Origin of the sequence: Burkholderia cepacia (genome assembly GCF_001039005.1) — a bacterium.
Lineage (GTDB): Bacteria > Pseudomonadota > Gammaproteobacteria > Burkholderiales > Burkholderiaceae > Burkholderia > Burkholderia theae.
The window spans coordinates 168,875-226,387 of sequence record NZ_LDWR01000011.1 but is presented as its reverse complement, the minus strand read 5'-3'; the positions used below and the strand labels follow the sequence as shown (position 1 = coordinate 226,387).

The 57,513-nt window shown below is 66.4% G+C and carries 50 protein-coding genes and 3 tRNA genes (2 of these 53 only partly in view); 39 read left to right on the top strand and 14 right to left on the bottom strand.

Annotated elements, in window-relative coordinates; genetic code table 11:
* From VL15_RS06095 to VL15_RS06050, 10 genes are all read left to right on the top strand, one after another.
* Positions 1 to 936: the 3' portion of a type II and III secretion system protein family protein gene (locus tag VL15_RS06095; protein WP_048243996.1), read on the top strand. It extends 396 nt beyond the left edge of the window; only the last 936 of its 1,332 coding nucleotides appear in the window; its start codon lies off the left edge, out of view; it ends in the stop codon at positions 934 to 936.
* 75 nt (positions 937 to 1,011) lie between these two features.
* Positions 1,012 to 2,250 (top strand): fimbrial protein, encoded by a 1,239-nt coding sequence (locus tag VL15_RS06090; RefSeq protein WP_048243994.1) that lies wholly within the window; start codon positions 1,012 to 1,014, stop codon positions 2,248 to 2,250.
* Positions 2,251 to 2,253: 3 nt separating this feature from the next.
* Entirely contained in the window at positions 2,254 to 3,597 is a 1,344-nt protein-coding gene (locus tag VL15_RS06085) for a CpaF family protein (protein ID WP_048243992.1), read from the top strand.
* Positions 3,590 to 4,570 (top strand): type II secretion system F family protein, encoded by a 981-nt coding sequence (locus VL15_RS06080; RefSeq protein WP_048243990.1) that lies wholly within the window; start codon positions 3,590 to 3,592, stop codon positions 4,568 to 4,570. The genes VL15_RS06085 and VL15_RS06080 overlap by 8 nt, the downstream gene beginning before the upstream one ends.
* A gap of 4 nt (positions 4,571 to 4,574) precedes the next feature.
* Positions 4,575 to 5,573, top strand: coding sequence for a type II secretion system F family protein (locus VL15_RS06075; protein ID WP_048243988.1), 999 nt, complete (start codon positions 4,575 to 4,577; stop codon positions 5,571 to 5,573).
* Between the two features lie 29 nt (positions 5,574 to 5,602).
* Positions 5,603 to 6,430, top strand: a complete 828-nt coding sequence (locus tag VL15_RS06070) for a pilus assembly protein (RefSeq protein ID WP_048243986.1) — start codon at positions 5,603 to 5,605, stop codon at positions 6,428 to 6,430.
* A 23-nt stretch (positions 6,431 to 6,453) separates the two neighbouring features.
* Positions 6,454 to 6,783 (top strand): DUF3613 domain-containing protein, encoded by a 330-nt coding sequence (locus VL15_RS06065; protein WP_048243984.1) that lies wholly within the window; start codon positions 6,454 to 6,456, stop codon positions 6,781 to 6,783.
* Between the two features lie 12 nt (positions 6,784 to 6,795).
* A complete protein-coding gene (locus tag VL15_RS06060) occupies positions 6,796 to 8,607 on the top strand; it encodes a TadG family pilus assembly protein (RefSeq protein ID WP_048243982.1) in 1,812 nt (603 codons plus the stop codon).
* Positions 8,608 to 8,620: 13 nt separating this feature from the next.
* Positions 8,621 to 10,012, top strand: coding sequence for a sigma 54-interacting transcriptional regulator (locus tag VL15_RS06055; RefSeq protein ID WP_048243980.1), 1,392 nt, complete (start codon positions 8,621 to 8,623; stop codon positions 10,010 to 10,012).
* A 54-nt stretch (positions 10,013 to 10,066) separates the two neighbouring features.
* Positions 10,067 to 10,774 (top strand): DUF2968 domain-containing protein, encoded by a 708-nt coding sequence (locus VL15_RS06050; protein WP_048243978.1) that lies wholly within the window; start codon positions 10,067 to 10,069, stop codon positions 10,772 to 10,774.
* Between the two features lie 80 nt (positions 10,775 to 10,854).
* Here the strand turns inward: VL15_RS06050 and hfq are convergent, their stop codons facing one another.
* Positions 10,855 to 11,430: an RNA chaperone Hfq gene (hfq, locus tag VL15_RS06045; RefSeq protein ID WP_048243976.1), complete on the bottom strand. Its 576-nt coding sequence runs from the start codon at positions 11,428 to 11,430 to the stop codon at positions 10,855 to 10,857.
* 295 nt (positions 11,431 to 11,725) lie between these two features.
* On the opposite strand from hfq, the gene VL15_RS06040 reads away from it, so the two are divergent.
* Positions 11,726 to 12,010, top strand: a complete 285-nt coding sequence (locus VL15_RS06040; protein ID WP_048243974.1) for a PXPV repeat protein — start codon at positions 11,726 to 11,728, stop codon at positions 12,008 to 12,010.
* A gap of 27 nt (positions 12,011 to 12,037) precedes the next feature.
* Here VL15_RS06040 and VL15_RS06035 read toward each other — a convergent pair whose 3' ends face one another.
* From VL15_RS06035 to VL15_RS06020, 4 genes are all read right to left on the bottom strand, one after another.
* Complete coding sequence (locus tag VL15_RS06035; protein ID WP_048243972.1) at positions 12,038 to 12,955, bottom strand: DUF1571 domain-containing protein; 918 nt, start codon at positions 12,953 to 12,955, stop codon at positions 12,038 to 12,040.
* Between the two features lie 29 nt (positions 12,956 to 12,984).
* The gene (locus tag VL15_RS06030; protein WP_048243970.1) at positions 12,985 to 14,739 is read right to left on the bottom strand and encodes an AMP-binding protein; all 1,755 of its coding nucleotides are present in this window, start codon (positions 14,737 to 14,739) and stop codon (positions 12,985 to 12,987) included.
* Between the two features lie 155 nt (positions 14,740 to 14,894).
* On the bottom strand, positions 14,895 to 15,713 hold the full coding sequence (locus tag VL15_RS06025; RefSeq protein WP_048243968.1) for a TetR/AcrR family transcriptional regulator: 819 nt from the start codon (positions 15,711 to 15,713) through the stop codon (positions 14,895 to 14,897).
* 215 nt (positions 15,714 to 15,928) lie between these two features.
* Positions 15,929 to 17,149 (bottom strand): MFS transporter, encoded by a 1,221-nt coding sequence (locus VL15_RS06020; RefSeq protein WP_048244367.1) that lies wholly within the window; start codon positions 17,147 to 17,149, stop codon positions 15,929 to 15,931.
* Between the two features lie 281 nt (positions 17,150 to 17,430).
* Here VL15_RS06020 and VL15_RS06015 point away from each other — a divergent pair, with 281 nt between their 5' ends.
* From VL15_RS06015 to VL15_RS06005, 3 genes are all read left to right on the top strand, one after another.
* The gene (locus VL15_RS06015) at positions 17,431 to 17,973 is read left to right on the top strand and encodes a GNAT family N-acetyltransferase (RefSeq protein ID WP_048243966.1); all 543 of its coding nucleotides are present in this window, start codon (positions 17,431 to 17,433) and stop codon (positions 17,971 to 17,973) included.
* Between the two features lie 130 nt (positions 17,974 to 18,103).
* Positions 18,104 to 18,730: a ParB-like protein gene (locus tag VL15_RS06010; protein WP_048243964.1), complete on the top strand. Its 627-nt coding sequence runs from the start codon at positions 18,104 to 18,106 to the stop codon at positions 18,728 to 18,730.
* Between the two features lie 24 nt (positions 18,731 to 18,754).
* The gene (locus tag VL15_RS06005) at positions 18,755 to 20,485 is read left to right on the top strand and encodes a SulP family inorganic anion transporter (RefSeq protein ID WP_048243962.1); all 1,731 of its coding nucleotides are present in this window, start codon (positions 18,755 to 18,757) and stop codon (positions 20,483 to 20,485) included.
* A gap of 22 nt (positions 20,486 to 20,507) precedes the next feature.
* On the opposite strand, the gene VL15_RS06000 is transcribed toward VL15_RS06005, so the two are convergent.
* The 6 genes from VL15_RS06000 to VL15_RS05975 form a co-directional block, all read right to left on the bottom strand.
* Positions 20,508 to 21,440, bottom strand: coding sequence for a carbohydrate kinase family protein (locus VL15_RS06000; RefSeq protein ID WP_048244365.1), 933 nt, complete (start codon positions 21,438 to 21,440; stop codon positions 20,508 to 20,510).
* A gap of 127 nt (positions 21,441 to 21,567) precedes the next feature.
* On the bottom strand, positions 21,568 to 22,512 hold the full coding sequence (locus tag VL15_RS05995) for an ABC transporter substrate-binding protein (RefSeq protein WP_048243960.1): 945 nt from the start codon (positions 22,510 to 22,512) through the stop codon (positions 21,568 to 21,570).
* A gap of 83 nt (positions 22,513 to 22,595) precedes the next feature.
* Positions 22,596 to 23,633: an ABC transporter permease subunit gene (locus tag VL15_RS05990; RefSeq protein ID WP_048243958.1), complete on the bottom strand. Its 1,038-nt coding sequence runs from the start codon at positions 23,631 to 23,633 to the stop codon at positions 22,596 to 22,598.
* A gap of 41 nt (positions 23,634 to 23,674) precedes the next feature.
* A complete protein-coding gene (locus VL15_RS05985) occupies positions 23,675 to 25,228 on the bottom strand; it encodes a sugar ABC transporter ATP-binding protein (RefSeq protein ID WP_048243956.1) in 1,554 nt (517 codons plus the stop codon).
* Entirely contained in the window at positions 25,215 to 26,462 is a 1,248-nt protein-coding gene (locus VL15_RS05980; RefSeq protein ID WP_048243954.1) for an ROK family protein, read from the bottom strand. The genes VL15_RS05985 and VL15_RS05980 overlap by 14 nt, the downstream gene beginning before the upstream one ends.
* A 486-nt stretch (positions 26,463 to 26,948) precedes the next feature.
* Positions 26,949 to 27,035: transfer RNA gene (locus tag VL15_RS05975), tRNA-Leu, on the bottom strand.
* A gap of 416 nt (positions 27,036 to 27,451) precedes the next feature.
* On the opposite strand from VL15_RS05975, the gene VL15_RS05970 reads away from it, so the two are divergent.
* Positions 27,452 to 28,015: a flavodoxin family protein gene (locus VL15_RS05970; RefSeq protein ID WP_048244363.1), complete on the top strand. Its 564-nt coding sequence runs from the start codon at positions 27,452 to 27,454 to the stop codon at positions 28,013 to 28,015.
* Positions 28,016 to 28,145: 130 nt separating this feature from the next.
* On the opposite strand, the gene VL15_RS05965 is transcribed toward VL15_RS05970, so the two are convergent.
* Positions 28,146 to 28,232 (bottom strand) — tRNA-Leu (locus tag VL15_RS05965).
* A gap of 460 nt (positions 28,233 to 28,692) precedes the next feature.
* Between VL15_RS05965 and VL15_RS05960 the strand changes: the two genes are divergently transcribed.
* Positions 28,693 to 30,996, top strand: coding sequence for an ATP-binding protein (locus VL15_RS05960; RefSeq protein ID WP_048243952.1), 2,304 nt, complete (start codon positions 28,693 to 28,695; stop codon positions 30,994 to 30,996).
* A 523-nt stretch (positions 30,997 to 31,519) separates the two neighbouring features.
* On the opposite strand, the gene VL15_RS05955 is transcribed toward VL15_RS05960, so the two are convergent.
* Positions 31,520 to 34,330, bottom strand: a complete 2,811-nt coding sequence (locus VL15_RS05955) for a glycosyl hydrolase family 18 protein (RefSeq protein ID WP_329955932.1) — start codon at positions 34,328 to 34,330, stop codon at positions 31,520 to 31,522.
* A gap of 1 nt (position 34,331) precedes the next feature.
* Here VL15_RS05955 and VL15_RS42615 point away from each other — a divergent pair, with 1 nt between their 5' ends.
* The 20 genes from VL15_RS42615 to VL15_RS05860 all read left to right on the top strand — a co-directional run bounded on the left by VL15_RS42615 (position 34,332) and on the right by VL15_RS05860 (position 52,889).
* Entirely contained in the window at positions 34,332 to 34,517 is a 186-nt protein-coding gene (locus VL15_RS42615; protein WP_196319552.1) for a hypothetical protein, read from the top strand.
* Between the two features lie 152 nt (positions 34,518 to 34,669).
* Positions 34,670 to 36,130: an N-acetylglucosamine-binding protein GbpA gene (gene gbpA / locus VL15_RS05950; RefSeq protein ID WP_048243949.1), complete on the top strand. Its 1,461-nt coding sequence runs from the start codon at positions 34,670 to 34,672 to the stop codon at positions 36,128 to 36,130.
* A 271-nt stretch (positions 36,131 to 36,401) separates the two neighbouring features.
* Positions 36,402 to 36,842, top strand: coding sequence for a type II secretion system major pseudopilin GspG (gene gspG, locus VL15_RS05945; RefSeq protein WP_048243947.1), 441 nt, complete (start codon positions 36,402 to 36,404; stop codon positions 36,840 to 36,842).
* Positions 36,817 to 37,329 carry a lytic transglycosylase domain-containing protein gene (locus tag VL15_RS05940; RefSeq protein ID WP_048243945.1) on the top strand — a complete coding sequence of 171 codons (513 nt, stop codon included), beginning with the start codon at positions 36,817 to 36,819 and terminating at the stop codon, positions 37,327 to 37,329. Before gspG ends, VL15_RS05940 begins: the two co-directional genes overlap by 26 nt.
* A gap of 2 nt (positions 37,330 to 37,331) precedes the next feature.
* On the top strand, positions 37,332 to 38,516 hold the full coding sequence (locus VL15_RS05935) for a type II secretion system F family protein (protein ID WP_048243942.1): 1,185 nt from the start codon (positions 37,332 to 37,334) through the stop codon (positions 38,514 to 38,516).
* Between the two features lie 54 nt (positions 38,517 to 38,570).
* Positions 38,571 to 40,205, top strand: a complete 1,635-nt coding sequence (locus VL15_RS05930; RefSeq protein WP_048243940.1) for a GspE/PulE family protein — start codon at positions 38,571 to 38,573, stop codon at positions 40,203 to 40,205.
* Positions 40,186 to 40,953: a hypothetical protein gene (locus VL15_RS05925; protein WP_230684350.1), complete on the top strand. Its 768-nt coding sequence runs from the start codon at positions 40,186 to 40,188 to the stop codon at positions 40,951 to 40,953. The genes VL15_RS05930 and VL15_RS05925 overlap by 20 nt, the downstream gene beginning before the upstream one ends.
* A complete protein-coding gene (locus tag VL15_RS05920; RefSeq protein WP_048243938.1) occupies positions 40,950 to 41,480 on the top strand; it encodes a hypothetical protein in 531 nt (176 codons plus the stop codon). Before VL15_RS05925 ends, VL15_RS05920 begins: the two co-directional genes overlap by 4 nt.
* Positions 41,477 to 42,031, top strand: coding sequence for a hypothetical protein (locus tag VL15_RS05915; RefSeq protein ID WP_048243936.1), 555 nt, complete (start codon positions 41,477 to 41,479; stop codon positions 42,029 to 42,031). The genes VL15_RS05920 and VL15_RS05915 overlap by 4 nt, the downstream gene beginning before the upstream one ends.
* Positions 42,031 to 42,507, top strand: coding sequence for a hypothetical protein (locus VL15_RS05910; protein ID WP_230684349.1), 477 nt, complete (start codon positions 42,031 to 42,033; stop codon positions 42,505 to 42,507). Before VL15_RS05915 ends, VL15_RS05910 begins: the two co-directional genes overlap by 1 nt.
* 31 nt (positions 42,508 to 42,538) lie before the next feature.
* Positions 42,539 to 44,947, top strand: a complete 2,409-nt coding sequence (locus VL15_RS05905; protein ID WP_048243933.1) for a secretin N-terminal domain-containing protein — start codon at positions 42,539 to 42,541, stop codon at positions 44,945 to 44,947.
* Complete coding sequence (locus VL15_RS05900) at positions 44,944 to 45,432, top strand: prepilin-type N-terminal cleavage/methylation domain-containing protein (protein ID WP_048243931.1); 489 nt, start codon at positions 44,944 to 44,946, stop codon at positions 45,430 to 45,432. The genes VL15_RS05905 and VL15_RS05900 overlap by 4 nt, the downstream gene beginning before the upstream one ends.
* Positions 45,407 to 45,802 (top strand): type II secretion system protein, encoded by a 396-nt coding sequence (locus VL15_RS05895; RefSeq protein WP_048243929.1) that lies wholly within the window; start codon positions 45,407 to 45,409, stop codon positions 45,800 to 45,802. Before VL15_RS05900 ends, VL15_RS05895 begins: the two co-directional genes overlap by 26 nt.
* Positions 45,789 to 46,313 carry a hypothetical protein gene (locus VL15_RS05890; RefSeq protein ID WP_048243928.1) on the top strand — a complete coding sequence of 175 codons (525 nt, stop codon included), beginning with the start codon at positions 45,789 to 45,791 and terminating at the stop codon, positions 46,311 to 46,313. Before VL15_RS05895 ends, VL15_RS05890 begins: the two co-directional genes overlap by 14 nt.
* Positions 46,314 to 46,326: 13 nt before the next feature.
* On the top strand, positions 46,327 to 47,010 hold the full coding sequence (locus VL15_RS05885) for a response regulator transcription factor (protein ID WP_048243926.1): 684 nt from the start codon (positions 46,327 to 46,329) through the stop codon (positions 47,008 to 47,010).
* A 260-nt stretch (positions 47,011 to 47,270) separates the two neighbouring features.
* Entirely contained in the window at positions 47,271 to 47,792 is a 522-nt protein-coding gene (locus VL15_RS05880; RefSeq protein WP_048243925.1) for a fimbrial protein, read from the top strand.
* Positions 47,793 to 47,809: 17 nt separating this feature from the next.
* A complete protein-coding gene (locus VL15_RS05875) occupies positions 47,810 to 48,538 on the top strand; it encodes a molecular chaperone (protein ID WP_048243923.1) in 729 nt (242 codons plus the stop codon).
* A 120-nt stretch (positions 48,539 to 48,658) separates the two neighbouring features.
* Complete coding sequence (locus VL15_RS05870; RefSeq protein ID WP_080970735.1) at positions 48,659 to 51,232, top strand: fimbria/pilus outer membrane usher protein; 2,574 nt, start codon at positions 48,659 to 48,661, stop codon at positions 51,230 to 51,232.
* Between the two features lie 5 nt (positions 51,233 to 51,237).
* Positions 51,238 to 52,197, top strand: a complete 960-nt coding sequence (locus VL15_RS05865) for a fimbrial protein (RefSeq protein ID WP_196319545.1) — start codon at positions 51,238 to 51,240, stop codon at positions 52,195 to 52,197.
* Between the two features lie 140 nt (positions 52,198 to 52,337).
* A complete protein-coding gene (locus VL15_RS05860; RefSeq protein WP_048243919.1) occupies positions 52,338 to 52,889 on the top strand; it encodes a cytochrome b in 552 nt (183 codons plus the stop codon).
* Between the two features lie 299 nt (positions 52,890 to 53,188).
* Here the strand turns inward: VL15_RS05860 and VL15_RS05855 are convergent.
* Positions 53,189 to 53,275 (bottom strand) — tRNA-Leu (locus tag VL15_RS05855).
* A 249-nt stretch (positions 53,276 to 53,524) separates the two neighbouring features.
* Between VL15_RS05855 and rnr the strand changes: the two genes are divergently transcribed.
* The 3 genes from rnr to VL15_RS05840 all read left to right on the top strand — a co-directional run.
* The gene (rnr, locus tag VL15_RS05850) at positions 53,525 to 56,023 is read left to right on the top strand and encodes a ribonuclease R (RefSeq protein ID WP_048243917.1); all 2,499 of its coding nucleotides are present in this window, start codon (positions 53,525 to 53,527) and stop codon (positions 56,021 to 56,023) included.
* Positions 56,024 to 56,171: 148 nt separating this feature from the next.
* Complete coding sequence (rlmB, locus tag VL15_RS05845; protein WP_048243915.1) at positions 56,172 to 56,915, top strand: 23S rRNA (guanosine(2251)-2'-O)-methyltransferase RlmB; 744 nt, start codon at positions 56,172 to 56,174, stop codon at positions 56,913 to 56,915.
* A gap of 92 nt (positions 56,916 to 57,007) precedes the next feature.
* A protein-coding gene (locus VL15_RS05840; protein WP_048243913.1) for an N-acetylmuramoyl-L-alanine amidase crosses the window boundary here: on the top strand, positions 57,008 to 57,513 show its 5' portion. 367 nt of this gene lie beyond the right edge of the window; only the first 506 of its 873 coding nucleotides appear in the window; its start codon is at positions 57,008 to 57,010; the stop codon falls past the right edge of the window.

Below are 57,513 nucleotides of genomic sequence, written 5' to 3'. Positions count from 1 at the left end.
CATCAGCGGGCGGTTCATGCGGCAAAGACGGTCAGCGGCAAGGACGGGACGACAATCGATGCGTCGACGATCTCCGGCAAGAATGTCGTGCAGGTCGACGTGCGCGTGGTCGAATTCAGCCGTACGGTGCTGAAGCAGGCGGGTCTCAACTTCTTCAAGCAGAGCAACGGCTTTTCGTTCGGCGCATTCGCGCCGACGGGGCTGACATCGATTACCGGGACGCCGGGCGGCTCGCTCACGTACAACACGAACGTGCCGATTTCGTCGGCGTTCAATCTCGTCGTCAATTCGATGTCACGCGGGCTGTTCGCCGACTTGTCGATTCTCGAGGCGAACAATCTCGCCCGAGTACTTGCGCAGCCGACGCTCGTCGCATTGTCCGGCCAGAGCGCGAACTTCCTCGCGGGGGGTGAAATTCCGGTGCCGGTCCCGCAATCGCTCGGCACGATCTCGATCGAATGGAAGCCCTATGGCGTCGGGCTGACCGTCACGCCGACCGTGCTGAACCCGCGCCGGATCGCGCTGAAGGTCGCGCCCGAGTCGAGCCAGCTCGACTTTGTGCACTCGATCACGATCAACGGAGTCCAGGTGCCGGCGCTGACGACGCGACGCGCGGATACGACGGTCGAGCTCGGCGATGGCGAAAGCTTCGTGATCGGCGGTTTGATCGACCGCGAGACCACGTCCAACGTCAACAAGGTGCCGTTCCTGGGGGATCTGCCCATCATCGGCGCGTTTTTCAAGAATCTGAGCTACCAGCAAGCCGACAAGGAACTCGTGATCATCGTTACGCCGCATCTCGTCGCGCCGATCGCGCAGGGCGCACCGCTGCCGGCGACGCCGGGCGAGCTGTCCGAGCAGCGCGACGGTCCCGTGTGGCGTTCGTATCTGGGCGGCATGGCATCGCCGGACGCAGGACCGGGGTTCTCGAAATGAGCGCGCCGAATTGTTACGGGACAGCGCAGGCCGTCGCGCAAGACGCGATGCGTTGCTTCATTGGGAGTATCCAAGATGAATGCGAGAACCTATTCTTTGGCTGAGCCCGCCGTCACCGACCACTTCGTCTGCGCATCCTCGCATGCGGAGCGCGTGCAATGGCTGTCCCGGTCGCTGGTCTCGGCCGGCGCGGTCGAGGGGGCGCCGCTCGACGGTGCGGCGCTGTCGCAGCGTATCGGCGTATTGAATCCGGCACTCGTATTCATCGATTTCTCGGGGGATTGCGCGGCGGCGAGCACGGTTGTGGCTGCGGTGCGCGTGTCGCATCCGGGCGTGCCGGTCGTTGCGCTGGGCTCGCTTGCGCAGCCTGAGGGCGCACTCGCCGCGCTGCGCGCGGGGGTACGCGACTTCGTCGATTTTTCCGCACCGGCCGACGAGGCGCTGCGCATCACGCGCGTGTTGCTCGACAACGCCGGCGAGCCGGCGCACCGCCACGGGAAGGTCACTGCGTTGCTCGGCGCGCGCGCCGGGATGGGGGTGAGCACGCTCGCCGCCAACCTGTCGATACTGATGCAGCGGCGGGCCGCCGATCCCGCGCACGCGGCCGCGTTCCTCGATCTCGGGCTGCCGGCTGGCGACGGCGCGCTGTTCCTGAACACGCGCTGCGAATTCCATTTCGTCGAGGCGGTGCGCAACCTGCGCCGGATCGACCGCACGTTCGTGACGACCGCGCTCGCGCGCCATTCGAGCGGCGCCGCGCTGACGACGCTGCCACCGAACCTCGCCGATCTGCGTGAAGTGGCAACCGCGTCGTGCGCGGCGTTGCTGAACCGGCTGCGGGCGTTCTTCGATCACCAGATCGTCGATCTCGGCGGCTTCCCGAATCGCGAATTCATTGCGCAGGTCGTGAATCTTGCGGACGAGGCGTGGCTCGTTTGCGACCAGGGCGTGGCATCGGTCGTATCGGCAGTCGAGATGCTGGACGGGTTGCGCGATGTGGGTGCCGCGACCGAACGGATCGGGCTCGTCGTCAACCAGTTCGACGCCGAGCTCGGGCTGATGCCCGCGCAGATCGCCGAACGGCTGGAACTGTCGCTGGTCGCGACGCTGCCGTCGCGGCGCGTATCGATCGGACATGCCGCGAACCAGGGCAAGCTGATTGCCGAGGTCGCGGAGCGCGATCCGTACGTGCGTGCGCTCGGGTCGCTGGTCGAGCGCCTCGCGGGTACGCCGTCGCCGGGAGCCGCACAGCGTGCGGCGGGCGGCCTGTCGGCACTCAGGCGAATCATTCAATCCTCTACGAAGCGGTCGTAAGCGATGGCACAGGACATTCAATTTGCCGACGGCGCAGCGCCGTTCTCGCAATCGCAACAGTTCCACGACATCAAGAATGCCGCACACGAGCATCTGCTCACGCGGATCGAGGAACTGGGCGCCGAATTCGGCCGTTGGTCGCGGCAGGCGATCAACCAGTTCGTCGATCTCGAAATCGACAGCTTCGTGCGGCTGCGGCGGATCCCGCTCAACGAGAGCGAGGTGCGTGCGATTGCCGAGGCGCTGACGAAGGAACTCGCCGGCTTCGGGCCGATCGAGGACCTGCTGGCGGATCCGCACGTCGAAGACATCCTGATCAACGGCTACAACGACATCTATGTGTCGCGGCACGGGATTCTGTCGAAGCTGCCGATCCGCTTCACCGATAACGCCCATCTGCTGCGGATCGTGCGACGGATTCTCGCGCCGGTCGGCCGGCGGCTCGACGAATCGAATCCGATGGTCGATGCGCGGCTGCCCGACGGCGGGCGTGTCAATGTGGTGATCGAACCGCTGTCGATCGACGGCCCGGTCGTGTCGATCCGGAAGTTCCGCAAGGACCCGCTGAAACCCGAGGACCTGCTCGGCAACGGCACCTACAACGAGGAAATCGGCCGGCTGCTCGAGGCCGCGGTCGAGGCGCGCTGCAACGTCCTCGTGTCGGGCGGCACCAGTTCGGGCAAGACGTCGCTGCTGAATGCGCTCGCATTCCACATTCCGATGGCGGAACGTGTCGTGACGATCGAGGATACGGCCGAACTGTCGCTGAATCACCCGCACGTCGTGCGGCTCGAGAGCCGCCCCGGCGGCTTTGACGGCAGTGGCGTCGTGTCGATTCGCGACCTGCTGCGAAACACGTTGCGGATGCGGCCGGACCGGATCATCGTCGGCGAAGTGCGTGGCGGCGAAGTGCTCGAAATGCTGCAGGCGATGAATACGGGCCACGACGGATCGATGGGCACCGTGCACGCGAGTTCGCCGCGCGAGTGCCTGTACCGGCTCGAGATGCTTGCCGGCTTCGCCGGCTTTCAAGGCACCGAGGCCAGTCTGCGCCGGCAGATCGCCAACGCGATCGATTTCATCGTGCAGATCGGTCGACTGTCCAACGGCCGTCGGCGCATCCTGTCGATCACCGAAGTCACCGGCATGTCGGACAACATCGTATCGACCCAGGAACTGTATCGCTACGAGGCACGCGTCACGCCGGAGGGCGACGAGATCGATCATTGGGAGTCGCTCGGCATTCATCCGCATTCGCCGAAGCTTGCGCGCTTCCGCAACACGCTTGTGTCGAGCGGCGGCGGATTCGGCGGCAACTTCGGGCGAGGCGGAGGCTTCAATGTCTAGCGTCAGCTTGCTCGCGCTGATGTTCGCGCTGATCTGCGCGGCCGCCGGGTTGCTGTTGTGGCGCGGAAGCCAGGTGCGGGAAGGGCGCGCCCACGCGCAACGGTTCTTCGACAGCCGGGTGGGACAGGGTGCGCGCGCCGCGCCGTCGACGGGTGACGCGCGCACCGCGCGTGCCGCGGCGGCCGGTACGGCGAATACGCAGGAGCCGGGACAAGGGTTCGCGCGCTGGCGCGCGTCGGTGTTCGACGCATGGACGGTGTTGTCCGACCGCGCGGGTCTCGACGAGATTCGCGCCGGCCTCGTGCTGGCGCTTGCGATCATCGCGCTGCTCGCACTGTGGGCCGGCGTGGCCGGCGGGGTGCTCGCGGCGGCGGCCGCGCTCGTTGCGGGCGGCGTGCTCGTCGTGCTTTGGATCACGTCGCGAATCAGCCGGCGCCGCCTGAAGATCGTTCGTCAGTTGCCGTCGTTTCTCGACGGGATCGTGCGGCTGGTTACCCTGGGAAACAGCGTGCCGGCGGCGTTCCAGTCGGCGCTCCAGACGGCCGAGATGCCGCTGCGCCGCTGCCTCGACGACGTGTCGCAGATGCTGCGCTCCGGCGTCGAGATCGATCGCGCGATGCTGCAGATCGCGCACCGGTATCGCATCCGCGAATTCGAACTGGTCGGCGCGGTGCTGCGTCTGTCGGTCCGCTACGGCGGGCGTGCGGACGTGATGCTCGACCGGATGTCGACGTTCATGCGCGATCTCGAGCAGGCGGAACGCGAGCTGTCCGCGATGTCGGCCGAGACCCGGTTGTCCGCCTGGGTGCTGGCGCTGTTGCCGATCGCGGTCGGCAGCTTCGTCATCGCCACGAGCCCGCGCTACTTCACGGTGATGTGGAACGACGATGCCGGGCGTCAGCTGATCTATCTGGCATTCGTGCTGCAGGCGATGGGCGGCTTCTGGCTGTACCGGCTCGCGCGGTTGAGGTGAATCGATGGATGCAAACCGTTTAGGCGCGCTTGCGCTGGTGCTCGGATCGATCGGCGTGCTGCTGCTTGCCGCGCTCGCGATCGTTCGCGTCGTGCTCGTGCAGCGTGCCGAACGTGCACTGGTGAATGCGCTCGATCGCCGCACCGCGGCGATCGAAGCGGCCGCCGTGCGAGCCGGTTCCGCCGAACCTGCGCGCGATGCCGCCGCACCCGCTGCGCCGCGCGCACGTTTCGCGGGGCTGCGCACGCGTTTCGAAGATGTCGGGATGCGATGGCTCGAGACCGGCTTCAGCCGTTATCTGATTGCCGACGAGGATCGTCAGTTGCTGGAACAGTGCGGTTTCGTCGACGTCCGCGCAAGAGCGCTGTTCGTCAGCGCGCGCATTGTCTGCGCGATCCTGCTGCCGGCGCTTACCGTGCTGATACTGGTCAGCCGCGAGCACGAGACGCGCTGGCTGCTCTGGATCTCCGTCGCGCTCGTGACCGGATACATGCTGCCGAAAATCTACGTGCGTCGGCGGGCCACCGCGCGTCGGCAGAGCATTGCGGCCGAGTTGCCGCTGCTCGTCGACATGTTGCGGCTGCTGCAGGGCGTCGGCCTGTCGCTCGACCAGAGCATCCAGGTCGTCACGCACGATTTTCAGACCATGCTGCCCGTGCTGTCGTGGGAGCTGGGCGTGGCGCAGCGACAGTTCGCGGCCGGACGCACGCGCGAACAATCGCTGCAACGCCTCACCAACAGTTTCGACAACGAGGATCTGCGCGCGATCGTGCGACTGCTGATTCAGGTGGACAAGCACGGCGGCGCGGTGCAGGAGCCGCTGAAGCAGTTCGGCGACCGCCTGCGCGAAGGGCGTCGTGCGACGCTGCGCGAGCAGATCGGTCGACTGACGGTGAAGATGACCGGCGTGATGATCATCACGCTGTTGCCTGCACTATTGATCGTTACCGCGGGGCCCGGGATCATGACCGTGCTGTCCGCGCTTGCCGCGATTCAACGCTGATGCGGCACGAGGGGAAGGAGCGATACAAGATGAATCGATTGGGTTGGATCCGCACGATCGCAGGCGCGACGGCGTTCACGTTGCTCGCCAGCGGGTGCTCGCTGTTCAAGGAATCCGGATACGGGATCGGTGCGCAGGCCGAACGCGGCGCGCTGATGCAGGCCGCTGCCGACAAGAGTGCGCCGCCCGATACGCCGGGCATGTACCTGGGCCTGATCGAGCGGATGCAGGGGCAGGGATTGTATTTTGCGTCGCTGGCGCACATCGACCAGTACGAAAAGCAATATGGCGCATCACCGGACACGATCCTGCTTCGCGCCGACGCATTGCGCGCGACCGGCCAGTACGACGCTGGTGTGGCCGCCTATACGAAGCTGCTGACGACGCCGCTCGCCGCGCGCGGCTATCGCGGGTTGGGCCTGACCGCCGGCGCACGCGGTGATTTTGCGCTTGCCGGGCAGCAACTCGAACAGGCGACCGTGCTTGCGCCGACTGATGCGGCGACGCTGTCCGATCTCGCGTATTCGAGGATGCGCGAAGGCGATCTGGCCGGTGCTCGCGTGCCGCTGCTGAAGGCGGCTGAACTCGAGCAGAAGAACCCGAAAATCCTCAGCAACTTTGTGCTGTATCTGCTCGTGAGCGGTCACGCGAAGGACGCGCGGCGGCTGATGGATCAGCAGAAACTTTCGCCGGCGGTGCGCGGCGAGATTCGCGACGACGAGACGAAGGTCACGGCCGCGATACGCGCGAAGCAACGTGCAATCGCACACACGCCGGGCAGTGCGTCCGTGCCGTCGGTTGCGAGCAGCGACAACATCGATCTTGCCGTCCCGCTGCTGCAGCGTTTCGCGCGATAACGACGATATTCACGGAGGCCATCATGTTTCACCTTTCCTCAATCCGCGGGCGAACCGCGTGCATCGCGTTCGCGTGCATGCTTTGCGCGGGTGTCGCTCATGCGCAAGGCAACCCGCCGGCGTCCGAAATCGATCATGCAACGAACGCGCTGCTCGACCTGCAGCGCTCGAATCGTGCGGCTGCCGCACCTCAGCCGATCGACGGCGCGGCCGGCACGTACGCCTATCAGCGCTATCTCGATTCGTTCAAGACGCCGATTCCGCAGTGGTTCGGCACGATGTCGGCGTCGGGCGGCGGCAGCAGTGGAGGCAGCGGCAGCGGCGGATCGTCCGGTGGCGACCTCGCGCGCTGACGGAGCGAAACGGTGAAGACCCGACACAGCGGCGGCGCATTCCGCCTCGCGTCACGACAGCGGGGCGCGTTCACGGTGATGGCGATCATCGCGACGCTGATCGCCATCACGACGCTCGGCGCGATCGGCGTCGGTAATCTCTTTTACCAGCGTCGGGACGTGCAACGGATTGCCGACATGGCCGCGCTCGCGGCCGTGCAGCGCATGGATGACGCCTGCACGCAGCCGACCGCGACCGCGAACAACAATGCGGTGTCGAACGGGCTCAATGCAGCGAATGGCGATACGATCAGCGTCGAATGCGGTCGCTGGGATACGGCCGTCAACCCGAAGCCCAGCTACTACGCGGCCGCGACCCCCGGAGCCACGCAGTTGAACGCGGCCAAGGTGATCGTTACGCGTCAGGTGCCGTTCTTCTTCGTCGGACCACCGCAGCCGGTGTCCGCGGTATCGACCGCGCGCTCGACGAACATCGATACGTTCTCGGTCGGTGCAACCCTTGCCGCACTCGGCGGCGTCGGTTGCGCCGGAGGATCCGCGCCGACGTCCGGTAATCCGGGGCTCGTCAACGGACTGATCGGCGGGCTGCTCGGCGCCAGCCTGAATCTGAACATCGGGTCGTATCAAGCGCTCGCCTGCACGAACGTGAAGGTCGGCGACCTCGTCGTGGCGGCGGGCGTCGGCACGGTCGATCAGCTGCTCGCGCTGAAGCTCACGTTGCCGCAATTGGTTCAACTGATGGTGAACGCGGCAACGCAAACGTCTGTCGCGAACGCAAATCTGCAGGCGAGCCTCGCCACGCTGCAGGCGATTCTGAGCGCCAACGTTCCGGGGACGTCGATCGGTCTCGGCGGGGCGGGCGGATTGCTGAACGTCGCACTTGCGGATACGCAGGCGGCGCTCAACGCGCAGGTGGACCTGCTCGACCTGCTGCTCGTCGGCGCCGAGATCGCTGCAACGGGCAAGCCGGCGGTGACGGTCAACGTGCCGTCGCTGAATCTCGGCGGGCTGACGGGGACGCAGTTGCAGGTGCAGATCATCAGCCCACCGTCGATCGGCATCGGCGAGGGCGGGATCGATCCGTCGACGGGAACGTGGCGGACGACCGCTTCGACTGCCGCGGTGGGGGTGTATCTCAATGTCGATCTTGGCACGACGCAGTTGCCGCTGCTCGGCGCGTTGCTGGCTTTGCTCAACGTGAATGTCGATGTCAATCTGCCGATCTATCTGCAAGTAGGTACCGGCACCGCGACGTTGAACTCGACACAATGTGCCGCCACGCAGGCGGCGAGCACCGTCGTCATTACCGCGCAACCGGGCGTTGCCAATCTGTGCATCGGCCAGCCGCCGCTCGATTCGTCCGGCAAGATCAGCCTGTCGTCGACTTACAGCTGCAAGTCGCCCGGGCAGATCATCAACGCGAATGTGCTGGGGATTGCGCAGCTGACGGCGACCTTGTCCAATGTATCGGTTCAGGTACAAGGCGCTTCCCAATCGCATACCTTCAGTGGGGTACCGGGAATCGATGCGGACTACTGGACGGTGAACTCGAATGCGCTCGGCTCGGCGCTCAGTTCGGCACTTACGCAACTCGCGGCCGCGAATATCAACGTCAACCTCAGCGTGGTCGGCGTCAACGTTCTGTCGGTCCCGGGGAATTTCGTCTCCACGTTGCTCACTTTTTTGACTGGCCTGCTCGGCCCGCTCCTTTCGAGCCTCGACGCAGTCCTCGTACCGTTGCTGAATCTGCTTGGCGTCCAGGTTGGCGCAGCGACGGTCCACCAGATCTCGCTCAGCTGCGGGGTCGCCCAAACGGTTTACTGAATAAGCAGATCCGATGAGAACCACGCCCGCAATCGAAGAGCTCGACCTGTACGTCTGGGAAGGCAAGGCGGACATTGTCGACCGCGTCGCCCGATGCATGGCGAGCTTCGACGTCGAAGTGATCCGCGCGGACAACGCGGAGATCTCGCCCGAACGCGCCGCATTGCGGCCGTCGCTGGCGATCATCAGCGTGACGATGATTGAAATCGGCGCAGCGTTCCTGCGCGACTGGCAGGCCAACATCGGCATGCCGGTCGTCTGGGTCGGCGCGGCGCGCGACCACGACTCGTCGCAGTACCCGCCCGAGTATTCGCATATCCTGCCGCTCGACTTCACCTGCGCCGAACTGCGCGGAATGATCGGCAAGCTCGTCACGCAACTGCGTGCGCACACGGCCGAAACGTCTCAGCCGTCCGAACTCGTCGCGCACTCGGAATCGATGCAGGCGCTGCTGCACGAAGTCGATACGTTCGCCGACTGCGACACCAACGTGCTGCTGCACGGAGAAACCGGCGTCGGCAAGGAGCGCATCGCGCAATTGCTGCACGAAAAGCATTCGCGCTACCGGCACGGCGAATTCGTGCCGGTGAACTGCGGTGCGATTCCCGACGGCCTGTTCGAATCGCTGTTCTTCGGCCATGCGAAAGGGTCGTTCACGGGCGCGGTTGTTGCGCATAAAGGCTATTTCGAGCAGGCGGGAGGCGGCACGCTGTTCCTCGACGAAGTCGGCGATCTGCCGCTGTATCAGCAGGTCAAGCTGCTGCGCGTGCTCGAGGATGGCGCGGTGCTGCGCGTCGGCGCGACGGCGCCGATCAAGGTCGATTTCCGCCTGGTCGCGGCGAGCAACAAGAAGCTGCCGCAGCTCGTGAAGGAAGGGCTGTTCCGCGCGGATCTTTACTACCGGCTCGCAGTGATCGAGCTGAGCATTCCGTCGCTGGAAGAGCGCGGCGCGGTCGACAAGATCGCGCTGTTCAAGTCGTTCGTCGCACAGGTCGTGGGCGAGGAGCGGCTCGCCGAGTTGTCCGATCTGCCGTACTGGCTGACGGATTCGGTCGCGGACAGCTATTTCCCCGGCAACGTGCGCGAACTGCGCAACCTCGCCGAGCGGGTCGGCGTGACGGTGCGGCAGACGGGCGGGTGGGATGCCGCACGGCTGCAGCGGCTGATTGCGCACGCGCGCAACTCGGCCCAGCCGGTGCCGGCGGAGAGCGCGGCCGAGGTCTTCGTCGATCGCAGCAAGTGGGACATGAACGAGCGCAATCGCGTCATCGCGGCGCTCGACGCAAATGGCTGGCGGCGCCAGGACACGGCGCAGCAGCTCGGCATCAGCCGCAAGGTACTGTGGGAAAAAATGCGCAAATATCAGATCTTCGACGAAGAGCCCGAGACACGCGAAAGCGAGTAATTAATGAGATAAAATCGCGCTGAATTACAACGACACGGGCGGGAATAAAACTTCATGAGCCATATGACGGGGTTGGGGCGGGCGTGCGTGTTGCTCGCCATGGTGGGAGGCATTCAGGGCGCTTACGCGCAGGGGTTGGCAGACAGCACTTCGCCGGCGGTGCAGCAGGCGTCGGCGCCGGTGGCCGCGATTCCGGTGATCGATCAGCAGGTCCAGACGTCGGTGCAGCCGCAGGCGGGCGAGTCGACGGGGCCGAGCACGGTCGACGATCTGCAGCGTCAGATCCAGGCGCACACGCTGACGGAAATGCGCACGAGCTACAACGGCAGCTACGGTGCGAGCCTGCTGTTCAACGTGAAGGATGGTGCGTACTTCGTCGCACTGTTCCAGCAGAAGGCGTTCTGGCGCGTGATCAAGACCTTCGACGAAACGCGCGCGGAAGCGATCTATCGCGATTTCTCGCGCCAGGCGGAGCGGCTGGCCGTCAACGAACTGCGCGCGGCGAAGCTGGAATCGCAGAAGGCGCAAATGGACAAGCAGATCGAAGTCACGCAGGACCGCGCGCGGCGTCTGCAGGCTGATATTTCGATCGCGCGCCAGCAGCAGGCGGCGGTCGCGGATCGCCAGAAGAGCGTCCGCAGCGAGACGACGGCGTTGCAGGCCCAACAGGCCGAACTCCAGTCGCAACTGCGTGCATTGCAGCAGCAGGTGCGTTCGCTGCAGCGCGAGGCCGACGCAGGCCTGCCGACGACGGCACGCTGAACTCGGCGGCGGCGGTGCGGCGACATGCCGCGCCGGCCGCACAAGGAAAAAGGGCAAGCCGGTTGGCTTGCCCTTTTGTTTTACTGGCCGTCCGGCACGATTCGCCGGCGGCGCGTGACGATCACCGGCCCGTTGCCGCCACGTGAATCCGACGGCGACGTGTTGCCGGACGCGTCACCGGTGTCGCGCGGCGCGCCGTAGCTTTCGCGCGGTTCGCGCGGCGCACTGTTGTAGCCTTCGCGGGGTTCGCGCGGCGCGCCGTAGCCTTCGCGCGGTTCACGCGAGCCGTAACCCTCACGCGGCTCGCGGGAGCCGTAGCCGCCGTCGCCGCGCGATTCGCGCGGGCCGCCGTGCGAGCCGTACGGGCTGTGACCGCCGCCTTCACGGCCGCCGGGGCGCCCGCCGGGGCGCGGACCGCGGGGGCCGCCGCCGCCCGGGCGCGAACCGCCCGTGTCGAGCTGGATCGTGGAAATCGCGCGCTTGTAGATGCCTTGCAGACCCACAGGGGTGCGCAGCATCACCAGGTACTGGTCGAACGACTCGATACACCCCGTCAGACGAATGCCGTTGACGAGATAGATTTCAACGCGCTTACGTTCCTTGCGCGCCGAATTGATGAAGTCGTTTTGCGGATGGGATTCTGCGGGATTGGCCATTGAGGTGCGGCAGGAGCCTGCGTCAGAGAATATGTTGTGCGTGTGTGTGGCGTGTTCGTCCACAAGCCGTTTGGCGGAATTCTACCTTGTTCGATCGGGATGCGCGCAGTCGTGATTGTGTCGAACCGTAACCCACTATAGACGTTGCAGCGCATTTTCGCGATTAGGCCGAATGGCCAAAGCTGTTTCGTTACGTCGCGTTACGACTCTCGCAGCGCCGTATCACCTCGGTGTGTGCGCGGCGCTTACATTAGCGTCGCGAGCCGGGCGGGCCGGTATATCAGGGATCCAGAACATGAACAAGAGGCAATGGGCAGGGTGGGTCGGGGGCATTGCGTTGCTGGCTTCCGGCAGTGCAATGGCGGGGCATGTCGATCTGTCGGTCGGCATCGGCGTACCGGTCGCGCCGGTCTATGTCGAGCCGGCGCCGGTCTATGTAGCGCCGCAGCCGGCCGTGGTCGCTTATCCGGGCTACGGATACGGCTACTACGGCGATGAGGACGACGATCGCTACCGGAAGTGGCACCGGCACTATGACAAGCATTGGCGCAAGCACCATGGCGACGATGACGACGATTGATCCGAAGTTCGACCCCGCCGGCGCGCATCAGAACGCGTAGTCGGGGTTTTTCGGGTCGAATGCCGTGTCGTCGAGCGTCGCCGGCGCGATTTTCTCGATGACGATCCGCTCGAAGATCCTGCCGTCGTTGTCATAGGACTCGACGGTCCGGAAATAGGGCGCATGCAGGTCGAGCCCGAGGGTTTCCTTCTTCGCGTAGAACTGCGGCCGGCCGGTCGGCGTTTCGTAGGTGAGCGCGACGACGCGCACGCCGCCGATCGTCTTCGCTTCCACCTGGGTCGGCCGCTGCACGCCGGCTTCCTCGTATTTCTTCCCTTCGGTCAGGTACAGGTTCGTGATGAACTCGGTGCCGAGATCCTTCACCTGGTGATTCGACTGGGCGCGCGCGAGTGCGCCGTCGAGTGCCGTCCACAGCGGAATCTTGCCGAGCAGGCCGCCGAGATGGCCATACATCTCGTCCTTGCGCTGCGTCGTGTCGTAGAGGGTCTCCTGTCCGGCATGCGCACCGCCCGGCAGCCATTTTGCATACACCCGCAGCGGCTCGCGGGTGGTCTTCACGAGCATGCGATCGGGCGTGTCGGACCATTTCCCGCTGATGCGCTCCTGGCGCACCATCGTGAACTGGTACGACGGATAGCCGTTAGGACCGTTACGGATATAGAGCGGCACGGCGAGCGGATCGAGGGCCTTGAAGAGCGCCGAAAGCGTCGCGTCGTCGAGTTGCGCGAGCGTGCCGCGCTGCGCGGCCGTGCGCAGCCAGCGCGCCTGCTGCGCGACCGGCTCGCGTGCGACCTTCGCCAGGTCCGCCGGCAGCGCGATGCCCTGCGCCGCGCTCGCGGCGTCGGCCGTTTCCTGCGCATGCAGGCCGGCCTGCGCGAACGACAGCATGCACGCAACTGCCGCGGCGGCGGCAAGCCGCGCGCGGTGCTTCATTTCTTCGTTCATCGACAGCGTCTCCCGGAGCGATGGATCGTTCAGCCTTGTTTCGCGGCCTTGATTCTGGCGAGTTCCTCGTCGCGCAGGGCGCGGCGCAGGATCTTGCCGACGTTCGTCTGCGGCAACGCGTCACGGAACTCGACAAATTTCGGCATCTTGTAGCCGGTCAGGTTCTTGCGGCAGTGCGCGAGCACGTCGTCGACGGTGAGCGACGGGTCGCGGCGCACGACGAACACCTTGATCCGTTCGCCCTGCACGTCGTCCGGAATGCCGATCGCCGCGGCTTCGCTGATGCCCGGGTGCATCACGAGCACTTCCTCGATCTCGTTCGGATACACGTTGAAGCCCGACACCAGGATCATGTCCTTCTTGCGGTCGATGAGGCGGATGAAACCGCGTTCGTCCATCACGCCGATGTCGCCGGTGCCGAGCCAGCCGTCGGCGTCGATCACCTTTGCCGTTTCGTCGGGGCGCTGCCAGTAGCCGCGCATCACCTGCGGACCGTGCACACACAGCTCGCCGGGCTCGCCGATGGCGGCCCAGGTGCCGTCCTCGCGGCGAAAGCGCACGACGGTGGACGGCGCGGGAAGGCCGACCGAACCGCTGAACGCGGCCATGTCGTTCAGGTCCACGGGATTCATCGTGACGATCGGCGAGCATTCGGTCAGGCCGTAGCCTTCGACGACCGGCCGGCCCGTCACCTGCTGGAAGCGCTCCGCGACCGCGCGCTGCATTGCCATGCCGCCCGCCATCGCGAGCTTGAGTTTCGAAAAGTCGCGCTGGCGGAATTCCTCGTTATCGAGGAACGCGTTGTACAGCGTGTTGATGCCGGTGATCCCCGTGAACGTTTCGTTGCGGATGATCTTCATCACCATCTTCATGTCGCGCGGGTTCGCGATCAGGATGTTGCGCCCGCCGAGCCCCATGAAGATGAACGCGTTCACCGTCAGCGAATAGATGTGATAGAGCGGCAGCGGCGTGAGCACGGTTTCGACGTCGCCCGAGACCTGGTCGGCGATCCATGACTTCGCCTGCAGCAGGTTCGCGATCAGGTTGCCGTGCGTGAGCATCGCGCCTTTCGCGACGCCGGTCGTGCCGCCCGTGTATTGCAGGAACGCGAGATCGTCGCGCGTCGTCTGGACGGCCTGCGGTTTGCCGCGCGCGCCGAGCGCGAGCGCGGAGAGCAGCCGGGTTGCCTGCGGCAGGTGGTAGGCCGGCACCAGCTTCTTCACGTGCTTCAGCACGAAATTGATCAGGCGTCCTTTCGCATTGAAGCCATCGGCGAGCAGGTCGCCGAGCGCGGTGACGACGATGTTCTTCACCTGCGTGTCCGGTAGCGCGTCCTGCAGCGTGCGCGCGAAGTTCTCGAACACGACAATCGTCTGCGCGCCGCTGTCCTTCAGCTGGTGCGTGAGCTCGCGTGCGGTGTAGAGCGGATTGACGTTGACGACGATCGCGCCGGCCTTCAGCGTGCCGAACAGCGCGACCGGGTACTGGAACGTGTTCGGCAGCATGATCGCAACGCGGTCGCCGGGCTTCACGCCGATGCTTTGCAGATAGGACGCGAATGCGTCGACTTTCCCGGCGAGCGTGCGGTAGGTCATCGATGCGCCTGCGCTCACGTACGCGACGCGGTCGGCGAAACGGGTCGTGCATTCGTCGAAGAACTGCACGAGCGACGCGTATTGCGTGACGTCGATTTCGTGCGGTACGCCGGGCGGGTACGACGCGTACCAGATGCCGTCGGTGTTCGGCGGAACCTGGGCCGCTGCGGATGCTGCGGAAGCTGACATGACGTATCTCCGGTCTTGGCTTTCGGCACCGGCAGGCGCGTTATCGCCTGCCGGTGCGTGATGCTTCGCGGTCGATCAGCACGGGCGCCTCGGCGCCCCGCGTGACCGCGCGTATGAAAAATCGTGAACAGGAAGCCGCGCGTGGCCTCGCGCGCTCAGTTCGTGGAATGCAGCGTCGCCGTGTCGGCAGCCGCCGCACCCGGCAGCAGCCCGAACGCTTCGCTTGCCCCTGCGTCGTCGAGTACCGCCGCGAAGATCGACAGCTGCGCGCTGTCGGGCATCGGCGCCTTCAGCGCGGCGACGATCAGCGACGACAGCCGCGCGATCATCTGCACGTCGTTCATCGTGCGGCCTTGCGAGAACTCGTCGATCAGGCTTTCCGTTTCGGCCCCCGCGAGCGCGCCGGACAGCGCGCCGATCGCGAAGTGCAGCCGCCAGCCGAGCTCCGTGCGCGGCAGATGCGGCAACGCGCGCTGGAACGCATCGAAGAAGCGGCCCGCGACGCTCGCGTAGTGCGCGGTCAGGAAGTTGCGCACGAACGGCGACGGATCGGTGTACGCGCGGCCGATCAGCCGGAGGAACCCGGGCCCGCCGCGGTCGGGATTGCGCGATGCCTTCAGCGCGGGAATGAACATCGCGCCGAGCACGTGCTCGCAGGTGATGTGCGTGCCGAGCTGCGCATCGAAGCGGTCGAGGATGCCGAGGCGCTCCTGGTTGAGCTGGTCGAGCCGGCGCGACAGCATCGCGTGGATCAGCGCTTCCTTGCTGCCGAAGTGATAGTTGACCGCGGCGAGGTTGACCGCCGCGCGCGACGTGATCTGCCGCATCGACATGGCCTCGAAGCCATGCTCGATGAACAGGTCCTCGGCCGCATCGAGGATGCGCGCCTTCGTCCCGCCAGTCTGCCGAGCGCCGGATGACCGCGCCCCGGACGGTCGTCCAGCGGACGGTCGCCCCTCCTGACTTACTGCCATGTTCCGCCTCCCATGCCGGTTGCCCGGCCGCGAACAGGTGATTTGATTATCTGATTCAAACAGTCGTTTTTATTAAGATAAAAAATCACGGGCCGAGCGGGCAAGCGGGGAATCTGGACAAATTCCTCTAGTTCGATGTGCGAATGCGGAAAGTATCGCGCGCGGCCCCGGCGGGGCGGGGCACGCGCGATGGTGCGATGCGGCAATGCGCGGATCTAGCTGACCGCGCTACGCGTATTGACCGATTGCGTCATGTCGATGCCGCGCCGCTCGCGGCTGAACAGGATCAGCACGGCGATCACGACGGCGACGATGCCGGCCACGAGCGCGAGCGCCAGGCTGTAATTGTTGCCGTGCGAAACGGCGAGCGATGCCTGCATCGTCGCGTTGCCCGACGCGAGCAGATTGCCGAGCTGGTAGACGACGCCGGGGAAGGTTGCCCGGATCTCGTCGGGCGAGATCTCGTTCAGGTGAACCGGAATCACGCCCCACGCACCCTGTACCGAGATCTGCATCAGGAACGCACCGGCGGCGAGGGCAATCGGGCCGCTCGAGAACGCCCACAGCGGCAGCACGGGCAGCGCGATCAGCGCGGCGATGAAGACCGCGCGACGCCGGCCGATCCGCTCCGAGATCGCGCCGAACGACAGGCCGCCGACGATCGCGCCGATGTTCAGCACGATCGTGATCCACGACACGGTATGCGGATCGAAGTGATGCTGTTCGCGCAGGAACGTCGGATAAAGATCCTGCGTGCCGTGCGAGAAGAAGTTGAACGCGGTCATCAGCACGATCGCGTAGATCGTGAGCTTCCAGTTCTGCTTCAGCGTGGCCCCGAGGCTCGGGCGCGGGCGCTTCTCCATCTGCTTCCACGCCGGCGATTCGGGCACGTGCGAGCGCACGTACAGCACGAGCAGCGCGGGCAGCACGCCGACCATGAACATGCCGCGCCAGCCGATGTACTGGTAGAAGAGGCCGAACACGACGGACGCGAGCAGGTATCCGCTCGGATAGCCGGCCTGCAGCAGACCCGACACGAGGCCGCGCGCATGGGTCGGCACGGTTTCCATCGTCAGCGCGGAGCCGACGCCCCATTCGCCGCCCATCGCGATGCCGAACAGCGCGCGCAGCACGAGCAGCGCGGTCAGGCTCGGCGCGAAACCCGACGCGAGTTCGAGCAGCGAATAGCACGCGATGTTGACCATCAACGTCGGGCGTCGGCCGAAGCGATCGGCGAGCCGGCCGAAGATCAGCGCGCCGATCGGGCGCATCGCGAGCGTCAGCGTGAGCGCGAACGCGACGGCGGGGATCGTCGACGAGAATTCCGCGGCGATGTCCTTCAGCACGAAAACCATCAGGAAAAAATCGAACGCGTCGAGCGTCCAGCCCAGGTAGGCGGCGATCGTGACGTTGCGTTGTTCGCGGGTCCAGCTCATGTCCGAGGTCTCCTCGTTGGCTTGCGCGCTCACGATGTGCATGCGGATGCCGGTCCGGCTTGCGCGCTGTGCGGGGGCATTGATCGAGTGTAGGCCGCCGCGCCGCGCGATGTGGGGCGCGATAATGTCGAATCGGGAATAATCCCTACGAAATGAACTGTTTCGAAAACGGAAACGGCGCCGCGCGAGACAAGCGACAGGCATCTGTATCATTCCGGAAGGCTTTTTGTATCAATTTCGTAATGCGCTCGACGCGCATCGTCACCGAATCAGGAGTCCCGATGACCGAAGGTTCCGCCGCCGCGCTGCCCGTGCTCGAAACCGCCAGGCTGTGGCTGCGTCCGCGCGTGCTGGCCGATCTCGATGCGTGCATCGCGATGGATCGCGATCCCGAGGTGACGCGGCACATCGCGGGCCCGTGGCACGATCCCGTCGAGCATCGCCGTTTCGTCACGCACCGGATCACGCGCGACTATCCGCCGGGCCTCGGCTACTGGTCGATCTTCGAGAAGGCCGCGCCCGATGCGTTCATCGGCTGGGTCCTGCTGATTCCCGACTATGCGGACGGTGCGCGCGACGTCGAGATCGGCTGGCGGCTGGTGCGCACGACATGGGGGCGCGGTTTCGCGAGCGAAGCCGCGGCGGCCGTCGTGCGTCACGCGTTCGACACCGTGCGGCTGCCGCGCGTGATCGCCGATATCGCGGAGGCCAACACCGGCTCGCTGAACGTCGCGCGCAAGCTCGGGATGCGTCGCGTGAGCGTCGTGCACGATGGCATTCCTTACATCCGTCATCGTCTCGAGCGCAACGATCTGCGCGCGTAGCGCAGCGTTGTGCGCAGGCGCGACCGGTTGTCAGAGATCGTCAATCGGACGCGTATCGAGGTCATGACGTATTAACGGCTCGCGCGATCAGGAGTATCGTTGCCGGAATTTCGCAACATGGGGTACGACCATGGCACTCGGCACCGACGTTCATCTCATTCCCGTCAGGCTCGACGCGCTGCGTCCGACGCAGATGACGGTTGGCTATCGCGAAGTCAAGGCGAAGCGCAAGCACTGGAAGGCGCTCGACAAGCGTGCGCGCAAGGCCGCGATCGAATCGCACTGGTTTCCGGCCGTCCTCGGCCCGGACGGGCTGCACTACATCACCGATCACCACCATCTCGGCCTCGCGCTGATCGAGGAAGGCGAGTCGCGCGTGAACGCGATGTTGCTGAAGGATCTGTCGTGGCTCGACAACACGATCTTCTGGCGGATCATGGAACACAACCAGTGGGTGCATCCGTTCGGCGCGGACGGGTCGCGCCGCGACTATGCGCATTTGCCGAAGGCGCTGACCGGACTCGAGGACGACCCTTACCGCAGCCTCGCCGGCGAGCTGCGCACGGCGGGCGGTTATGCGAAGGACGCGACGCCGTTCAGCGAATTCCTGTGGGCCGATTACCTGCGCCAGCATGTGTCGCTCGACCAGATCCGCAAGAACTTCGCGAAGGCGCTCGACGTCGCACTGCACCGCGCGCACGACCAGGACGCGCGTTATCTGCCCGGCTGGTCGGGCGTCATCGCCGTCAAACCCTGACCGGCGCACGGCACCGACCGCCTCATGACGACCACCCCGATCCGCCCGGACGCCGGCCCGCAGCATGCCGACCATTTCACCGCGCTCGATGCGCCTCCGCCACCGCGTACGCGGCGCATCGGGCTCGATGCGCTGGCCGGCCTGTCGATCGCCGGCCTGCTGATACCCGAGGCGGTCGCGTATGCGGGGCTGGCCAACCTGCCGCCGCAGGCCGGTCTCATCGCGCTGCTGTCGGGGCTCGTCGTCTATGCGCTCACGGGCAGCAGCCGTTTTGCGATCGTGTCGTCGACGTCATCGTCGGCCGCTGTGCTCGCGGCAACCGTGCTCGCGGAATCGGGGATGGCGCTTGCCGCGCAACTCGCGCTCGCGGCGGCGCTCGTCGCGATGACGGGTGTGCTGTTCATCCTGGCCGGTGCCGCGCGGCTCGGCGGCATGTCCGATTTCGTCGCGCGGCCCGTGCTGCGCGGCTTCACGTTCGGCCTCGCACTGACGATCGTCATCAAGCAGTTGCCGAAGATCCTCGCGATTTCCGTGCAGCACAGCGATGCGCCGCGTGTTGCGCTCGACCTGATCACCGGCGCGCCGCATGCGAACCTCGCGAGTGTCGTGCTCGGTGCAATCGCGCTGGCGTTGCTGTTCGCGCTCGGGCGCCGCTCGCGCGTGCCCGCGACGCTCGTCGTGATCGTGCTGTCGATCGCGGTCGGTTATGCGGTCGACTGGCAGCGGTACGGGATCGCGATCGTCGGCCATATCGACTTCCGACACCTTGAATTCGGTCTGCCGAACCTCGACCGCAATGCGTGGATGCAGACAGTCGAACTCGCGTTTGCGCTGATGCTGATCCTGTACGCGGAGTCGTACGGATCGATCCGCAACTTCGCGCTGAAGCACGGCGACAGCGTGTCGCCGAACCGCGACCTCGTTGCGCTCGGGTGCGCGAATCTCGTGTCGGGCCTGCTGCACGGGATGCCGGTCGGCGCCGGTTATTCGGCGACCTCGGCGAACGAAGCGGCCGGCGCGCAGTCGCGCTTTGCCGGCTTGTGGGCGGCGGGCGTGGTCGCGCTGATCGTCTGGCTGCTGCTGCCGCAGCTCGCGCGCACGCCGGAGCCCGTGCTCGCGGCAATCGTGATCTTCGCGGTCAGCCACTCGCTGCATCCGTCCGTATTCCGGCCGTACTGGGCGTGGCATCGCGACCGGCTCGTCGTGATCGCGGCGCTGCTCGCGGTGCTTGTGCTCGGTGTGCTGCACGGGCTGCTCGCGGCCATCGGCGTGAGCCTGCTGCTGACGCTGCGCAAGCTGTCGGAACCGAACGTCAGCGTGCTCGGCCGGCTGCGCGACAGCCACGATTTCGTCGACGTCGCGAGCCATGCCGACGCGAAGCCGGTGCCGGGCGTGCTGATCGTGCGGCCCGAGGCGCAGCTGTTCTTCGCAAACGCGGACCGGATGCTGAATCGCGTGCGTGCGCTGATGAAGGCCGCGCCGGACACGCATACCGTGTTGCTGAGCCTCGAGGAAACGCCGGATGTCGACGGCACGACGATCGAATCGTTGCGCACGTTCGCGGCCGAATGCACGGCGCGCGGGCTGCGGCTCGCGCTCGTGCGGCTCAAGATGCACGCGCTGCATGCGTTGCGTCGTGCGGCGGACGATACGCTGCACGACGATGCGATGTCCGAGCTGAGCGTCGACGAAAGCCTGCAACTGCTGCAGGCCGGCAAGCAGCCGGGCGGCGGCGACGGAACGACCGCCGCGTGACACGGCGGCGCGTAGGCGCCGCCTATCGCGACAGCGCCGCGGCGGCAGGGCGGTTGGTCATGTCGGCCACTTCGGCAGCCGTCGGTGCATACGCACCTGCATGCGCACAGGCAACCGCCGCGCATGCGGCGGCGTAGCGCAGATGCTCGGCCGCCGCTGCACCGGGCCGTGCAAGCTGGCTCGCGAGCCAGCCGCCGATGCTCGCATCGCCGCAGCCGACCGTGTCGGCGACCTCGGTCGGGAACGCAGGCTGGAACAGCTCGGTGTCGCGATGCAGGAGCTGCATGCCGGCTGCGCCGCGCGTGACAAGCATCGTCGCGTCGGGCGCCCACTCTCGCAGTTGTGCAAGCGCGGCCGCTTCGTCGAGTTCGGGAAACAGTCCGCGCAGATCCTCGTCGGATACCTTGATCCAGTCGGCGAGCGCGGCCAGCCGGCGCAGTGTGTCGCGATATGACGGCGCGGCCATCGGCGCACGGAAGTTCGGGTCGAACGAGATTCGCTTGCCGGCCGCGCGCGCGGCCTGCGCAATTTCGATCAGGCGCGACGCGAGCGGCTCGCGCACGACGCCGAGCGAGCCGACGTGCACGATCTCGGCCGCGTCGAGCGCGCCGGCGGGCAGGTCTGCCGGATCGAACGCGAGATCCGCGCTGTTCTCGCCGATGAAGAAATAATGGGGCGGCTGCTTCGACACGACCATCGCGAGCAGCGGCGCGCGGTCGACCTGCCGGATGAAGCGCATGTCGAGCCCGGCGTCGGCGCTCTTGCGCATCAGCTCGTCGCCGAAGATGTCGCGGCTGACCGTGCCGGCGAAGGCCGTCGGCACGCCGAGCCGCGCGCCGACGCGCGCGACGTTCCAGCACGAGCCGCCGGCGATGCTGTGCCAGTGCTGCGCGTCGTCGCGGATGAAATCGGTCAGCGCTTCGCCGAATACGATCAGGCGGGGAAACGTCGTCATGTGAAAACCTTGTGCCGCACCATTGCGCGCGGCCGCGCGGCGGTTGAAGTGAGCGGGCAGGCGGCGCCGGCCGTCGCGCGCGGCGACACGGCCCGGCACTGCCCGGTTTCGCGGATGGGCGGCGCGATCAGCGCGGGGTGCTCCAGCCCTTGTAGGTCTTCACGGTGTCGCGCGTGATGAGCGTCGGCTCGATCAGGATCATCGGATTGGCCGGCTTCTGGCCGTTCATGATGCCGTAGCCGACGTTGACGGCCTGCTGTGCCATCGACCACGGGTCCTGGCTCGACGATGCCTGCACGAGCGTATTGGACTTGAGCGCCACTTCGATATCGGGCGCGCCGTCGACCGACGTGATCACGATGCCCGGGCGGTTGAGTTGTTTCGCGGCGAGATCGCTGCCGATCGCTTGCGGGTCGTTGATCGTGAACACCGCATCGAGCTTCGGAAAGCGCGTCAGGTAGCCCTGCATCGCGTTCATCCCGCCTTCGCGCGAGCCCTTGCCGTCCTGGTCGCTCGACAGCACCTTGATGCCCGCGCTTTTCGCGAGCACGGTCTTGCAGCCGTTGACGCGGTCGATCACGGCCGACACCTGCGGGCCGTTTTCGATGATCACGTTGCCCTTGCCGTTGAGTTTCTTCGCGATGTAGTCGCAGGCCAGCTCGCCGGCCTTCACGTTGTTGGTCTGCACGGTCGCGTTCGCGCCGGCCGCCGCGACGTCGACCGCGACGACCGTGATGCCGGCCGCCTGCGCCTTCTTCACTGCCGGTTCGATCGCCTTCGGGTCGGTCGCGTTGAGCAGGATCATGTCGACGTGTGCGGAGATGAAGTTGTCGATCTGCGTGAACTGCTTGTTCAGGTCGTAGTCGGCCGACACGGCTGTGACCTTCGCGTTCGGGTTGATCTGCTTCGCGCGCGCTTCGGCGCCCTTGACGATCGTGACGAAGTACGGGTTGCCGAGCGATCCGACCGTGACGCCGATCGATTTGAGCGGCTTGTCGGCCGCGTGTGCGGCGGAAGCGCTGAAGGCGAGCGCGCAGGCGACGGCGGTCAGGGCGGCTTTGTGCTTGAACATGTCGTTGTGTCTCCGTGAGGTCGGTTGGCGAACGGGCGCAGGAGGACCTGCCTGCGCCGCAAGGTTGAATGGACGGGAAGGGCTCAGGTGCGCGCCGAATCGCGCTGGCGATAGCGGTCGAGCGCGACGGCGCCGATGATCACGAGCCCCTTGATGATGTACTGCCAGATGTCGGACACGCCGAGCAGCACGAGGCCGTTTGTCAGTACCGCGATGATCAGCGCGCCGATCAGCGTGCCGACGATCGAGCCGACGCCGCCGACGAAACTCGTGCCGCCGAGGATCACCGCGGCGATCGCGTCGAGTTCGTACGACTGGCCGAGCTGCAGGCCGTTGGCCGCATAGAGCCGCGCGGCCGACATCACCGCGCCGAGGCCCGCGAGCAGGCCGGACGCCGCATATACGAACAGCTGGATCGCCCGCACATTGATGCCCGACAGGCGGGCGGCTTCCGGATTGCCGCCGACCGAATAGATCCGCATCCCGAGCACCGTGCGGCGCAGGATGAACCACGAGATCGCGATCACCGCGCACGCGATCACGACGAGCCAGGGCACACCGAGGATCGAGCCGTTGCCGATGAACGCGAACGGCAATTGCGGATTGAACACGGTCGTGTCGTTGCCGATCAGCCGCGCGACGCCGCGCACGGCCGTCATCGCACCGAGTGTGACGATGAACGGCGGCAGGCGCAGGAACGAGATCAGGCCGCCGTTGATCGCGCCGAACACGAGGCCGACGGCGAGCGCGAACGGCACGCCGAGCCAGCCCCAGCCGGGGATCGTCGACGCGAGCAGTGCGGCGACGGCCGCGGCGGCGAGCACCGAGCCGACCGACAGGTCGATGCCGCCCGTCAGGATCACGAAGGTCATGCCGGCGGCGAGCACGATGTTGATCGATGCCTGCTGCGTGACGATCGACAGGTTCTGCAGCGTGAAGAAGCCGTCGGTCAGGAAGCCGAAGCCGATGCACAGCACCAGCAGCACCGGCAGCATGCCGGCGGTGCGGATCAGCGACTGCATGCGTGCGCGATGATCGGCGACGCGCGACGGGGGAGTACGATCGCCCACCGGATGGGCCGTCGCGGAAGCGAGGTTCCGCTGCTTGGTCGGGTTGATCATTTCGGTAACCTGAATGTAAGAGAAAAATGAAAGAGCGCGGCTCAGTGTGCGTCGGCGAGTTCAGCCTGCGAGCCGGTCGCGAGCGCGATGATCGCTTCCTGCGTGATCGGCGTATGTGTGTGGCCGCCGAGTTCGCCCGCGATCTCGCCTTCGCGCATCACGAGCACGCGGTCCGCGACGCCGATGATCTCCGGCAACTCGCTCGAGATCACGATCACACCCACGCCGGCCCGGGCCAGCTCGTTGATGATCCGGTAGATCTCGGATTTCGCGCCGATGTCGACGCCGCGCGTCGGTTCGTCGAGGATCAGCACGCGCGGCTTCGTCTCGAGCAGGCGCGACAGCAGCACTTTCTGCTGGTTGCCGCCCGACAGCGCGCCGACGTTGACGTTCGCGTTGGGCACGCGGATCGACAGCGACGTTATCGCGTCGCGCGCGCGTTCGGCGCCGCGTGCGAGGTCGAGCGCGCCGAGCCGCGCATCGCGGTTGCAGACCGAGATGTTGATGTTGTCGCGCACGGTCATGTCGAGGAACAGGCCCTGGCGCTTGCGGTCCTCGGTCAGGTAGACGAGGCCCGCATCGATCGCGTCGCGCGGCGAGTGCGCGCCGAACGTGCGGCCGTCCAGCTTTACGTCGCCGCGCACGCGCGGTTCCGCGCCGAAGATCAGCCGCGCGAGTTCGGTGCGGCCGGCACCGACGAGCCCCGCGATGCCGAGCACCTCGCCGGCATGCAGGTCGAGGCTGCAGCCGCGCACGCGCGCGCCGTCGGCGATGTCGCGTACCGACAGCAGCAGGTGGCCGGGATCGTACGGTGCGTGTTCCTTCTTGTAGAAGCCGGAGATGTCGCGGCCGACCATCATCGCGACGAGGCGCTCGGCCGACAGCGATTCGCGTTCGAGCGTGCCGACGTACTCGCCGTCGCGCAGCACCGACACGCGGTCGGACAGTTCGTAGATCTCCGCCATCCGGTGGCTGATGTAGATGATCGCGAGACCTTCCGCGCGCAACTGGCGGATCAGGCGGAACAGGTGTTCGGTTTCACGCGACGACAACGGCGTCGTCGGCTCGTCCATCACGAGGATGCGTGCGCGGGTGTGCACGGCGCGCGCGATCTCGACGAGCTGCTGCTCGGCGATCGACAGCGTGTCGACGAGCGTGTCGGGCCCGAACGATGCGCCGAGGCGCGCGAGCACGTCCTGGCAGCCGCGCGCCATCGCCGCGCGGTCGATCGTGCCCCAGCGCCGGTTGCCGCGGCGCAGTTCGCGGCCGATGTAGATGTTTTCCGCGACGCTCAGGTTCGGCGACAGACACAGCTCCTGGTAGATCACCGCGACGCCCGCATCGCGCGCGGCGAGCGGGCTGTCGATGTCGATGCGTGCGCCGTCGATCAGGATTTCGCCGCCGGCGTCGGCGCGGTACGCACCCGACAGGATCTTCATCAGCGTCGATTTGCCCGCGCCGTTCTCGCCCATCAGCGAATGGATCTCGCCCGGATAGACGGTCAGGCTGACGTTGTCGAGCGCGCGCACGGCCGGGAACGTCTTGCTGATCCGGCGCATTTCGAGCAGCGGGCGGGGCGACTCAGATCGCGACATGGTTCACCTCCTGCGAGTCGGTGCGGGCGCCCTTGAGGATGCCGGCCCGCGGGGAGAAATTGAAGAACATCGGCAACGTCGCCGCGCCGATCGCGCCGGCGTCGGCGCCGAACGTACCGCGCACGAGCACCGGCGTGCCGCGCGCTTCGGGCGCGGTGGCCACGAGCGCCGCGCGCAGGCGGGTCGTTACCGCGTCGAGGAGGCCTGCGTCGGTATCGGCGTCGAGCACGACCACCGGCGCATCGACCACGCACAGTACCGCGCGCAACGCCGGCGCCAGCGCGTCGACGCAGTCGTCGATCCACTCGTCGACGGCCGGCAGCCCGCGGGCGATGCACGCTTCGAGATCGGCGCGGTTCTCGACCGTCTCGCCGTGATGGCGCAGATGGCGCACGAGCGCATGCAGCGACGCGCGCGCGAGCAGGATGTCCCACGGGCCGCGCGGCGGCGGCGCGGAAACCAGCCGACTCGGCGGCACCGGAATCACGGCGATGTCGCCCGCATTGCCGGTCACGCCGCGCAGACAGTCGCCGTCGATCGCGATGCCGCCGCCGATCGCCGGCCCGATGAACAGGTAGACGAAGTCGTCGCACTGCCGGCCGTATCCGTAGAACAACTCGGCGATCGCGGCCGCATTGCCGTCGTTTTCGCCGAACACCGGCAGCGACTGCATGCGGCCGAGGTCGCTGGCGAAATCGACGTCTTCCCACGCGCGGAACGTGTCGGGCGCGAGCCCGAGTTCGCGCATCCACGCGCCGAGGTTGTAAGGCTGCGCAACGCCGATGCCGGTCAGGCGGGCGCGTTCGTGGTCGGGGAGCAGGGCCTGCATCGCGTCGATGTCGTGACGCACGATTTCGAGCACGTCGGCGGGCGGAGGCAGCAGCGTGTCGTGCGAGCGGCGGCCGAGCACGTCGCCCGCGAAGTTGACGAGCGCCGTCTCGATGCGCATGCGGTCGAGATGGACGCCGATGCCGAACGCGCCGCGCGGGTCGAGGCGGATCAGCGAGGCCGGCTGGCCGCGCTGGCCTTCGGTGCGACCCGCGGATTCGATCAGCTTCGCGTCGGCGAGCGATGCGATGATGCTGCCGACCGCCGTGCCCGTCATGCTCGCGAGGCGGGCGAGGTCGGCCTTCGACGCGCTGCCCGCGCGGCGCAGCGTCTTCAGCAACAGGCGCTCGTTGTAACGGCGCACGTTGGCCGAATTGCTTCCCTGGCCGAAGTGCGGGCTTCTCATGGCGTCTCCTTCCATGTTGCGCCGCTCGGCGACGCATTAAATAAATCACGTTGATTTATTTAACCGCGTGAGCGCCGGTATGTCAGCCTAGGGAAATCCCGGTTTTGTCGTGGATGAGGGAGGGCGTGGGCCCTGGGAAACGGGGATGGATCGGCGATACCGAGGAGCGAAAAATTCGGAATTCGTTTGGTGGGCGTGCGATTGCCGCGGAACCGGAAATGAAAAAAGGCCGGCAACAGCCGACCTTTTTCAGAAATCAAGTAGTACCCAGGAGGGCTTCCCGGGTCTGAAAAAGAAAAAGGCCGGCTAGAAGCCGACCTTTTTAAAAACAGATGGTGCCCAGGAGAGGACTCGGTCACCCATGCGCGACCCCGGCTGCGCTTGCAAGCGCAGCCTTTCGAGTCCCCACGCAAAGCGCGCAGGCGCTTTGCTTCCTGGGCCGGAAATGAAAAAAGGCCGGCAAAAGCCGACCTTTTTAAAAACAGATGGTGCCCAGGAGAGGACTCGAACCTCCACGATGTTGCCACCGCTAGGACCTGAACCTAGTGCGTCTACCAATTCCGCCACCTGGGCACGTTTCGCTTTGCTGCATCGCGAAAGACCGCAATTATAGCGTGGCTGAATGGCTTGTCAACAAATTTTGTGCGGCCTTTGAAGCGGGGCGAACAAGAAGCGTGCCGGATGTGCCGTGTCCGGGTATGGCTGCCGGGTCGATCCCGGTGCGGGGGATTGTCGCCGAAGCTGAACGAGCGAATTTCCTGAGCGCATGTTCAAGTCCGTCGCCGGACGTCTGTCGTGCCGCGCTGACTTCCGAACGCAGGCAGTGGACACCGCAACTGTCCGCTCGCTCGACGGCACCATGGGCATCGTGTTGTCGCCGATCGCAACGAAGCGCGACGCACACGCAAGCGAAGTCGCTTGCATCGCGATTATTTCTGTTACTATCGCAGTTACGTTTATGCGGAATGGTCCGCATCAAGGAGATCCTCATGTCAGAAATCGCAGTGGTTTTTCATAGCGGCTACGGCCATGCGGCCGTCATTGCGGACGCAGTCGCTCGTGGTGTCGAGAAGGTCGATGGCGTGTCGGTCAAGCTGATCCCCGTCGACGCGATCGATGAACACTGGGAGTACCTGGAGCGCGATGCGAAGGCGATCGTCTTTGGTTCGCCGACCTACATGGGCAGTGCGTCCGCGCAGTTCAAGGGCTTCATGGACGCGTCGTCGAAGCATTGGGGCAAGTGGCGCGACAAGCTGGCGGCCGGCTTTACGGTGTCGGCTTCGCAAAGCGGCGACAAGCTAGCGACACTGCAGCAACTGGCTGTCTTTGCTGCCCAGCATCAGATGCTGTGGGTCAGCCTCGGTCTGATGCCCGGCAACAACAACAGCAAGGGTTCGGTCAACGATCTGAATCGACTCGGGTCGTTCCTCGGTGCGATGGCGCAGGCAAATGCGGACGAGGGTGGTGACTCGATTCTCGAGAGCGACCGAAAGACGGCCGAAGTGCTGGGCGAGCGTGTCGCGATTGCCGCGAAGCGCTGGAACAGCGCCTGAGGCCGATGGCCGGGCGTCGATGGTCGTCCGGCTGGTGGATGAGCGGGACCGCGAGCAAAGCGCGCAGGCGCTTTGCTTCCTGAGCCTGAAAAAGAAAAAGGCCGGCTAGAAGCCGACCTTTTTAAATAAGTGGTGCCCAGGAGAGGACTCGAACCTCCACGATGTTGCCACCGCTAGGACCTGAACCTAGTGCGTCTACCAATTCCGCCACCTGGGCACGTTTCGCTTACTGCGATGCGAAGACCGCTATTTTAGCGTGTTCAAAGGGACTGTCAACATAATTTCATCGAAAGCGATGAAAAAACTTTGTCCCTCGTTCTCCGGTCGCGCGCCCCGCGATAGCACTCGCCCGTTTGCCGCGAAATCCCGGTGTCGCGCCCCGTTGCCGGGAAGGGCGCATAGGACAAGTACGGAAAACCTCAAATTCTTATGGGACAAGGGGGAAATGAATCCGTTACCAAATAAAAATCAAGGCCGTTCGGGCAACATGCCGGCTTGGCAACCTGCGGCCGCATGCGGCGCAATGTGGTTGCAACGGGCCCGAGCCTGACTGAACGACTGCAGCGTGGCGGGATCACGCGTGCGACGAAGCAAGCGGCCGACCGCCGCAAGCATTCAGGAAGCACGCGAACGCGGTGAACTCGGGCGAATAAAACAATAACGAGGAATGCCACTTCATGCCTGACTGGCTCATTCGAGTCTGGAAAATCGCGACATCCGCATGGCCGCTCACGGCCGGCGTTGCGCTGCTGGCGGCGCTCAGCTGTACGCCGGCTGCCGAAACGCTGCTGTCGCCGCTCGACCGCCTGTACTGGAATTTGGTCGCGGCCGGCGTCGATCACGGCGAACGCGACGATGTCGTCGTCATCGCGATCGACAGGAAGACGATTGACGAACTGGGCGGCGGCGAGAGTTATGCGCGGGCGTCACATGCGCAGGTGCTCGATCGTCTCGGCAGTGCATCGAGCGTCGTGCTCGACATGACGATGTTCGGTCCCGCGCGCGGCGACGATGCGCTCGCGGCCGCGATTGCGCGGCAAGGGCGCGTCGTCCTGCCCGCCCACCTTGCACGCGACAGCACGCATGCCGACACCGTGTTGTTGCCCGCGGCGCAGCTGCGCCGCGCGGCGGCGGCCGTCGGCCAGCGCAACGTCGTGCTCGGCAGCGACCATCTGGTGCAGGGCATCGTGCCGTACGTCCGGATGGACGGTGCGGCCGACGAGCTGCCGCATATCGCACTGCAGGCGATTCGCCTGGCCGGTGCGTCGCTGCCTGCCGGCGATGTGCGCGAGCTCGTGCAGGATCACGTATCGAAGCTCGGGCGTGTCGAAGCGCGCTCGCTCGCACTGTTCCTGCCGGCCCGTTTCGATCTCGATCGTTATTCGTATGTCGATGTGCTGAAAGGGCGCATCCCCGAGTCGGCGTGGCGCGGCCGGATCGTCTTCATCGGCGACGCGATGTCGGATCTGTCTGGTGCGTACGACCTGTCGACGTCGGAAGACGGGCGGTTGCGACGCGTCGAGGTCGATGCGCTGGTGACGCAGGCACTGGTCGACGGCCACATCCTGTGGCGCGAGCCGATGGGGATCCGGGTCGCCGTCAGCGTCGCGGTCGCGACGGGCATGCTGCTGATCTGCATGCTGGTGCCGGGCTGGCGCATGTATGCATTCGCGATCGGGTGGCTGGCCACGTTCGTTGCCGCCGAACTGGCGCTGCTTTTGCATTGGTCGTGCTGGACGCCGCTCGGCCCGTTGTTCGCCGTGTGCGTATTGATCTTCGCGGTGAGCGGCTGGCGGCGCGCCGGCAGCCTGCGTGCGTTCCTGCTGAACGAATACGGGATGCTGCGCGGGCTGGCCGGCAAGCACGCGTTCGTCGGCTCGCCGCATGCGGCAGGCGCCGATGTCGCGACGCCGACCAAGGACGAGGTCGAGATCGCGATGCAGCGCATTCGCGAGTGGCAGACGACCTATGTCGACATGATCGAGACGCTGCCGTATCCGGTCTTCGTCGAACGGCACGGCCGGTTGCTGATGTGCAATGCGCGCGGCCGCGCGATGCTGGAGACGTTCGACGCGGACGGCGACGCGGCCGCGCAGCGCGTGCTGGCGATCGCCCATAACGAAGTGCTCGCCGCGAAGGCGACCGGCAAGATTCACTCGGCCGAGCTGGCACTGAACGGGCGCACGCAGATGATGATGGTGACGCCGTTCGGCGATGGCGACCCGCACAGTTCGACGGCGAGCATGATCTGCCTCGTCGATATCCACAACATCAAGGCCGCGGTCGAAAGTGACCGGTTGACGCTGAGGCACATGGCGCACGACCTGCGCAACCCGCTCTCGACGGTGCTGTCGCTGCTCGAAGAGCGAAACCAGGCCGACGGCGCGACCGACGAGGATTTTCTCGCCGACCTGCACAGGCTCGTCGACTACAGTTTGCGCGTCGCACAGGACTTTACGCAGTTGTCGCGCGCTGAGCATCTCGATACGGACGCATACGTACCGGTGTCGGCGAACGATCTGGCGACGGAAGCGGTCGATCAGCTCTGGCACAGTGCGAACGCGAAGCGCATCCGCGTCGAGGGGCCGCATTACGACGGCGCCGACGTGTTCGTGCTCGGCAACCGCGACATGCTGTTGCGCGCGTTGACCAATCTGCTCGACAACGCGATCAAGTACTCGGCCGAGGATACGGTCGTCGACGTATGGATCGACGCCGACGACCGGCAGGTTTCGGTGGCGGTGCAGGATCACGGGATCGGCATCCCGGCCGGCGCGCTGCGCCGGCTGTTCGAACCGTTTTTCCAGGTCGACGGCACGTATCGCGACGCGAGTCGCGGAGTCGGTCTCGGGTTGCCGTTCGTCAAGGCGGTGATCGAGCGCCACGGCGGATCGGTCGACGTCGAGTCGACACCGGGGCAGGGCAGCCGTTTCACCGTGCGTCTGCCGAGAACCGTGGAGGAAATGCTCGACGACGCGTGACAGGCAGCCGCCTGAACGGCGTAGCGGCGTCGCGATGCGCGATCGTCGACCGATGTTGAAACGAGGTGGATGAAAGGCCGGATCCGGTGTCGCACCGGGCCGGCCTTTTTGCATTCGTGTGTCACGCATGCCACGTCACGATGGACGCCGAAGCCGGATCGTGCGTCGAAACGCGCACGGAGCAAGCGGTTGCATCGTGTAGGTGCTGTTGCCGCGAACGATTGCGATCGCGCTGATGGCGGTCCGCGGTCGGCGGCAGTGCGTGGAGCCCGATGACGCGCAGCAATCGTGCTTCGATCGCAGGTCGGCACGTTGGCGGCCGCTGGCCCGGCCCAGCCTGCACTCGCGCGAAACGCGCGACCGACGTACCTGCGATCGTGGCGTCCAGTACCGGAAACGAAAACGCCCTCGCACGAGGCGAGGGCGAGACCGGCATCAGCCGTTGGGCGCCGCGAGACGCGGGTTTCACGTCGGTCGCGGCGCCGCGATGGCGCCGTCGGCCGGACCAGGCCTATGCCGTTGCTTACTGCTTGTATTCCTCCCAGGCCTGATCCCACGCGGAGCCCTTGCCCGGTTCGTATGCCCACGCCGCCATCGAGCACCAGTTGGTGTACGGGAATGGCTTGCAGCGGTACAGCTTGCCGTGGTTGGAGACGATGTCGCCGTCGTTGTACTTCGTCCCTTCCTTGTACTGCGGGTGATCGCCGCCGCCTTCGCCACCGCCTTCACCGCCGCCACCGCCGCCGTTGCCGCCTTCGTCATCACCGTAGAGCGTCCACGCATCGTTCCACGCGAAACCCTTGCCCGGTTCGTACGCGCTCGGCGCGCCGGAGCACCAGCCGCTGTACGGGAACGGCTTGCACTGGTACAGCTTGCCGAGGTTCGACACGACGTCGCCGGCGTTGTATTGCGTTCCGGCCTTGTACGCCGGGTACTGGCCGCCACCGCCGCCTTCGCCGCCGCCCGTATCCTTCGCCTTCACGAGGACGGTGTGCCGGGCGGTACTCGACAGCTTGCCATCGCTCACCGTGACCGAGAAAACGAACGACTGGTCCTTGGCGAGTTCGGGCGCGGTGAAGCTCAGCGTCGCACCGGCCGGCTTCGCATCGATGCCGCTCGGCACGCCCCACTTGTAGGTCAGCGTGTCGCCGTCCGGGTCCGTCGACTTCTCGGCCGACAGCGTCACGGCCTGACCGGCTTCCGCCGTTGCCGGGCCGCCGAGCTGCGCGACCGGCGGTCGATTCTCCTCGGGCGGCGGTTCGACCGTGGCATCGGCCTGCGCGGTCACGACGACTTGCGCCGTATCCTTCAGGCCCGCCGGATCGGTGACCGTCACGCGGAACGTGTACTTCGTGTCCTGCTTGACGGACGGAACATCGACGCGTGCCTTCGCGCTCGTCGCATCGGCGAGCTTCAGCGGATCGCCGCCGACCTGTTCCCACTTGAAGCTCAGTTTGTCGCCGTCCGGATCGCGCGACTTCGACGCGTCGAGCGTGACCGTTCGCGGCCCGGTGACCGTCATGTCGGCGCCGGCGTTCGCGACCGGCGGATGGTTTTCGGCACCGCCGCCGCCTTCGTCGCCGTGGCCGAGGCCCTTGTGCATCGCGTTCAGGATGTCGCCGTCGTCCGCATCGATTTCCCACGAGAACAGGCCGCCCAGCTGATGCGCGCGCACATAGTCGCCCTTCGCGAGAACCGAACGTTCGTCGTCGAAGGTGAGGAGTTCGCCGGTGCTCTTGTTGAATACGTAGGGCGCTTCGGCCGTCTGGTCGTAGTGATATTCGTAGCCGTTGATACCGGCGTTGTTCGGCCCGATCATCTCGGCCTTGAGCTTCTTGTAGTCGAGGATGCCCGGTTCCCACTGGCCCTTGTGCGGCCCCGTCGCGGTGCCGGTGAACGGATTGCCGTCGGCATAACCGTGCACGCCGTTCCAGCCGCGCGCATAGGCCGCCGCGCCGACGACGAGCTTCTTCGGATCGACGCCCTGCGCGAGCAGCGCCCGGATCGAGTTGTCCGTCGTATATGCGGTGTCCGGCTTCCAGTCCGGCGCGTGCAGCGCGGTCTGATGACCCAGCTCCGTCAGACTGAACGCACCGTAGTAGTCGTACGTCATGTCGAAGATGTAGTCCATGTATTTCGTGGCTTCCTTGTAGTTCACCACGTCGATCTTGTCCTTGCCGGCGCCGATTGCCGACGTCAGCTCGTAGGTCCGGCCGGTTTCCCGCGACAGCTTGTCGAGCATCTGCCGCAGCTCCTTCATCAGCGTCACGTACAGCGGGCCGTCCTTCACCGGATCGCCGAGGGACGGGTTCACGCCCTTGCCGCCGGGGAACTCCCAGTCGATGTCGACACCGTCGAAGAACTTCCACGTGCGCAGCAGCTGCTCGGTCGAATCGACGAACACCTTGCGCTTGGCCGGATCGTGCATCTGGAAGAACGGATCGGACAGCGTCCAGCCGCCGATCGACGGCAGGATCTTCAGGTCGGGATTGCGCTTTTTCGCAGCCATCATCTGGCCGAGCACGCCCTTGAGCTTCGAGTTCGCCGTCTGGCCCGGCAATGCCTTGGCCATCTCGCCATAGGTGTCGTGGATCGCGACGCTGTAGTCGGGCAGGCCCTTGCAACTCTGCAGCAGCGTGTTGAACGAACCCGGCAGGTCCTTCGCGAGCGATGCGTTCACGTCCGCGCCGCCGCAGATCGGAATGAAGCCGTACAGCATGTGCGTGAGGTTCTCGACCGGCACGTTGTCGACGTTGAACTTGCGGTCGTAGATCGACCAGGTGGCGAAGTAGGTGCCGACCACCGAGCCGGACGTGTTCGCATACGGCTTGTGGTTCTTGCTCGCGTTGTTCGGCAGGTTGTCCGCGAGTTCGGGAATCGTATCGAACACCATCACGTCGAGCGGCGCGCTGTCGGTCGCCGCGCCGTTGGCGTCGATGACGCGTACCTGCATCTTCTTCACACCGGGTGTCTTCACGTTCGCGACCACCTGGCCGCTTTGCGTGCCGCCGGGCGTCATCCGGACCTCGGAAGCGGGGTCGACGACGCCGTCCACCACCGCGACTGCCTTCACGGCGGTGCCGTTGCTCCAGATGTCGAACGGCAGCGGCACGTCGACCTTCTTGTTCAGCTTGACGATGTCCTTGTACGGCGCGACACCGGCCTTCTGCATGTCGATCTCGACGAAGCCGTGCGGTTGCGACGTAATTTCGTACTGCTTCAGGCTCGGCGTGCCGGGCGCGGCGAACGCGGCGTTCGCGAAGCTCAGTGCGCTGGCCGCCGCGAGCGCTGCATAGGCGAAGTGCGCGCGATGCAGCGAGCGGCGTCGAACCAAGATGCCGGGAGTCGGTTTATTCGATTTCAATTTGATAGCCATCCATCCTTGTGTTGAAGAAGAGTGCCGGGAAAGCGAGGCCATTCTTTTTCATGGGCCGGACGGCGGCAACGAATCTGAATGCAATCTCAATGCGATCCACGCACCGGAAAGCGGGTGGCCGGCGCGGCGCGCGACGCATCGTTGAGAGATCGTTCAGGAAGATTCGCCGATGCACCGTGCCTGTCGATACTGCACTCCGCGTTTCGTCAGTCAAGCACGCGTCACGCACTGTCCGGCGATCGTTCGCGATTCGTCGATCGAAGCAACTCCCACTCAACTTTCAACCAACGGAATCAGATGAGAACTCGAACAGCGAAAAAGACGCTTTTCACCCTGTCGCCGCTCGTTGCCTGCGCATCGATGTTTTTCGCGCAAGCCGCATTTGCGCACGGCTACCTGTCGGAGCCGCCGTCGCGCAACCTGCTGTGCAGCTCGAAGTCGGGCAAGATCGAAAACTTCAACTGCGGTTCGGTGACCTATGAACCGCAAAGCGTCGAAGGCAAGCAGGGCTTCCCGGCAGCCGGCGCGCCGGATGGCGAGATCGCAAGCGGCGGCGTGACGCAGTTCAGCGAGCTCAACGAGCAGGCCGTCGATCGCTGGAAGATCAACGACATCAAGCCGGGCGCGCAGCAGTTCAAGTGGACCTTCACCGCGCCGCACGTGACGAAGGAATTCAAGTACTACCTGACGAAGCAGGGCTGGAACCCGAACGCGAAGCTCACGCGCGAGCAGTTCGACCTGACGCCGTTCTGCGCGGTCGACGGCGGGATGAAGAAAGCCGACGAGATCGGCCCGCACAACTGCACGATTCCGTCGGACAAGAAGGGCCATCACGTGATGCTGACGACCTGGCACGTCGGCGACACGGCCGGCATGTTCTACAACGTGGCCGACCTCAACATTACCGGTGACGACGGCGGCACCGATCCGGGCAAGCCGAACTGGTCGAACGTCGGCAGCATCGCGCCGACGATGGACCTGAAGGTCGGCGACAAGGTTTCGAATCGCGTGTTCAAGTCGGGCGGCGAAGTGCCGTCGATGAAGACCACCGTGACGATCGGCTCCGCGCAGCAGGGCGAACGCAACATGTGGCCGATGCTGCTCGCGAAGGAAATCAACCGCACGCAGGCAGCGAACCTGATCGCCGGCGTCGAGCGCGACGGCCGTGTCGAGCCGGCACTCGGCAAGAACGACGTGTTCTCGAAGAACACCAGCGGCATCGTGCGCACCGAGACGACCATCGATCACCAGCCGGAAGGCGGCATCGACGAAGGCTTCAGCATTTCGAACAACGGCGAGTTCAAGATCCAGAACGGCAAGGCGACCGCGAAGTTCTTCCTGAAGTTCAACCACGCGAAGGACACGAACGTCACCGTCAAGGTGTACGACGCGTCGAACTCGCTGGTCGGTTCGAAGTCCGCGACGATGCGCATGCAAGGCGACGTGAACGTCGACATCGCGAACGCGAAGGCGGGCAATCACACGGCCGTGGCGACGTCGCAGATCGAAGGCGGCACGCTGAAGCAGGAAACCACCACGTTCAAGCTGACCGGCGAGTCGGGCGGCGGCGAAGGCGCGCAGTGCCAGGCCGAATGGAAGCAGGGCACGGCCTACACGGGCGGCGCGAAGGTGCAGCACAACGGCCGCACGTACGAAGCGCGCTGGTGGACCCAGGACGAGGTTCCGGGCAATCCGGCATCGACCGGCGCCGACCACACCGGCAAGGTGTGGAAGGACCTGGGCGCCTGCAGCAAGTAACGATCTGACGAGGAGATGAAGCGAGCCGCGTGCAGCGATGCGCGCGGCTCTTTCATTTGCCACGGATGCGAACGGGCAGATTGAAACGGTCTTTGAGATTTCCTTGATGAAGATGGAGACATGTTCCTGCCCCCGGGAAAATGACTTCATCGATCGGCGCTTTCCATCAATCGAACTCGCATTCCCGAAAGCGCCTGGCTCACCCGCCGTCTGCAACACGACGGCCCCCGGCCGCGACGTCGCGCCGGGATCTCTACAGAGGGCAAACGACATGAAACCGAACAATCGGAGCTGGACGACGCGACGCGGCCAGCAGGGCTTCACGCTGCTGGAACTGCTGGTCGTGCTGCTGATCATCGCGCTGCTGGCTGGCTATGTCGGTCCGAAGCTGTTCTCGCAGGTCGACAAGGCCAAGGTCAAGTCGACGGAAGCGCAGATGAAGACGCTGGGCGATGCAGCCACGCAATACCGGCTCGACACGGGCCGTTATCCGACGGCCGACGAAGGGCTCGACGCACTGGTCGCGCAGCCGCAAGGCGCCGACGGCTGGAACGGCCCGTATCTCGCGAAGGCCGTGCCGAAGGACGGCTGGGGCCGTGCGTACCAATGGAACGTGCCGAGCCGCGATGGCGAGGCCGAGATCGTGTCGCTCGGGCGGGACGGTCGTGTCGGCGGGAGTGGCATCGATGCTGACCTCGTCTACGGCATGTAAGGGCGTGCGTCGCTGGATCGCGGCGGTGGCGTTGTTCGCCACCTGCGTATCCGGCGCCGCGGCCAAGGACTGCTTCACGAAAGCGGGGGAACGGCACGGCATCGATCCGCTGTTGCTCGCCGCGATCGCGACGGTGGAATCCGCGCTGAATCCGCGCGCGATGAACTGGAACCGGAACGGCACCTACGACATCGGGCTGATGCAGATCAACAGCTCGCACCTGCCGCGTCTCGTGAAGGTCGGCGTGACGCGCAAGCGGTTGATCGACGAGCCGTGTACGTCGATCGACACCGGCGCATCGATTCTCGCCGGATTCATCGAGCGGCACGGCTACACGTGGAACGCGGTCGGCGCATACAACGCCGGATCCTCGCCGAAGCGCGAACCCGCCCGCAAGGCGTATGCGACCAAGGTGTGGCGCGAGTACCACGAGCTGACGAGCGATCGCGACGCGAGCCTCGCGATGCTCGACGAATGGCGGAGGTAGCGATGGACGCATTTCGGGTAAGCGTGCTCGCCGGCGGCAAGGTCACGCAGCAGACGGTCGAGGCCGCGAGCGAGCCGGAAGCGCGCGCGCGCATCGCGGAGCAGGGTGGGGTCGTGCTCGAGGTACGGCGCGATACCCGCATCGGACGCCGCCGGCGCGCAGCGAAGTTCGCGCTGACGCTGTTCCTGCAGGAACTGTCGACGTTGCTCGACGCGGGCCTCGTGTTGATGGAGGCGCTCGAAGCGTTGCGTGACAAGGCGGATTCGGGCAAGGACGCGAAACACGTGATCGACCGGATTCTCGCGGTGATGGTCGAGGGGCAGCCGTTGTCGAAGGCGCTCGCGCAGCAGCCGGCCATTTTTCCGCCGCTGCTCGTCGCGACGATCGAATCGTCGGAGGGCAGCGGCCAGTTGCCGGTCGTCCTGAAGCGCTATCAGCAGTACGAAGTGCGGATCGAACAGGTTCGCAAGCGCGTCACCGGCGCGCTGATCTATCCGGCCGTCGTGATCGGCGTCGGCGTTGCGATCCTGCTGTTCATGGCGTTTTTCGTCATTCCACGCTTCGCGGTGGTGTTCGAGTCGCTCGCGACACTGCCGGCGACGGCCCAGGCAATGCTCTGGTGGGCGACCCTGCTGCGGGAGAACGGGATGGCGGTCGGGTTCGCGGTCGTGGCGTCGTTCGCCGGCGCGGTGCTGGCGATCCGCTCGGCAGCCGTCAAGCGTGCCGCGCAGCGCCTGACGTGGCGCGCGCCGAAAGTGCGCGATATCTGCGCGCTATTCGCGCTCACGCGGTTCTACCGGACTGTCGGACTACTGATCGCGGGTGGTACGCCGGCGATCGTCGCGCTCGATCTGTCCGGCAAGGTGCTGCCCGAGCATTTTCGCGCGCGCCTCGCGGCGGCGCTGACCGACATGCGCGCAGGGCGGCCGGTCGCGGCCGTGCTGGCCGCGCACGAACTGACCACGTCGGTCGCCGAGCGGCTGTTGCGGGTCGGCGAACAGAGCGGCGACCTCGGCGGGATGTGCGAGCACATCGCGCAGTTTCACGACGGTGCGCTCGACCGCGCGATCGAGATGCTCAGCAAGGTGTTCGAACCGGTGCTGATGCTCGCGGTGGGCGCGACGGTCGGCGCGGTGGTCCTGCTGCTCTACATGCCGATCTTCGAATTGGCCGGCAGCGTCGGATAGCGAATCAGGCCGGCAAGGCGTTCGCGATCCCGCTGTCCAACAGGAGAAAACTCAATGAAAACGGAACACATCGTTCAACGCTGGCAGTCGGAATGGGAAGCATCGGGCGTCGGTTTCGCGCAGTACGTCGACGGCCTGCTCGGCGCGGATGCGACGCGGCTCGCGGAAGTGGCGGCCTGCCTCGGCGTCGGCGCGCTCGACGCGGACGCGCTGCGCGCGGCGCCGACGCGTTTCGACCTGCTGCCGCTGCACGACGCGCTGACCTGGCGCGTGCTGCCGGTCGAGCTCGACGGCGCGCCGTGCATGGTCGTTGCCGATCCGTTCGCGCGCCACGTGCGCGACGAGCTGCTCGCGCGCTTCGGCGCGCGGCCGGTCGAACTGGCCATGAGCGTGCCGGGCGAAGTCGAGCGGTTGCTCGGCGACATCGAGTCGAGCGAGCGGCCGATGGACGACGTGACGATCGATACGCAGGGTGACTCGCTCGCGCAGGCGATCGAGTCGATCTCGCTGGCGAGCATCGCGAAGGACGAAAGCCCGATCATCCGGCTCGTCAACACGACGCTTTACGACGCGCTGCAGAGCCGCGCCAGCGATATCCATCTCGAAGCGGTGCCGGACGGCCTGTCGATCCGCTACCGGATCGACGGTGTGCTGCAGTCGATCCGTCACATTCCGGGGCTCGAGGCGGCCGCGCAGACGCTGTCGCGTCTCAAGGTGCTGGCCACGCTCGACATCGCGGAAAAGCGCGTGCCGCAGGACGGCCGTTTCAAGGTCGTGATGCAGGGCCGCGAGATCGATTTCCGCGTGTCGATCATTCCCGGCACCTACGGCGAGAACGCGGTGATGCGCGTGCTCGACAAGTCGCAGCGCGGCGACAGCGTGAGCCTCGACGTGCTCGGCTTCGACGCGCAGACGGCGCGGCGGGTGCGTGCGCTCGCGCATCGGCCGTACGGGCTGATGCTCGTGACCGGGCCGACCGGCAGCGGCAAGTCGACGACGCTGTACGCGGTGCTGTCGGAGGTCAACACCGGCGACGACAAGATCATCACGATCGAGGACCCGGTCGAATACGAGCTGAAGGGCGTGCTGCAGATTCCGGTCAACGAGCGCAAGGGGCTCACGTTCGCGCGCGGGCTGCGCTCGATCCTGCGACACGACCCGGACACGGTGATGGTCGGCGAGATTCGCGACGAGGAAACCGCGTCGATCGCCGTGCAATCGGCGCTCACCGGCCACCGCGTGCTGTCGACCGTGCACGCGAACGACGGGTTCAGCGTGATCGACCGCTTCATCTACATGGGGGTCGAACCGTCGACGTTTCTCGAAGCGTTGAACGGCGTCGTGTCGCAGCGGCTGGTGCGGCGAATCTGCGCGCGTTGCGGCGGCGCGGCAACGGACGGCGCCGACCTGCGCGACGCGGCGCTCGACGAACTGAAGCGCGCGGTCACGCCCGGCCCGGGCTGCGACACGTGCCGCGGCACCGGCTATCACGGCCGGATCGGGCTCGCGGAAGTGCTGACGCTCGACGCGGCGATGAAGGCCGCGTTGCTCGAGCGCTCGATCGAGAAGCGTGCGCAAGCGCTCGCGGATCACGCCGACTATCAGTCGATGCGCGACGCGGGGCTCGCGGCGATTCGCGCACGGCTGACGACGTTCCAGGAGGTGCAGCGTGCGATCGCCGTGGAATGACGTCGTCGCGGTGCTCGACGCCGACACGCTTCGCGTGTGGACGTGCCACGGCTGGCGTGCGCGGCGCGCGGGCCCGCCGCACGCCGCCGTCGCACACGAGGGCCGGCCCGCCGAGGCGCTGGCGCAGGTGCTCGGCGGCCTGCGCAAGGCGCGCTTGCCGCTGCAGAACCGCCTGCATGTCGTCGCCGGGCATCCGTGGACGCATGGCGTCGTGCTGCCCTGGCAGGACGGGCTGGTGTCGGACGCCGCGTGGGACGGTTATGCGCGCGCGCTGTTCGCGGCTCGCGCACAGCGCGGTGCGCTGCGGATCCGCATCGAAGCCGGGCGGCGCGGCCGCGCGCGCCTGGCTGTGGCGGCCTGCGATACGTTGCTCGTTTCGCTCGCGGAAGCGAGCCGCGCGGCCGGCTGGCGGCTCGTCAGCATGCGCGATGCGCTGTCGGCCTCGCTCGACCTGCATGCGGGTCGCCTGGGTGGTGACGACTACCGCTACGCGTTGCTGCAGCCGCGTGTCGTCACGTGCGTGTTTCGCCGCGCGGGCGAGTGGGCCGACGTGGTCACGCTGCCGCGCGCGGGCGGCCGGCGCCTCGACGACTGGTTTGCCGCCGCGGCGCTGATGGCCGGGCAGCCGCTTGCCGGCGCGGCCTTCGCGAGCGCGCTCGATGGCGCGCTGCCGGCCGCGGACGGCGTCACGCTGCTCGACGGCGGCATGGATGATGTGCCCGTGCGCGAGCCGGGAGAGCCGACATGACACGTCCGAGCGAACTGGATTTCGCGGCGTCGCGTGCGCGCATCACGCGGTGGGCGGGCGTCGCACTGTGCGGCGCATTGCTGACCGGCGCGTTCGCCGCGAGCGAGTGGTCGCGCGTCGATCAGTTGCGCGACGAGGTCGACGCAATCGATAGCCGCATCGACCAGCGCAAGCGCGCGATCGAGCGCGAGCAGCGCCGGCAGAAGAGCATGACGCCGGAGCAACGCCGCATTGAACGCGTGCTCACCGAGCAAAAGGCGAGTGCAAAGGGCTCGGGGCTGTCGGTGGTCGACTGGATCGAGCACGCGTGGACACCGCAGATCGCGCTGAAGTCGCTGACGGTCGACAAGGCCGGCCGCGAGGCACGCATCGAAGGCGGCGCGGCGGAACTGTCGCACATCTACATCTTCGTCGACCGCCTGAACGACCGTCACCCGGATCGCAAGATCGGCCTCTTGCAGCACCGCACGAAAGCGGAGGACGGCAAGAACATCTTTCATTTCAGCCTGAGTATCGAACACCCATGACGAACCTGAAAGCAATCGACACCGCGGTGCTCGCCGCGCGGCTGCGCTGGAGCGCTTACGCGGCGGCCCGCAAGCTCGGCGTGCCGGGGCTGCTGGCGGGCGGACTGGTCGTGGCGCTGGTCGGCGCGCATGCGTTCTACCTGCAGCCGGACGGCGAGCATCTCGAGGCCGAGCGCAACGCGCGCACGACGGCGCTGGCTGCGCTGCCGAAGCCGGGGCAAAAAGCCGGCGATGGCGGCATGACGCTTCAGCAGGTGCAGCAGTTGCGCAGCAGCGAGCAGGCGTACTCGATTTTCCAGATCCTGGCGCAGCGCGGCATGGACCGCAAGCACGCGACTTATCGCCGCGAAGTCGAGGTGAAGGGCAAGCTGCGCCGGCTCACGATCAGCATCGCGATGAGCGGCAGCTACGTCGGGCTGCGCGAAGCGATGCGCGAGATCGCGGACCAGCCGATGGTGCGTGTCGAGGGCGTGTCGATCGAACGCGACCGGATCGACAGTGCAAACGTGAGCGCCGACCTGCGGGTCAGCCTGCTGGGGCCGGACACATGATGCGCGCGCCCCTGATTCCGTTCGCGGCCGCGCTCGCGCTGGCCGCCGCCTGCGCCGCGGGCGGCAGTGTCGCGCAGGAGGGCGCCGGCCAGGCGCCGATCGTCGACGTCTTTCCGGCGCAGAGCTGGGCGTCGCTCGGCGCGGAGCCGGCGCGTGACGAGCCGCCGCCTGTCGCGGCGCCCGAACCCGTACCGCCGGCGCTCGACGATCCGATCGACGCGCCGCCGCCGGCTGCGGCGCCGCCGTTCGAGATTGCCGGCGAATGGCGCGAGAACGACCAGCGCATCGTCGTGCTGGAAGGCGCGGGCAGGACGTTCCTGCTGTGCGAATCGCGCTGCGGCGTGCGCGACGCCGTGCTGCCGGGCGGCGAGATCGCCGAAGGCTACCGGCTGAAGAAACTGGGCGAACAGGGCACGGTGATCGTGGCCCGGGACAGCACCGAAGTCGAGCTGTCGCCGCCCGTCCCGATGCGATGACCCCCGAATTCAACATGTGCCGAAACCCATCATGAAACGTAAAGTCAGTCTTTTGCTCCTGATCTCGGCGCTTGCGCTGACAGGATGCGCAAGCACGCCGTTCAACGCCGCGCCCGACGCCGCCGCGACGCCCGCCGAACGACTCGGCACGCTGCAGCAGCAGAAGGAGGCCGCCCCGGACGACATCGCGCTGACGACCGCCGTCGAATTCAGCCGGCAGGACTACGTGCGCGCGGAGTTGAAGGAGGCCGATCGCGAGGTCGCACAGGGCAACCATGCGGCAGCGATCGATCACCTCGGCAACGTGCTGGCCGAGGATCCGGGCAACCTGAAGGCCGGCCAGGCGCTCGAGCAGGTCAAGCGCCACCGGCAGATGGCGGTCGACCTCGCGCGTGCGCAGCGCATTGGCGGCGAGAAGCCGCAGGAAGCGCTCGAGATCGCACGGCGCATCCTCGCCGAGCAGCCGAACCACGCGGACGCGAAACGCCTGCGCGACACGCTGCTGCGCCAGTCGCAGGCCAGCCGCGCGGCGCGCCCGCAACTGTCCGACGCGCTGCGCAAGCCGGTGTCGCTCAACTTCAAACAGCAGCCGCTCGCCAACATCTTCGACGTGATCTCGCGCGTGTCCGGCGTGAACTTCGTGTTCGACCGCGACGTGGATACCAGTCAGGCTGCGACGCTGTTCGCCGAGCGCACGACCGCCGAGGCCGCGATCAACCTGCTGCTGCGCACCAACCAGCTCGAAAAGAAGGTGCTCGACCAGCACACGCTGCTCGTCTACCCGTCGCAGCCCGAAAAATCACGCAACTATACGGAGTTCGCGATCCGCACGTTCTTCCTGTCGCACGCGGACGCGAAATCGGTGATGGCCGCGCTGCGGCAGATGATCAAGCCGAAGGACGTCTACGTGGACGAGCGCGTGAACGCGGTCGTCATGCGCGATACGCCGGAGACGATCCAGGTCGCGGAGCGCGTCGTGATGGGCCTCGACATTCCGCAGTCCGAAGTGACACTCGACGTGCAGGTGCTCGAGGTCAACATGAACGACAGTCTCGATCTGGGTGTCCAGTATCCGGGCAAGATTCAATTCAGCGCGCTCGGTGCCGCGGAGGGCGGCGCGCTCACGCTCGGCGATCTGTTGCGCCTGAATCGCGACCGCGTCGGCGTGTCGAGTGAATCGGGCGGGCTCGCGTTCGCGATCGACCTGCTGCAGAAACAAGGCAAGACCAGGACACTCGCGAATCCGAAGATCCGCGTGCGCAACATGGAGAAGGCCAACATCAAGATCGGCGAGCGCGTGCCGATCGTCACGACCACAAACGCGAACGGCGTCGTCACGGAATCGGTCAGCTACCAGGACGTCGGCCTGATGCTGAAAGTCGAGCCGCGCATCAGCCTGAACGAGGAGGTGAGCGTCAAGGTGAACATGGAAGTCAGCAGCATCCTGTCGAAGGAAACCACGAAGACCGGACTCGTCGCCTATGCGCTCGGCACGCGCAATGCGGAGACGCTGATGACCGCGAAGAATGGCGAAACGCAGATCCTTGCGGGCCTCGTCAAGCGCAATGAAACCGACAGCATTGCCGGGCTGCCGGGCGCATCGGGCCTGCCGGTGATCGGCCGGTTGTTCGGGTCGAACGGCCGCAGCAACGAGCGCACGGAGATCGTGCTGCTGATCACGCCGCACATCGAACGCAATCTCGACCTGCCGACATCGGCGGTGACGACCTTCCTGTCGGGCACCGAGTCGCGCGTGACCACCGAAGCGCTGACGCTCGAATCCGCGCAGGCCGCGCCGGCGCGGTTGCCGTCGTCGGTCGGTCCGGATCTGGATGCGCCGATCGAGCCGGCGAAGTCCGCGGTCGACCGCGCGGCCACGGTGTCCGATACGGCCGAGGCCGTCGAGGCGGAGCCGGAGGCGTCCGTGGAGGCGGACGAGCACGACGCGAAGCGCCCGGCTGCCGAGCCCGGCGCGCGCGGCGCGGGGATGATGCGTACGGTGGCGAATGCGGGGCGGCCGCCGGTTGCGGCGATCAAGGTCGCGCAGGCCGGTCCGACCGGCACCGGGCCGGCAGCACCGCGCGGGAAGGCGAAGCCGGCGGTCGCGTCTTCGCCGAAGGGTGTCGGCCTGCGTTCGACCATTGCTGCCGCGCGCAACGAACTGGATCGCACGGGTGAAGCCGGCGCGCCGCAGCAGCCCGGGCAATCGACCGCGATCGCGCGTGCCGCGGCACCGGTGCCGGCGGCCGGGGCGACGCCGACACGCGCACCGGCCGCGGCTCCGCCGGCACGTGGCGAGAATCGCATCACGGCCGCGGTACGCTCGCTGATCGGCACGTTGCAGGCGTTCGTCGATCGCTTCGCAGGCGGGCGCGAAGCGGCACGGCCGCTATATGCCGATGCGCCGGTGCTGCCGTCGCGCGCGCGGAGCTTCGCATGAGCGTCCGTCGGCGCGTCCGCGCGCGCGGCTTCACGCTGATCGAGCTGATGGTCGCGCTGTCGCTGCTCGCGTTGCTCGCGACCGTCGCACTGCCATTGACCGATCTGGTCAAGCGTCGCGCGGACGAGGCCGAACTGCGCCGTGCGCTGGTGGTGATCCGCTCGGCGCTCGACGCGTACAAGGAGGCGGCGGTCGACGGGCGGATCGAACGCAGCGTCGACGCGAGCGGTTATCCGCCCGACCTGCGCGCACTCGTCGACGGCGTCGAGGACAAGCAGTCGCCGGACGGCGCGCGGCTGTACTTCCTGCGCAGGATTCCCGCCGATCCGATGTGCGAATGCGACGGCAGGGCGCCCGAGGACACGTGGGAGACGCGCAGCTACGCGAGCGATCCCGACGCGTTTTCGTCAGGCGACGACGTGTTCGACATCCGCTCGACCAATCGCAAGGAGGGCCTCAATGGCGTCCCGTACCACCAATGGTAGACGCGCGCACCGCGCCGCCGGCTTCACGCTGATCGAACTGCTCGTCGTGATGGCGATCATCGCGGCGCTGACCGCGTTCGTCGCGCCCGGCTACCTGAAGCAGAGCGACCGCGCGAAGGAAACGGTGCTGCGTCACAACCTGAACACGCTGCGCCAGTCGATCGACGACTACCGGGCCGATCATGGCCGCGATCCCGACACGCTCGATGCGCTGGTCGAGCGGCGCTACCTGCGCGAGCTGCCGCTAGATCCGCTCACCGGCAAGCGCGGCTCGTGGCAGCCGCAGGCCGGCGAGACGGGCGGCATCGCGGACGTGAAGAGCGGCGCGAAAGGGCGTGCGCTCGACGGGAGCGACTATGCGTCCTGGTAACCGGCCGCGCGGCTGCAGGCGACGCAGGCAGCGCGGCATCGCGTATCTCGGCGTGCTGATGCTCGTTGCGGCGCTGGGGCTCGGCATGACGCAGGCCGCGCGGGTCTGGGCGACGGTGCAGCAACGCGAGCGCGAGGCGCAACTGCTGTTCGTCGGCGACCAGTATCGCGCGGCGATCGCCGGCTACTACAATGCGTCGGGAGGCAGCCGCTACCCGGCGTCGCTCGACGCGCTGCTCGAGGATCGCCGCGGCCTGCCGACGCTGCGTCACCTGCGGCGCCTGTACGCCGATCCGCTGACCGGATCGACGCAGTGGGGGCTCGTAAAAGCGCCGGACGGCGGCATCATGGGCGTGTTCAGCGAGGCGCCAGGGCAGCCGCTGAAGCGCCAGGGTTTCCCCGCGCGCTACGACGCGTTCGGCGACAGCGATGCGTATGGCGAATGGGCTTTTGTTTACTTGCCGCCCGCCCCGGCCGACGCAGCGGCGCCTGCGGACGGTGCGGCACACTGAGATCGGAACGAACATGATCGTCGCAATACTCGAAGACATCGTGACCCAGGCGGGCGTCGTTGCCGGCTGGCTCAACAAGGCGGGCTACGACACGGAAGTGCGGCACGACGGCGACAGCTTCGTCGAGCTGGTGCGCTCGCAGCGTGTCGACGTGCTGCTGCTCGACTGGGACGTGCCCGGCAAGTCGGGGATCGACGTGATGCGCTGGGCACGCGAATCGTTCGCCGACGCACTGCCGATCATCATGATGACGCAGCACGACGGCGAGAACGACATCGTGTTCGGCCTGAACAGCGGCGCCGACGACTATCTGATCAAGCCGCTGCGGGAGCGCGAGCTGGTCGCGCGCGTGAATGCACAGGTGCGCAAATACTATCCGCAGACGCAGCGCGCGAAGATCGTCGAGGTCGGCAAGTTCGCGCTCGACGTGAGCGCGCATGCGGCGACCGTCGACGGCGTGCCGGTCGAACTGTCGCAGCGCGAGTTCGAGCTCGCACTGATGCTGTTCGAGAGCGTGGGGCAGATCGTGTCGAAGGACATGATGATCAAGCGCATCTGGGGCGGCGTCGACCGGAAGTACGACGCGACGCTGGCCACCTATGTCAGCAAGTTGCGGTCGAGCCTCGGGCTGCGGCCGAAGAACGGGCTCGCGATCACGACGGTCTACAACTACGGGTATCGGCTGGAGCGTACCTGAGCCGGGCCGGCGGGTAGGGCCGCCGGTGCCGATCTTCCGCGAGCCGGTCATTCGGCTCTTCCTGCTCATCGATTGCCGCCGCCGATTCGAGCGGCGTGTTTGGCCTGCCTGCGTGCGATCGCGTTCGCGCATTGAGGATTCTTCCAGATTTGTTTGGCCGCCACGGCGCGGCCGGAATAATGCCTGCGAACTCGACGGGTTCGCTGTTCCGCTGTCACGGACTGGCAACGGACATCCTCACCTTTCTTTCCAGGCATTCGATGAAACAGTACCAAAAACATCTCGTGTTTGCCGCGCTGATGGCGGCGTTCGGTTCGACGTCCGCGCTGGCGGCGGACGGCACGATCAACTTCCACGGCAAGATCGTCGCGACGACCTGCCAGATCGACAACAGCAATATCCAGGTGCCGCTCGGTGCGATCGGTGTCGACCAGCTTGCCGCGGCGGGCCAGGAGAGCCGTCGCGTGCCGTTCCAGATCGCGCTGAGCGCGTGCGACGACCAGTTGAACGGCGTGCGTGCGCAGTTCGAAGGCATGGCGCACGGCGACGATCCGACGCTGCTCGCGATCGGCAGCGGCGGCACGGACGACGCGAAAGGCGTCGGCATCCAGTTGATGCACGATGACGGCGAGCCGATCGGCATCAACAGCGAGACCGACACGCTCCAGCTGACGCCGGGCAGCAACGTGCTGAACTTCGCCGCGAACTACGTCTCGACTTCCGACCAGACCGAGGCGGGCGAGGCGAACGGCACGGCGTCGTTCACGCTGCACTACCGTTGAGCGCAGGGGATCGACCGATGACGACTCGATTCGTGCAGCGCATGCTCGCGTGTGTGCTCGGCCTGTGCGTGACCCACGGCGCGCTCGCGGGCATCGTGGTCGGCGCGACGCGCGTGATCCTGCAGGAGGACAGGCGCGAGGCCGTCGTGCCCGTGAAGAACACGGACGGCCAGCCGTATGTCGTGCAGGCATGGATCGATGGCGGGCAGGGGGAAGGCAGCGCGAAGGCGCCGTTCTTCGTCACGCCGCCGCTGTCGCGGCTTGATCCCGGCAAGGAAAACCTGTTGCGCGTGATGCGCGTCAAGCATGCGCTGCCGGCCGACCGCGAGTCGATGCTGTGGCTGAACGTGAAGGAGATCCCGGCTGCGCCGAAGCAGGAGAACGTGCTGCAGATCGCGATCCAGACGCGCCTCAAGGCGTTCTACCGGCCGCAGGGGTTGACCGGCTCGGCCGCCGACGCGTCCGCGGCGCTGACGTGGCGCATCGTGCCGTCGGGCGACGGCACGATGCTGTCGGTGCACAATCCGACGCCCTATCACGTCACGTTCGCGAAGATCGGTGTGGACGCCGGCGCCTCCGAGGACGTCGATCTCGAGATGGCGCCGCCGCTGCAGACGACGACCTACCCGCTGCGCACGATCCGGGCGATGGTGACGCAGCCGGGTGCGCTGACGTTCAGCACGATCAACGACTACGGCGCCGTGACGCCACCCGTCACGGTGACGATGCCGGCCGACGACGCCTGACGCGGCGCGGTGTGCGAAGCGTGCCGACGGCCGCTTCGCACACCGCAGTTTCCGACCTTTCGATTACCCCGACTTCATACACGCGGCCCGCGCTCGTCCGGCGCGGCCGCGCCTTCGTTCATGACACGACGCCTTCACCTGCTGCGCCGATGCGTGCTCGCGCTCGCCTCGACCGCCGCGCTCGGCTTGCCGATCGCGGGCGGCGGGTCCGCGCACGCGCAGACGGCATTCAATCCCGCGTTCCTCGCGTTCGGCAACACGCAGGCGGACGTGGATCTCGACGCGTTCTCCGAAGCGAACGTGCTGCTGCCCGGCGTGCATCCGGTCGAGGTGACGGTGAATGGCGAATCGTACGGTCCGCATGACGTCCGTTTCGAGCGCGATGCCCGCGACGAGTCGGTACGGCCCTGCGTGAGCACCGCGCAACTGGATGCGTTCGGTGTAAACGTGGCGGCGTTTCCGCTGCTTGCCGAAGCGGGCGCGAACGACGGCGCGAACGACCGCGCAGCGGTGTGCGTCGATCCGCGCAAAGCGATGCCGGACACGACCGTCACAGTGGACCCGGATCGCCAGACGCTGTCGCTGACGGTTCCGCAGGCGAAAATGAAGCGCGTGCCGCGCGGCTCGGTCGATCCGTCGCGATGGGACGAAGGCATCGACGCGATGCGTTTCGACTACCGCGTCAACGCCGCGCAGCGCCGCTACGGCGATTTGCCGTCCGGCCACGCGACCGAAGCCTACGGCAGCGTGCGCGCGGGGCTGAACCTCGGCGCATGGCGGCTGCGCGGCAGCGCGATGGTCAACCGCAACGCGTCGGGGTTGCAGACGCAGTTTACGAATACCTATCTGGAGCGCGACATTCCCGCGTGGCGCAGCCGCGTGACGCTCGGCGACAGCTTCACGTCCGATATCGTGTTCGACAGCGTGGCGTTCCAGGGCGTGCAGCTCGCGTCCGACGACACGATGCAGCCGGACAGCCAGCGCGGCTACGCACCTGTCGTGCGCGGCATCGCGCAAAGTCATGCGAAGGTCGAGATCCGCCAGAACGGCTATCTCATCTACAGCAATTACGTGCCGCCGGGCCCGTTCGAGATCGACGACCTGTACGCGGTCGCATCGAACGCGGATCTCGACGTGACGATCGTCGAGTCGGACGGACAAACGCGCAGCTTCATCCAGTCGTCGGCGAGCATTCCGACGCTGCTGCGCCAGAACGCGTGGTCCTATCGTGCGGCCGCAGGGCGCCTGCGCGCCGATTCAGACCGGCCGCAATGGTTTACGTCGGCGAGTGCCGCCTATGGCTTGCCGGGCGAGGTCACGGTCTACGGCGGCGCGACGTTCGCGAGCGGGTATGCCGCACTGGCGGCCGGCGTGGCGCGCAACATGCCGCGGGTCGGCGCGGTTTCAGTCGATCTCGTGCATGCGCGCCACCGTGACCACAAGGGGCGGGCGGGGGCCGGCAGCGCGGCGCGCGTGATGTTCGCGAAGGCGTTCGCGTCGACCGGCACGGAACTGCGTGCCGCGCACCATTATTATTCGGCCGGCTATCGCAGCCTGTCCGACATCGCGGTGCGTTACGCGGCGTCGGTCGACAGCTGGGCATATCGCGCCGGCAAGCGCAGCCGCGGCGATCTGAGCGTATCGCAGAACCTCGGGCGAGCGGGCTCGCTGTACGTCAGCGCGAGCCGGCGTACGTACCGCGACGGCGCGGGGGAGGACCGGCTGGTGCAGCTCGGCTACGCGGGCAGCGTTTCGCGCGTGTCGTACAACGTGAACCTGAGCAGCGAATCGCGCACGCGTGGTGCGAGCAGCCGGCAGGTGTCGCTGAACCTCTCGATTCCGATGGGCGGCGCGCGTGCGGCGGCGCGGGCGTACGGCAGCGCGACGCTGATCGCCGGTACGGCCGGCACCGAGCAGCGCGCGGGCGTGTTCGGCACGCTGCTGGCGGACGATCGGCTGAGTTACGGCGTCGACGCCGATCGATCGGCGAACGGCGTGGGCGGCGCGGTGAACCTGAACTATCGCGCGTCGGCCGGCCAGTTCGCGGCCACCCACAACCAGGCGCGCAGCGGTTCGCAGACTTCCGTCAGCGCGGCGGGCGGCGTGCTCGTGCACGGTGGCGGCGTCACGCTGTCGCAGCCTCTCGGCGAAACCGTGGCGCTCGTGCGCAGCGAGGGCGCGGCCAACGTGGGCGTGATCGCGCACGCTGGCGTACGCACCGACCGTGCGGGTTATGCGGTCGTGCCGCATGTCGTGCCGTACCGACAGAACCGCGTCGCACTGCGCACGGTCGAACTCGATCGCCAGCTCGAGATTCGCAACGCGATCGTGCACGTCGTGCCGACGCGCGGGGCGGTCGTGCTGGCGCCGTTCGAAGTCGAGGCAGGGCGCCTGATGCTCGACGTGGCCGACGACACGGGCAAGCCGGTGCCGTTCGGCGCCGCCGTGCTGACCACGGACGGCAAGGAAGTCGGCATGGTCGGCCCGAACGGCCAGGGCTTCGTCACCGGCGTCGAGCGCGCCGGCGATCTGCTCGTGCGCTGGGGCGCGCGTCCGGACGAGCGTTGCGGGCTGTCGTACGACATGGGCGAATCGATCGCGCCTCGCCATTTCCCCGAACTCGACGTCGTCTGCTCGCGCACGCATCCCGCGCTCCGGGCCGACGCCTCTTCCTCGCCATCATCCCGATCATGAAACCCGTGACTTCCCGATTTGCCACGCGCCTGTGTCGCTGGGCCGCGCTTGCCGCGCTGACGTTCGGCGCGGCGCCCGCGTTCGCCACCTGCCTGAGCGCGCCCGAGGATTTCAATCCGATCGAATTCGGCCCGATGGCCGCCGACCTCGTCGAGGTCGGCGGCGTCGTCGAGTCGACCCGGTTCACGCTGACCGTCACCTGCTCGCTGAACGGCCAGAACGATCCCGAGCCGCGCAATCTGCGGTATTCGAGCGAGTTCGGCGCGCTGCCGGGCATGAACCTGTGGGCAACCAACCTGCCCGGGCTTGCGCTGCGCGTGACGCGCGACGGCGAACATCTCGGCGGCAATACCGACGGCCTGCTCGGTGTGCACCCGGGCGACGGCAGCGCGCGCGAGTACGTGATCGACATGGAACTCGTCAAGACCGGGCCGGTGACGCCCGGCTTCCTGCAGGGTCAGGCGCTGAGCATCGACGCGTCGGCCGCGATCGGCGATCCCGACCACAACGTCGTGCGCAAGCACGTCACGAGCAGCTACGTGCGCGGCGTCGCGTGCACGGTCAATACCGATTCGAAGCACCTCGTCGTTCCGCTCGGGGCCGTGCCCGCGATTGCGTTCGACGGGCCGGGCGCGGCTCGTGCATCGCGCGACTTCGCGATCGACCTGACGTGCAGCCCGTACGGCGATCCGCGGCCGACGCCGCTGTCGATCCAGTTGCTCGGCGAGACCGTGCCGGGCACCACGGACATATTGAAGCTGCAAGGCGACGACGCGGCACAAGGTGTCGGGATTCGCGTGCTGAAGGACGATGTGCCCGTGATGCTGAACGCGTGGCACAGCCTCGGCGACGCGAATGTCGGAGCGACCAGGTTGCCGTTCATCGCGCAGTACTACCAGCACGGCGAACGCGTAACGGCGGGCTCCGGCGACAGCGTGATGACATTCCTGATCGAGATGCGCTGATGCCGGCCGGCAGGGCGGTGCGTTGTCGCGCCGGATATTTTGAAATCCTTGAGATTGATTATCGGCATCGGATTCGACCTCGATAATTTCATCCACTTATCCATGGCAACCATGAACCGACAACCGATAAAGGATGAATCATGCAGGTGGCTTACCCGATACATACGCAGCGAACGTCGTCTGCCGACGGCCGATACGATCGCTTCTCTCGCGCGCTGCACTGGATCTTCGCGGTTGTGATCCTGTACACGATGGCGGCCGGCTTCGCGCTGCACTTCATCACCGATCCGGGGCTCTGGCGCTTCGTGTCGACGCTCAACATGTCGCTCGCGAGCTGCCTGATCGTGTTGTTTCCGCTGCGGTACGTATGGTCGTTCTTCCGCCGGACGCCTCCCGACGTCGAGTCGGTTCCGCAGGGTCAGCGCGCGATCGCGCATCTGGTGCACTCGCTGATTTACGTGCTCGTCGCGTTCGTCCTGTTCAGCGGGTTCGTGATGGTGCCGGACGGATACTGGCTGTTCGGGATCGTTTACGTGAAGACGCCGTTCAGCGCGGGGCCGGTGACCGAACACTGGTTCGTACTCCACCGGATCGGCTGCTATACGCTGGCCTTGCTGGTGGCGGCACATGCGGGCGCGGCGCTCAAGCATCATTTCGTGTCGAAGAACGACGTGCTGAAGCGGATGCTGTGATGCAGCTTCCGTCGTGCCGGAAGTGGTGCGCTTTCGGAGAATAGGGGGCAGATGTCGGCCCGGGCGTGCAACGCGCCCGGGTATTTTGCTTTCCGGGGCCTGAAAAAGAAAAAGGCCGGCTAGAAGCCGACCTTTTTAAATACAGATGGTGCCCAGGAGAGGACTCGGTCACCCATGCGCGACCCCGGCTGCGCTTGCAAGCGCAGCCTTTCGAGTCCGCACGCAAAGCGCGCAGGCGCTTTGCTTCCTGGGCCGGAAATGAAAAAAGGCCGGCAAAAGCCGACCTTTTTAAAAACAGATGGTGCCCAGGAGAGGACTCGAACCTCCACGATGTTGCCACCGCTAGGACCTGAACCTAGTGCGTCTACCAATTCCGCCACCTGGGCACGTTTTGCAGTAGCTGCTTGCTGCAAAGAAGCGAAATTATAGCGCCCCAATTATTCGTGTCAACATTTTTTTGCGACGCATCGCAAACCGGCCGCCGTCGCGCCTGCCCGCGGCATTCCCGTTATTTGGTGACACAGGCGGATGATAGAATGGTCCGCCGCCGTCAATATAGAACTGTCTGACGGACACCTCTATGTTGATGCCGTGCACCATCGGTCAACGCAACGAGAACAATCATCGACAAACCCTTGAGCAAATATCCGTACCCCATTCCGAGCCGTGAAGAGATTCTCGGCGTGCTGCGTACGAGCGACGCGCCGCTGGCCGCCAACGACATCGCCGAAGCATTGTCGATCAAGCGTCAGGAGCGCGAGGGGTTCTTCCGACGTGTCGCCGCGATGGAACGCGACGGCCAGATCCGCCTCGACAAGCGTGGCCACTACCAGTTGACCCATCCGTCGAATTTCGTTGCCGGACGCGTGCAGGGGCATCGTGACGGCTACGGGTTCGTGATCCGCGACGACGGCCAGGACGATCTGTTCTTGCCGAACGGCGAGATGCAGAAGGTGATGCACAACGATCGCGTGCTCGCGCGGATCGTCGGCTACGATCGCCGCGGCCGCCCGGAAGGGCATGTCGTCGAAGTCACCGATCGCGCGAACAAGCGCGTGATCGGCCGCCTGCTCAACGAGAACGGTGCGCTGATCGTCGCGCCGGAAGACAAGCGCATCGGCCACGACATCCTGATCACGCAGAACGTGAAGAAGGCGAAGGTCGGGCAGGTCGTGGTCGTCGAGCTGACCGATTTCCCGAGCCGTCATTCGCAGCCGCTCGGCCGTGTCGTCGAAGTGCTCGGCGATATCGACGATCCGGGCATGGAAATCGAAATCGCAGTGCGCAAGTACGGCGTGCCGCATGAATTCAGCCAGCCGGCGCTCGACGAAGCCGCTGCGCTGCCCGACAAGGTGCGGCCGACCGACCTGCGGTTCCGCGTCGACCTGCGCGACGTGCCGCTCGTGACGATCGACGGCGAGGACGCCCGCGACTTCGATGACGCCGTCTACTGCGAGCCGGTCAAGGTCGGTCGCGGCGACGGCTATCGCCTGATCGTCGCGATCGCGGACGTGTCGCACTACGTACAGCCGGGCGGCGGGCTCGATGCCGACGCGCTCGAACGCAGCACGTCGGTCTATTTCCCGCGCCGCGTGATCCCGATGCTGCCGGAAAAACTGTCGAACGGCCTGTGCTCGCTGAATCCGCAGGTCGACCGCTGCGTGCTCGCGTGCGACATGGTGATCACCGCGCGCGGCGAGATCAAGGCGTATCAGTTCTATCCGGCCGTTATCCATTCGGCTGCACGCCTCACGTACACCGAAGTCGCGGCCGTGCTGTCGAACACGAAGGGGCCGGAGGCCGCGCGTCGCGCGGACCTGCTGCCGCACCTGCAGGACCTGTACGGCGTCTACAAGTCGCTGTTCGCCGCACGGCAGAAGCGCGGCGCGATCGACTTCGACACGACCGAGACCTACATCGTCTGCAACTCGCAGGGCAAGATCGAACAGATCGTGCCGCGCCAGCGCAACGATGCGCACAAGCTGATCGAGGAATGCATGCTGGCCGCGAACGTCTGCGCGGCCGATTTCCTGAAGCGCAACAAGCATCCGGGCCTGTACCGCGTGCACGCGGGGCCGACGCCGGAGAAACTCGAGAACCTGCGCGCGTTCCTGCGCGGCATGGGCCTGTCGCTCGGCGGCGGCGACAAGCCGCATGCGAGCGACTACGCGGCGCTGATGGCGCAGATTCGCGACCGGCCCGACGCGCAGATGCTGCAGCCGATGCTGCTGCGCTCGATGCAGCAGGCCGTCTACAGCCCGGACAACATCGGCCACTTCGGTCTCGCGTACGAGGCGTATGCGCACTTCACGAGCCCGATCCGTCGTTATCCCGACCTGCTCACGCACCGCGCGATCTACGCGATCCTGTCCGGCAAGAAGTATGTGCCGAAGGCGCCGGACGGCTTCGAGTTGAACACCGCGCTGTCGCCGCGCGCCCGCGCGATGCAGCAGGCCGACGACGAAACGCGCGGCCGCTCGCGCCCGAACACGGCGATCTGGGAAGAGCTCGGCCTGCACTGCTCGGCGAACGAGCGGCGTGCGGACGAAGCGTCGCGCGACGTCGAGGCATGGCTCAAGTGCTACTTCATGCGCGACAAGCTCGGCGAGGAGTACGGCGGGATGGTGAACGGCGTGACGTCGTTCGGCATCTTCGTCCAGCTCGACACGCTCTTCATCGAAGGGCTCGTGCACGTCACGGAACTCGGCTCGGACTACTTCCAGTACGACGAGATCAAGAACGAACTGCGCGGCGAACGGACGGGCATCCGCTATCGCCTGTCGGACCGCGTGCGCGTGCAGGTCAGCCGCGTCGATCTCGACGCGCGCAAGATCGATTTCCGTCTCGTGCGCGATACGCCGGTGAAGGCGCCGCGTCCGTCGCCCGCGCCGGCTGCCGCAGGCGCCGATCGCAACGGCAACGGCCCGCGCGTGCGTGCGCTGCCGCCGGCGGAGGAGTCCGCACCGCGTCGCAAGAAGGCCGCGAGCGCACCGAGCGTCGCGGTACAGGAAGCGCGCGCCGCGCGTACCGCCGCGAAGAAGAAGGGTGGTAACGGCGGTGGTGGTGGTGGTGGTGGTGGCGGTGCGGCGGCGAAGCCGACCGCGAAGAAGACACGCGCCCGCAAGAAGTATTGAGCGTTCGGGGCGGCGCAAGCGCACGCCCTGCAGTATCGAGAGACGCCGCGTCACCGGTCATCGGCCGGCAACGCGGCGCTTTCCTTTTCCATGGATCGCGGCCGCGCGTGTCGCGCGGCCGCACGTTTGATCGAAGGTTGTTCCAGTCATGTCACGTCTGAAGGTTCTTTACGGTTTTCATGCGGTGACCGCACGTTTGCGGCACGATGCATCGACGGTTGCGGAGGTGCTGTACGACCAGACGCGCCGCGACCGCCGCATGCAGGACTTCCTGCACACCGCGAAGGAAGCGGGCGTGCGGCTGATCGCGGCCGACGAAACGCGCCTGTGGGGCCTCGCCCATACCGAGCGTCACCAGGGTGTCGTCGCGCGCGTCGAGGACGTCCCGCTCGCGCAAAACCTGTCCGAGCTGCTTGACGGCATCCAGGGCCCCGCGCTGCTGCTCGTGCTCGACGGCGTTACCGATCCGCACAACCTCGGCGCGTGCCTGCGCGTTGCCGATTCGGCGGGTGCGCACGCGGTCATCGCGCCGCGCGACCGTGCGGTCGGCCTGAACGCGACCGCGGCCAAGGTGGCGAGCGGCGCGGCCGATACGGTGCCGTACATCACAGTGACGAACCTTGCCCGCGCGCTGCGCGAGCTGAAGGAAGCCGGCGTGTGGATCATCGGCACGTCGGACGAGGCGTCGTCGACGCTCTACGACACGAAGCTCGACGGCCCCGTCGCGCTCGTGATGGGCGCGGAAGGCGAAGGCATGCGCCGGCTCACGCGTGACACCTGCGACGATGTGATGAGCATCCCGATGGCCGGCAGCGTGGAAAGCCTGAACGTGTCGGTCGCAAGCGGCGTGTGCCTGTACGAAGCCGTGCGCCAGCGGCGCGTGAAGGGCTGACGCAGCCCGTCTCGCGCGATGCGCGCGGGCCCGACCCGAACGACGCGTGCCGCGATGCGATGCGGCACGCGGCTCCCCGGAATTCGCGACCGATGACCCTGCTTCGTCTTGGTGCATCCTGTGCCGTGTTATGCCTGCTGGCAGCCTGCACGTCGCCGTCGCTCGTCGAACGCGGCACCTACTACGCCGACACGAGCCTGCACGCGCGCGGTGCCGATTCGCGGATCCGTTTTCTTGTGATGCATTACACCGAAAGCGACGAGGCGAAATCGCTGCGCACGTTGATGGGCGATTCGGTCAGCGTGCATTACGTCGTGCCGCCGCAGCCGCGTATCGAACACGGGATGCCCGTCGTCTACCAGCTCGTTCCGGAATCGCAACGCGCGTGGCACGCGGGCGTCAGCGAGTGGCAGGGCACGACCGAGCTGAACGCGGCGTCGATCGGCATCGAGAACGTGAACCGCGGCCCGCTCGATCCGCAGAATCGCACCTGGCAGCCGTATCCGCCCGAACAGGTCGAGGCGCTGATCAGCCTGTCGAAGGACATCGTCGTGCGCTACGCGATTCCGCCGACGCGCGTGGTCGGGCACAGCGACAT

Bases quoted from the DNA above. Each gene is read 5' to 3' on its own strand.
- VL15_RS05880 (WP_048243925.1), top strand. From the start codon at position 47,271: ATGAAACAGTACCAAAAACATCTCGTGTTTGCCGCGCTGATGGCGGCG.
- VL15_RS06025 (WP_048243968.1), bottom strand. From the start codon at position 15,713: ATGGCAGTAAGTCAGGAGGGGCGACCGTCCGCTGGACGACCGTCCGGG.
- VL15_RS06020 (WP_048244367.1), bottom strand. From the start codon at position 17,149: ATGAGCTGGACCCGCGAACAACGCAACGTCACGATCGCCGCCTACCTG.
- VL15_RS05940 (WP_048243945.1), top strand. From the start codon at position 36,817: ATGCTGACCTCGTCTACGGCATGTAAGGGCGTGCGTCGCTGGATCGCG.
- VL15_RS05905 (WP_048243933.1), top strand. From the start codon at position 42,539: ATGAAACGTAAAGTCAGTCTTTTGCTCCTGATCTCGGCGCTTGCGCTG.
- gspG (WP_048243947.1), top strand. From the start codon at position 36,402: ATGAAACCGAACAATCGGAGCTGGACGACGCGACGCGGCCAGCAGGGC.
- VL15_RS05995 (WP_048243960.1), bottom strand. From the start codon at position 22,512: ATGTTCAAGCACAAAGCCGCCCTGACCGCCGTCGCCTGCGCGCTCGCC.
- VL15_RS06090 (WP_048243994.1), top strand. From the start codon at position 1,012: ATGAATGCGAGAACCTATTCTTTGGCTGAGCCCGCCGTCACCGACCAC.
- VL15_RS42615 (WP_196319552.1), top strand. From the start codon at position 34,332: ATGCCGGGAGTCGGTTTATTCGATTTCAATTTGATAGCCATCCATCCT.
- VL15_RS05860 (WP_048243919.1), top strand. From the start codon at position 52,338: ATGCAGGTGGCTTACCCGATACATACGCAGCGAACGTCGTCTGCCGAC.
- gbpA (WP_048243949.1), top strand. From the start codon at position 34,670: ATGAGAACTCGAACAGCGAAAAAGACGCTTTTCACCCTGTCGCCGCTC.
- hfq (WP_048243976.1), bottom strand. From the start codon at position 11,430: ATGGCCAATCCCGCAGAATCCCATCCGCAAAACGACTTCATCAATTCG.
- VL15_RS06035 (WP_048243972.1), bottom strand. From the start codon at position 12,955: ATGAACGAAGAAATGAAGCACCGCGCGCGGCTTGCCGCCGCCGCGGCA.
- VL15_RS06050 (WP_048243978.1), top strand. From the start codon at position 10,067: ATGAGCCATATGACGGGGTTGGGGCGGGCGTGCGTGTTGCTCGCCATG.
- VL15_RS05990 (WP_048243958.1), bottom strand. From the start codon at position 23,633: ATGATCAACCCGACCAAGCAGCGGAACCTCGCTTCCGCGACGGCCCAT.
- VL15_RS06080 (WP_048243990.1), top strand. From the start codon at position 3,590: ATGTCTAGCGTCAGCTTGCTCGCGCTGATGTTCGCGCTGATCTGCGCG.
- rlmB (WP_048243915.1), top strand. From the start codon at position 56,172: ATGTCACGTCTGAAGGTTCTTTACGGTTTTCATGCGGTGACCGCACGT.
- VL15_RS06075 (WP_048243988.1), top strand. From the start codon at position 4,575: ATGGATGCAAACCGTTTAGGCGCGCTTGCGCTGGTGCTCGGATCGATC.
- VL15_RS05890 (WP_048243928.1), top strand. From the start codon at position 45,789: ATGCGTCCTGGTAACCGGCCGCGCGGCTGCAGGCGACGCAGGCAGCGC.
- VL15_RS05895 (WP_048243929.1), top strand. From the start codon at position 45,407: ATGGCGTCCCGTACCACCAATGGTAGACGCGCGCACCGCGCCGCCGGC.
- VL15_RS05885 (WP_048243926.1), top strand. From the start codon at position 46,327: ATGATCGTCGCAATACTCGAAGACATCGTGACCCAGGCGGGCGTCGTT.
- VL15_RS06015 (WP_048243966.1), top strand. From the start codon at position 17,431: ATGACCGAAGGTTCCGCCGCCGCGCTGCCCGTGCTCGAAACCGCCAGG.
- VL15_RS05900 (WP_048243931.1), top strand. From the start codon at position 44,944: ATGAGCGTCCGTCGGCGCGTCCGCGCGCGCGGCTTCACGCTGATCGAG.
- VL15_RS06010 (WP_048243964.1), top strand. From the start codon at position 18,104: ATGGCACTCGGCACCGACGTTCATCTCATTCCCGTCAGGCTCGACGCG.
- VL15_RS05915 (WP_048243936.1), top strand. From the start codon at position 41,477: ATGACGAACCTGAAAGCAATCGACACCGCGGTGCTCGCCGCGCGGCTG.
- VL15_RS05970 (WP_048244363.1), top strand. From the start codon at position 27,452: ATGTCAGAAATCGCAGTGGTTTTTCATAGCGGCTACGGCCATGCGGCC.
- VL15_RS05930 (WP_048243940.1), top strand. From the start codon at position 38,571: ATGAAAACGGAACACATCGTTCAACGCTGGCAGTCGGAATGGGAAGCA.
- VL15_RS05875 (WP_048243923.1), top strand. From the start codon at position 47,810: ATGACGACTCGATTCGTGCAGCGCATGCTCGCGTGTGTGCTCGGCCTG.
- VL15_RS06055 (WP_048243980.1), top strand. From the start codon at position 8,621: ATGAGAACCACGCCCGCAATCGAAGAGCTCGACCTGTACGTCTGGGAA.
- VL15_RS06065 (WP_048243984.1), top strand. From the start codon at position 6,454: ATGTTTCACCTTTCCTCAATCCGCGGGCGAACCGCGTGCATCGCGTTC.
- VL15_RS05985 (WP_048243956.1), bottom strand. From the start codon at position 25,228: ATGTCGCGATCTGAGTCGCCCCGCCCGCTGCTCGAAATGCGCCGGATC.
- VL15_RS05910 (WP_230684349.1), top strand. From the start codon at position 42,031: ATGCGCGCGCCCCTGATTCCGTTCGCGGCCGCGCTCGCGCTGGCCGCC.
- VL15_RS05980 (WP_048243954.1), bottom strand. From the start codon at position 26,462: ATGAGAAGCCCGCACTTCGGCCAGGGAAGCAATTCGGCCAACGTGCGC.
- VL15_RS05920 (WP_048243938.1), top strand. From the start codon at position 40,950: ATGACACGTCCGAGCGAACTGGATTTCGCGGCGTCGCGTGCGCGCATC.
- VL15_RS06085 (WP_048243992.1), top strand. From the start codon at position 2,254: ATGGCACAGGACATTCAATTTGCCGACGGCGCAGCGCCGTTCTCGCAA.
- VL15_RS06005 (WP_048243962.1), top strand. From the start codon at position 18,755: ATGACGACCACCCCGATCCGCCCGGACGCCGGCCCGCAGCATGCCGAC.
- VL15_RS05960 (WP_048243952.1), top strand. From the start codon at position 28,693: ATGCCTGACTGGCTCATTCGAGTCTGGAAAATCGCGACATCCGCATGG.
- VL15_RS06030 (WP_048243970.1), bottom strand. From the start codon at position 14,739: ATGTCAGCTTCCGCAGCATCCGCAGCGGCCCAGGTTCCGCCGAACACC.
- VL15_RS06000 (WP_048244365.1), bottom strand. From the start codon at position 21,440: ATGACGACGTTTCCCCGCCTGATCGTATTCGGCGAAGCGCTGACCGAT.
- VL15_RS05870 (WP_080970735.1), top strand. From the start codon at position 48,659: ATGACACGACGCCTTCACCTGCTGCGCCGATGCGTGCTCGCGCTCGCC.
- VL15_RS05935 (WP_048243942.1), top strand. From the start codon at position 37,332: ATGGACGCATTTCGGGTAAGCGTGCTCGCCGGCGGCAAGGTCACGCAG.
- VL15_RS06070 (WP_048243986.1), top strand. From the start codon at position 5,603: ATGAATCGATTGGGTTGGATCCGCACGATCGCAGGCGCGACGGCGTTC.
- VL15_RS06040 (WP_048243974.1), top strand. From the start codon at position 11,726: ATGAACAAGAGGCAATGGGCAGGGTGGGTCGGGGGCATTGCGTTGCTG.